Origin of the sequence: Streptomyces sp. NPDC059906, from assembly GCF_042730645.1 — a bacterium.
GTDB classification, from domain to species: Bacteria; Actinomycetota; Actinomycetes; order Streptomycetales; family Streptomycetaceae; genus Streptomyces; species Streptomyces rubrogriseus.
Genome location: NZ_JBHWKU010000007.1, coordinates 109,270 through 166,008, shown reverse-complemented (window position 1 = coordinate 166,008; position 56,739 = coordinate 109,270). Strand labels below are relative to the sequence as shown.

The following is a 56,739-nucleotide window of genomic DNA, read 5'->3' as shown; positions in this document are numbered from 1 at the left end:
GTGGCTGGTGGTGTTCCGCAGCAGGATGTTCTGGGCGGGGACCACCGGCTTCACGGCCGGCTTGGCGGGCTTCTTGGACTCCCCGCCGCCCTTGTCGCCGCCGTCGCCTCCGCCGTTGTCCTTCTCCGGCTCCTTCGTGGCCGACGGCTGCTGCACCTGCGGCTGCTCGACGGGCGCCGACTCGGCACTGCTGGGGAGACTCTCCAGTGTCGCGCTCGGGCTGGGCGCGAGCGCGACACCGGCCTGTTCGGTCTTCTCCGTCGCACTGCTGCGGACCTGCGGCTTGTACGCGATCCAGATCATCACGAACGCGATCGCCAACGCCAGGAAGATCCCGAAGAATGTCGCTAGCCAGCGCGGCAGGAAACCACGCTGGACATACGTCCCCTCGACCTCCGTCGGATCAACCCCCGACCGGCGCACCGCCAGCGTGTACGGCCGCTCCTCCTTCGCACCGAACCAGATGATCTGCTTCGGCTTCAGCCTCGTCTCCACGAACGCCGCACGACCCGGCTCGATCTGCACATTCCCCGGCCGCACCTCATACGACAGATGATCACCATGATCACTGCCCGCAATCGACGCCGTCACCTTCGTATTGCCCAGGTTGTCCACCGCAAGCCGCGGCCGCCCACGGAACCGGCCCTTCACCGTCGGCGGCACCAACTCCGCCCGCACCTCGGAAAACGCGGTGATCGTCAAGTTCCCCTCCGGAACCGTCACCGCATCCGGATGCTCCGTCGGCAAAATCCGCACCGCATACGGATTCGGCCCCGCCACCGCATCAGGCGTACGAGGCGGAGCGAACGTCAGCTCCACCGTCCCCGTCGTCCCGGGATACAACCGCAGCGTCTGCGGCTCCACCGTCGTCCAGGGAGCCACATCCCCCACTGGCTCGAACCGGTACTCATCGACGACATCACCGGTATTACGCACCCTCAGGCGCACACGTGTACTACTGCCGGGGTCCACAGTCGCGGACGCGGGCTCCAGGGAAGTCCACAGGCTCACACGCCGACGCTACGGGTCAACTCCCCATGGGTCAGCGGCACCCGGGGCAGTACTCACTGCCCCGAGGTACCTGATCGTACGACTTTTCGGACCCGGCGTCAGTCCTTCGACGGGTGGATGATCTTCCACTCCTGGTCGTCGGTGTTGGTGCAGGTGGCGATGTTCAGCGGAGTCTCGGTGCCGCCGTTCTGGCCCTTCACGTTCAGGCACTTGTGGGCACTGGCGAAGTTGCGGATCCAGTAGTCGCCGCTCGCCTGCTTGTCGATCCACCACAGCTGGTTGTCCGCCTTGGTGCCGTTGCAGTGGAACTCGGCGACCCCCGTTCCCTCCGGGCGGGCGCCGTATTCACCGAGGTCCATGCACAGCTGGTCCGTGACGTTCCGGATCTGGAAGAGCTTGACCCCGTTGGGGCCGCCGTGCTCGTACTTGACCTCGAGGTTCCAGTACTCGTTGTCGCCCTCTTCGTGGCAGTTGGCCTGCTGGACGAGCCCGTTGATCTTGCCCTTGCCCCGTCCGGGGATGTCGGCGCACATGTGGGTGGTGGCGTTGCGCAGCATGACGTTCATCGCGGGCACCACGTCCGGCTTGGCGGGCTTCTTGGACTGCCCGCCGCCCTTGCCCCCGCCGTCGCCTCCACCGCCGGCGCCGTCGCTCTCGGGCTTCTCGGAGGCCGGCTGCTCGGGCTCCGTCTCGGGTGCGGACTCGGCGCTGCTGGGGAGGGTCTCCGGAGTGGCGCTCGGGCTGGGCGCGAGCGCGACTCCGGCCTGTTCGGTCTTCTCCGTCGCACTGCTGCGAACCTGCGGCTTGTACGCGATCCAGATCATCACGAACGCGATCGCCAACGCCAGGAAGATCCCGAAGAACGTCGCCAGCCAACGCGGGAGGAACCCACGCTGGACATACGTCCCCTCAACCTCCGTCGGATCAACCCCCGACCGGCGCACCGCCAGCGTGTACGGCCGCTCCTCCTTCGCACCGAACCAGATGACCTGCTTCGGCTTCAGCCTCGTCTCCACGAACGCCGCACGACCCGGCTCGATCTGCACATTCCCCGGCCGCACCTCATACGACAGATGATCACCATGATCACTGCCCGCAATCGACGCCGTCACCTTCGTATTGCCCAGGTTGTCCACCGCAAGCCGCGGCCGCCCACGGAACCGGCCCTTCACCGTCGGCGGCACCAACTCCGCCCGCACCTCGGAAAACGCGGTGATCGTCAGATTCCCCTCCGGAACCGTCACCGCATCCGGATGCTCCGTCGGCAAAATCCGCACCGCATACGGATTCGGCCCCGCCACCGCATCAGACGTACGAGGCGGAGCAAACGTCAGCTCCACCGTCCCCGTCGTCCCCGGATACAACCGCAGCGTCTGCGGCTCCACCGTCGTCCAGGGAGCCACATCCCCCACTGGCTCGAACCGGTACTCGTCGACGACATCACCGGTGTTGCGGACCCGCAGGCGCACACGCGTGCTGCTGCCGGGGTCGACGGTGGCGGACGCGGGCTCCAGGGAGGTCCAAAGGCTCACCCGCCCGACGCTAGGCGGTGCCTTACCCATACGTCAGGAGTCGCAAGGGCAAAGGCGGTTGCCCTCGCATACGTCGTCAGACCGTGATGCGCACGGCTTCCAGCTGGAGTCGGTCGTTCTCCATGTTGCTGCCGAAGTACCGCCAGTCGCCGGGCTCGGTGCAGCCCTGCTTCTGCCAGCCCTTGTCCTTGACGTGGGTGTTGGGGCAGACGGTGCCTTCGTATGTCCTGAGGGTGAACCCCTCCATGGGCGAGACCGCCTCCTTGGTGCTGCCCAGGTACATGTCGGTCTGGTCGGGGACGCTCTCCCACTTGCTGCCGTTGAGCCATGCCTCCACGACATGGGCGCCGTTGCCGGTCACGCCCTTGGTCCCGGACACGGCGATGTTCAGGGCCTTGATCGGCAGGTTCTTGCCGACGGTGCCGGCCTCGGCACCGTCGCAGACCGGAGGCTGCCAGCCCTGGTCGGCCACATAGGCGCGGTAGCAGATGTGCCGGCCCTCGCTGCGGGCGGCGACCTCCTTCACGGCCGTGGCCGCGGTGCGTACGGGCGGCTTGGGCTTCTTGGACTCTCCGCCCCCACCGCCGCCCTTGTCGCCGCCGTCGCCTCCGCCGTTGTCCTTCTCCGGCTCCTTCGTGGCCGACGGCTGCTGCACCTGCGGCTGCTCGACGGGCGCCGACTCGGCACTGCTGGGGAGACTCTCCAGTGTCGCGCTCGGGCTGGGCGCGAGCGCGACACCGGCCTGCTCGGTCTTCTCCGTCGCACTGCTGCGGACCTGCGGCTTGTACGCGATCCAGATCATCACGAACGCGATCGCCAACGCCAGGAAGATCCCGAAGAACGTCGCCAGCCAACGCGGGAGGAACCCACGCTGGACATACGTCCCCTCAACCTCCGTCGGATCAACCCCGGAACGCCGCACCGCCAGCGTGTACGGCCGCTCCTCCTTCGCACCGAACCAGATGACCTGCTTCGGCTTCAGCCTCGTCTCCACGAACGCCGCACGACCCGGCTCGATCTGCACATTCCCCGGCCGCACCTCATACGACAGATGATCACCATGATCACTGCCCGCAATCGACGCCGTCACCTTCGTATTACCGAGGTTGTCCACCGCAAGCCGCGGCCGCCCACGGAACCGGCCCTTCACCGTCGGCGGCACCAACTCCGCCCGCACCTCGGAAAACGCGGTGACCGTCAAGTTCCCCTCCGGAACCGTCACCGCATCCGGATGCTCCGTCGGCAAAATCCGCACCGCATACGGATTCGGCCCCGCCACCGCATCAGGCGTACGAGGCGGAGCAAACGTCAACTCCACCGTCCCCGTCGTCCCCGGATACAACCGCAGCGTCTGCGGCTCCACCGTCGTCCAGGGAGCCACATCCCCCACTGGCTCGAACCGGTACTCATCGACGACATCACCGGTATTACGCACCCTCAGGCGCACACGCGTACTACTGCCGGGGTCCACAGTCGCGGACGCGGGCTCCAGCGAAGTCCACAGGCTCACACGCCGACGCTACGGCCGGCCCGACGGAGCGTCAGGAACCGGCGGGGCAAAGGGCGTTGCCCCAAAGGGCCGTTCGTGCGGTGCCCGGGACTACTCGGCGTCCTCCACGTCGTCCGCGACCGCTCGCTGGGCGACGAGGGACGGGGCGGTGGTGTGCCCGGCCTTGAAGGCCGCTCCGTCGTTCACGGCCGCGACCTCGGAACTCTGGCCCGGGTCGGTGACGGCGGGGCTGCCGCCACTCCCGCTGCCCGTCTCCGTGACTCCCCGGCTGTTCTTGTCGAGGTGGCTGGCCTCGTGGGCGAGGATCTCCTCGTTGCCGATGGCGGACGGGCCGAGGAACACGTCCATACCGATCGTCATGGCCTCGGCCCCCATGGCCGCCGTCGCACGCTGGGCGACCGGGCCCGTGTACATGCGGGCGCCGGCGAGGGCGGGGTTGTCGTAGAACGGCACCGCCTTGTCGAGGAAGGAGCCGGGGAGCGTCGAGTTGGGCTCCCCCTTGGCGTCTTTCAGGAGCTGGTGCTGTCCCTCCGGGCTCCGGTCGTCGATCCCGTCGTGCCCGCAGCCCGCGCCGTGCTGGTGCGCGCTCGGGTCGATGCGGCGCTGGACGGTGTGCCCGCAGCCGGGGCCGTGCTGGTGTGCGTCCCGGGCGACGACGCGCTGGACGGCGGCGTTGCCGGCGGAGCTCTGCAGCGCCAGGACCGCCGCCGGGGTCATCGGCGCTCCGCGCACTCCGGTGGTGGGCGCCGGCGCGGCCCGGTGCGGGGCGCGGCCGCCCCGGGCGGCCTGCTGGTCGGCGGCTTCCTCGTGCGCGCGCACCATGCGCTCCCTTCGACACCGGACGTGTGACCCTCAGCCCTACCGGACCTTCCCCGCCACCGACAGGTCCACGCGGGCAACACCGGGGGCAACGGCCCCGGTGTCGCCCTCTGACACGGCGGCGCAGGGCACGGGGCGCTCAGAGCGAGGAGAGCGACTTGGCTATCGCCTCTTCCCACTCCGTCTGCAGGTCGGGGTCGTTGAGCGACGCCAGCCACTGATCGTCGTCCTGGTTGTGCTTTGCCGGGCTGCACTTGAGAGCCTTGAGGAAAGCCCTGGCGCGGCGCCGGACATCTTCGGGGACGTTCTCGCCCACGGGCACGGCCGGCCCGGCCGCCTGCGCATAGAGCTCCTGCGCGTTGAGCTGCCGTTTTCCCTGCTTGATGGAGTGTGTCACCATGACCGCCTCCTTCAACGCGTCGCTCTTTCTGCCCCGCCCGTCCTCGTCCAGCCTGGGCTTCTCGGGCTCCGGTGTGCCCTCCTGAGCGTGGGTGGTCCGAGCGTGCTTCTGGTAGTCCCGTACCGAGTCGTAACGCTTGTTGGCCTTCCGCAGGCCCTTCTCGACCGCGCCTTCGCCCAGGGCCAACGCCGTCGTAGTGCCCACCACACCGGCCCCGATCCCGCCGGAGACCGCTCCTGCCGCGGCCGCGATCGCCACGGCGCCGGCCGTGGTGCGGGCGAGGTTGCCGCCGCCGTTGATGGCGCGGCGCCTGAGCTTCCTCTTCTTCTTCAGCACCGCGTAGTCCCGCCCGCTGGCCAGGTGCCCCATCAGTTCCTCCCTCAGGCCCTCGATGTGGGTGCGATCGGCCTCGACCGCCTGCAGCGCCTCCGCTTCCGCGCCGGTCTCCGCGGCCGCCAGACTGATGGAATCCTGGGCCAGTTTCGTGTTGGCCGTTCCCAAGGCGTCCAGGACTTCCTGGAGTTTCCGGTCGCGCTTGGCGATTTCTCCGCTGAAGTGCGTCTTCAGCTCCTTGCGCTGCGCATGCGTGTCCTTGAAGACCTTGATGTCGCGGCCGAGGGTCAGGGCGGAGAACGCGGAGGTGAGGCCACCGCTGGCAGCGCCCAGCTCGGCCATTCCGGCCGCGTTCTCGGTGACTCTGCCGATGTTGTCGGCGCCCTTCACGGCGTCGTTGATGAGCATGAGGCCGGCCGTCACCGCGCCGTTGAACTTGGTTCGCAGGTTCCTCCGGTGATCGTGGGAGGCCGGACCCGACTCGTCGCGCTTCTTGTACGAGTTCTTCAACGCCTTGACGTTGTCGATGGTGCCGGTCAAGTCGGCGACCGTGTTGGGCACGGCCTCGCCCAACTGCTGGGCTGCGGTGTCTTGCACCGTCCCGGTGTTCCCGTGCTGTGTCGCCTCCGCCCGCTGCGTTCCGCTGTACGGCGCGCTGGCTCGCAGGGCCGCCACGTCGGGGACGTCGGTCCATGCCTTGACCTTGGCGTTGCCCTTACCGGCCGCCTCCCTGGCCTGTTTGCGGCGGGTCCCGCGGGCTTTGCCGGTACCGGCCGGCTCTGCTCCGTCCGTCTGCTCCGCGGTCTCCGCCGCGTTCTTCTTCGCGTTCTTCTTCGCGGCTGCCGCCGCGGCCTCCGTCGCCTTCTTCTCCGCCTCCCGGGCCTCCTTGGCCTCCCTCAGCGCCGTCGTCGCCGTGGTCTGGGCCGCCCTCTGGTCCAACTGCCGCTGTCCCGCGGCCGCCGCCCTGGCCTGTGCTTCGGTCGCCTCCTGCGCGTGCCCCCGCTCCTCGGCGCGGACCGCCTCCGCCTGCTGCCGCCGCTCCGCCGCGATGTGTGCGTGCTTGTCCGCGTCGGCCTGGGCCCCGTCGGCCTGCCGCAGCGCCTCGTCCGCGGCCTTCTTGTGCCGTGCCGCCTGCCTCTCGGCCTTGCCGCGCTCCTGCGCCGCGACGTCGGCGTTATTCTCGTGCCGCGCTGCCAGGTCCCCGGCCGCCTTCGCCTGCTCCTGCGCAGTGTCCCGGTCCTCGGCGCACGATTCCACGTCGTCCGCGGCCTGCTTCCGGGCCTCGTCCGCGCCCTTGGCCTCCCCCGCCCGCCGACGTGCCAGCTCCTCGGCTTCCCCCGCCTGCTTCAGCGCGTCGGCCGCCTTGTCGGCCCACTTCTGCACGCTCTGCGCGGTCTTGTCCTCGGCCTCCGCCTCGGCCTCGGCCTTGGCCGCCTGCCGCACCGCGTGGTCCTCGGCCTCCGCCTTCGCCCGTGCCTCGGCCTCGGCGGCCTCCTGCTGCTCCTTGGCCTGCTTGGCCTGCTTCCTGAACTGCGCCACCTTGGCCTCGGCGGCCTCCTGCTTCCGTCTGGCCTCGGCCACCTGCTTCTCGAAGTCCGCCACCCTCTCCGCGGCGGCCTTCCTCTTCCCCTCGGCCTCCCCGGCCTTCTTCGTGTGCTCCCGCTCCTCGGCACGGGCCGCTCCCGCCGCCGCGCGTTCCCCACGCTCGGCGTCCTGCAGCGTGCCCGCCCGCTCCTCGGCGGTCTGCTGCTTCCCCATCGCCGCGCCGGCCGCCTCGGTGAACTTCTCTTCGGTCTCGAGCGAGTTCGTCCGGCTCCGCTCCGCCGCCCCGGCGGCCCCTTCCAGCTTCTCCGCCCGGCCCCGGGCCGCCGCCGCCTTCCTGCGTGCCTCGGCCGCTTCCCCGGACGCCTCCCACACCTCGGTCTCCGCGCCGGCCCGCGCCAGCGACGCGGTCGCGACCTTCGCCTTCTGGTCGGCCACCTCGTCCACGGCCGCCTGCTGCTCGCCCGCCGTGCCAGCTCCCCGGCCCGTCTCACCACCCGGCCGCTCGGGCTCCGTCACCGGCGTGATCCGCAGGTCGTCCACCGGCGCCGAGGTCGCCCGCGCCACGACCGCGCCCCGGGGGAGCTGGGCCGTACCGGCCGCGCGCTGGATCGCCGTACCGGACCCGCGCTGGATCGCCGAGGCCACGGCCCGGTTGCCCGCCGCGGCCTGCAGCGAGGCCAGGGGCGGTGACTGACGTGCCTGCGGGCGGGACCGCGCCGCAGCGGCCTCGGCCGGGCGGTGTCTCTGCGTCTGGTTCAAGCGGTCCGACACGGACGATCCCCTCCTGACACCCCGTCACCGTCCCCGCTCCACACGGGGCAGCGCCCCGGTGCGGCGGGACGGCGCGCCCCGGAACGGGGCTTGATCGCAAGATGACATCCTGGCGAACTGACAGTCGACACAAGATGTTGAATCAGAAACGCCGGGCGTCCGCCAGGGGTCTTCGGGGGGAAGTGCCGGGAAGCGGCGGGAGTCTGCCCCAACGGGCACGACCAGGGGCAAGGAACCTGCCCCCGCTCCGGCACCCGGGGACGTTTCGGCGTCGGCAACGCGCGCGTGAGGCTGAGGGGCGTCCTGTCTCGTACCCCGAGGAGAGCAGAGCATGCCGTCCTACCTGTCGCCCGGCGTCTACGTCGAGGAGGTGGCCAGCGGCTCGCGCCCGATCGAGGGAGTGGGCACGTCGGTGGCGGCCTTCGTCGGTCTCGCCCCGACCGGCCCGCTGAACGAGCCCACGCTGGTGACCAACTGGACGCAGTACGTCGCGGCCTTCGGTGACTTCACCGGCGGGTACTACCTCGCGCACTCCGTCTACGGGTTCTTCAACAACGGCGGCTCGGCCGCCTACGTCGTCCGCGTCGGCGGCTCGGCCGAGGACGCCGCCGCCGACGGTTCGGTCAACGGCGCCGCCGCCCCCGCGGCCGTCACCGGCAGCACCGCCAAGGCGCTGCCCGCCGCCGAGCCCAAGCAGCTCGGCACCTTCGCCGTGACGGCCAACGCCGCCGGCCAGAGCGGCCCGCTGACCGTCGAGGTCGCCGACCCCGAGGGCGAGGGCCCCGCCGAGCGCTTCAAGCTGATCGTCAAGGACGGCGAGAAGCCGGTCGAGACCTTCGACGTGAGCGCCAAGAAGGGCAACCGCTCCTACGTCGTCACCCAGGTCAAGGAGCGCTCCAAGCTCATCACCGTGACCGAGGCCGCGCCGTCGGCGCAGCTGGTCCGGCCGGAGAACCAGAGCCTGACGCTGCCCGCGCCGCCGTCCGCCGCACCCGCCGTTCCGGCCGGTCAGGGCGCCGAGAGCGCGCACCCCGGCCCGGCCCAGTACCTCGGCGACTCCTCGGACCGCACCGGCTTCGGCGGCCTGGAGGCGATCGACGAGATCTCCATGGTCGCGGTGCCCGACCTGATGGCCGCCTACCAGCGCGGTGCGATCGACCTGGAGGCCGTCAAGGCCGTCCAGCTCGGTCTCATAGCCCACTGCGAGCTGATGGGCGACCGCGTCGCCATCATCGACCCGCCGCCCAGCCAGAACGCCCGCCAGATCCGCGTCTGGCGCCAGGAGACGGCCGGCTACGACTCCAAGTACGCCGCCCTGTACTACCCCTGGATCAAGTCCTTCGACCCGGCCACCGGCCAGTCCCGCCTGGTCCCGCCGAGCGGCCACGTCGCCGGCATCTGGGCCCGCAACGACTCCGAGCGCGGCGTGCACAAGGCCCCCGCCAACGAGGTCGTCCGCGGCGCCGTCGACCTGGAGCTGCAGATCACCCGCGGTGAGCAGGACCTGCTCAACCCGATCGGCGTCAACTGCATCCGCTCCTTCCCCGGCCGCGGCATCCGCGTCTGGGGCGCCCGCACCCTCTCCTCCGACCCGGCGTGGCGCTACCTGAACATCCGCAGGTACTTCAACTACCTGGAGGAGTCGATCCTGATCGGCACCCAGTGGGTGGTGTTCGAGCCGAACGACCACAACCTCTGGGCCCGCATCCGCCGCAACGTCTCCGCGTTCCTGGTCAACGAGTGGCGCAACGGCGCCCTCTTCGGCCAGAGCCCCGACCAGGCCTACTACGTCAAGTGCGACGAGGAGACCAACCCGCCGGAGTCCGTCGACCTCGGCCGGGTCGTCTGCGAGATCGGCATCGCGCCGGTCAAGCCCGCCGAGTTCGTCATCTTCCGGCTCGCCCAGTTCTCCAGCGGCGGCGGCGAACTGGACGAGTAGGCGGATCGCGCCCCCGCCCTTGTCCCACATCCTCTAGAAGGACAGCGAACTCATGTCTCTCCCCAAACCAGAAGACGTACTCGTCGCACCGAATTTCGGTATCCAGATCGACGGTGTGATGGTCGAGTACCTCAACTCGGTCTCCAACCTGCAGATCGAGCAGGACGTCATCAGGTACCAGCAGAACCAGGGCACGACCGGCCGCAACAACGTCACCCTGATGCCGGGCGTGGCCAAGGACGGCTCGGTCCAGGTCGAACGCGGTATGAGCCAGTCGTCGGTGTTCACCCAGTGGATCAACGACTCCATGGCGGGCCGGATGGCCACCGCCCGCAAGAACGCCACGATCATCGTGATGGACTACGAGGACAACCCGGTCAAGCGCTGGAACCTGCGCAACGCCTGGTGCAGCAAGGTCGTGGCGGGCACCCTGAAGGCGGGTGACACCAACGCGCTCACCGAGACCATCACCATCGTGTTCGAAGAACTGGTCGTCGAGTAATGCGCCGTAGCACCGCCAAGGCACCCGCCGCGGCACCCCAGACCGCGGCGGCGGGAGCGGACTTCCCCCGTTCGGCTCCCGCCGCCGCGCCCACGGAGGCGCCGGCCGGTTCTCCGGCCGGCCCTCCCGCCGGGCCACCCGTCGACACCGCCCCGAGGCAGCAGATGCAGACCGAGTTCCCCTTCGAACTGCCGCGCGGGTACGTCGACGAGTCGGGCACGGTGCACCGGGACGGTGTGATGCGCCTGTCGACGGCACGGGACGAGCTGATCCCGCTGCGCGACGTGCGGGTGCAGGAGAACCCGGCGTACCTGTCGGTGGTGCTGCTCGGCCGGGTCATCACCCGGCTGGGCACGCTGGCGATGGTGCACGACGGTGTCGTGGAGAACATGTTCGCCTCTGACCTGGCGTTCCTCCAGGACTTCTACCGCCAGATCAACGCGGAGGGGCACACCCGCGCGGCCGTGGAGTGCCCGCACTGCTCGGAGCCCTTCGAGGTGGAACTCGGCGGGAGCCGCCTGGGGGAATCGTGACGTACGCGACCGACCGGCTGCACGAGGAGATCGCGTACGTCGCCTACCACTTCCACTGGAGCCTGGAGGCGATCCTGGACCTGGAACACCAGGACCGCCGCCGGTACACGGACCAGATCGCGTCCCTCGTGACGCGAGGCACGGCGGAGGGCTGATCGGTGGGACTCCTGGACCGGCTGCGGGGCCGTCGCGACGGCGGCGAGGGAAACGGGAACGGGGGCGGGACCGCCGCATCGTCGGCGGACCCACCCATGCAGACGGGTCCGCCCGCGAACACCGGCTCGCGTCCGGACCCGGGCGCGGGCACCCCTGCGGCATCCGCGCCCGGGCCCGCGCCCGTGGCCGTCGCGGCCTGGACGGGCCTGCCGCCGATCCAGCGCGCCACCGGAGCGGACCGCGCGGGGGTGGCGGACGCGGCTTTCGGCGGCCGCCTTCCGACGTGGCAGGACCCGTCGTTCACCGGGGCGCCGTCCCCGGCGGTACTCAACCCGGCGGCCGGCGACCGCCTGCTGTCCGGCGCCTTCGACTCGTCGGCCCGGCAGACCTCGTCCACGCCGCCGGCCCGCCCGGCCGGCCCACCGCCGGTGCAGCGGATGCCGGTGGCGCCACTGCGCGCGATACCGGCGGACGCACCGGCCCCGGCCACCGCACCGACCGCGCCCACGGGTCCCGCCCCGAGGGCGCGCGGTGGTGCGTCGGGCAGGTCTCCTGCGGGTCCCACGCCGTCGGCGGCCCCGACGGCGAACACGTTGCCGACCGCGCCCGCGGCCGCGCCGGTCCAGCGGGCGCGTTCCGCCGCGTCGGCGCCGTCCGCCGCGCCCGCGAGCGCACCGGCCCAGCCTTCCCGCGGGGTCCGGGTGACCCCGGTGCCCGCGCCGCCCGCCGCCCCGCGTCCGCGGCAGTCGCTGACCAAGGCCCCGTCCGGAACGCCGGCCGTGCAGCGCCGAGCGTTGCCGGCGAGCCGCCGGACCACGGGAGCCGCCCCGGCGTCCTCCGGCACGGCGCCCTCGTCGGCGGACGCCGACCGAGCGGACCCCGGCTCGGCACCGGCGGGGGGTGCCTCCCCGGCCCACGGTTCCGTCACCCCGGCGCCCGCGCCGACCGGTGCGCCCGTCCAGCGGGCGGTACCCGCGCCCGGGACCACACCGGCCCCCGGCACGTCCGACGACGCCACGGCACCGGCTGCCCCGGTACGGCGACCCGACGGCGGCAGCCCGTCGGCCTCCGCACCGGCGGGCAGCGCCTCCGCGTCCGGCACACCACCGGTCCAGCGCGCCGCCGCCCGACCGGCCAGCCCCACACCGGACAACAGCACCACCCCCGCCCAACGGCCCACCGCACCACCGCCCGGCAGCGGCAACCCGCCGCCCACCGCGCCGACGAACCGCGCCTCCGAGTCCGGCACACCACCGGTCCAGCGCACCGCCGCCCGACCGGCCAGCCCCGCACCGGACAACAGCACCACCCCCACCCAACGGCCCACCGCACCGCCCGGCAGCGGCAACCCGTCGCCCACCGCACCGACGGGCGGCGCCTCCGCGTCCGGCACACCACCGGTCCAGCGCACCGCCGCCCGACCGGCCAGCCCCGCACCGGACAACAGCACCACGCCCACCCAACGGCCCACCCCACCGACGAACCGCGCCTCCGCGCCCGGCACACCACCGGTCCAGCGCACCGCCGCACGACCGGCCAGCCCCACACCGGACACCCCGGTACGACGCGACGGCACCCCGCGCCCCGGCGGCCCGGCAGCCACCGCACCGGACAGCGGCACCACGCCCGTCCAGCGGGCCACCGCACCGGCCGACAGCGGCGCCGCACCCGGCACGCCCCCGGTCCAGCGCGCCGCCACTCGCCCGTCCGGCTCCCCGGCACAGCCCGGCAGCGGCAGTCCGGCGGCCACCACACCGGGCGACAACTCCACGTCCACCGCCCCGCCCGCCCAACGGGCCACCCCACGACCGTCCGGCGGCAGCGGCCCGTCGCCCTCCGCACCGGCCGACAGCGGCACCGCATCCGGCACACCCCCGGTGCAGCGCACCGCCGCACAGCCGTCCGGCACCGCGCCGACCGACGCCGCGGGCAACGGCCCCGCGTCCACCGCCCCGGCACGGCGGCCCGCCGTACGCCCCGGCGACAGCCCGGCGTCCGCACCGGCGGGCAGCGGTGCCACGGCCTCGACGCCGCCGGTGCAGCGTGCCGTACGCCGCACCGACGGCGGCCCGACTCCCCCGGCGGGCAACGCCGCACAGCCCGACCGCCCCGCCTCCGCCGGTGACCGCCGGACCGGTTCGCCAAAGACCACGCCCGGCGCCCCGGTGCAACGTGCTGCGGCACAGCCCGAGCCGGGGTCCGACGCCCACGCGCGGACGGTCACGCCCGCGTCCGGCACCCCCTCGGACGCGGCGCGGGGGCAGGCCCCGGTACGCCGGGCGGAGTCCCGGTCCGCCGCCACCCCGGCGGGCAGCGGCACCCCGCCCACCGGCGGCACAGCGTCGCCGTCGCCGTCGGCGGGAGCCACCCCCGTCGGTCCCCCGGTCCAGCGAGCCGTGGCACCGGCCGCCGAGTCCGGCGGCGACACGGCGGCGCCGTCCGGCGCACGCCCCACCGGCACCGGTGACGCCACCGGAGGCGGGCGCCCCTCGGCGACCGCACCCGGCGTTCCCGCCACCCCGGCCGGCCAACCCCCCGTCCAGCGCCGGGCGTCGGCCGCCCAGCCGTCACAGCCCGTGCGGCCGCCCTCCGCGCAACCGGGCGACGCACCACTACCGCCGGTCCAGCGGGCGCCGGAGCGGCACACCGACGGCCCGATCGCGGCGCCCTCCGCCACCCCGGCGGCACCGGCGGAGCCGTCGGCACCGACCGACCCGAGCCCCGCCGCCGCGGTCACCGCACCCGCCTCGCCCACCACGCCCGCGGCCCGTACCGCGCCCACGCCCGCCGTACCGCTGTCCCGGCCGGAGACCGGCAGGACGACAGCACCGGCGGCCCCCGTGCAGCGCAGCGCGGCCGGGCGGCGTCCGGGACTCGGCGCGCCCACCTCGTCCGGCCCGGTCAGCGCCGTACGTCCGACCGCGACGGCGGCACCGGCGGCGGCACAGGCACCGGCACCCACGTCCCCGGCCGCCCCGGCCGGGGTGCCCGCGCGTCGTTCTCCGCTCGGCGCGCCCCTCTCCGCGCCCCCGCCCGCCACCACGTCGCTCACCACGTCGCTCACCAAGCGGTCCCCGGCTCCCGCGTCCGCCACGACCGGGGGCGACGTGCTCCCGCCCGTCCAGCGGGCCACCGCCCAGGCCTTCGCGCCCGCGGCACCGCCCTTCACGACCACGACCACAGCCGCCGCCACACCCGCGGGGGCACCGCCCTTCGCCGCCCCGGCCACCCCCGCCGTACCGCCCTTCGCGGCAACGGCCCCGGCGACGGCCCCGGCGGCGCCGCACCCCACGCCTCCGCCGCTGCCCGGTGGCGGCGGGGCGACGCCTCCCGTCGTCCAGCGCGCGCCCGCCAAGGCCGTACCCCTGCGCAAGCCCGTGTCCCCCGGCGCCGCCACCGGAGCCCTGCTCCCGGTGGCCCCGCTCACCCCGCCCCGGCCGTCGGCGGCCCGGCCGGAGATGCCCGTCGCCCCGCAGGCGGCGCCCGCGGACACCACGCCGGACGCCCTCGCCCCGGCCGGCGCCGGGGCCGCCGACATGCCGCCGGTCCAGCGGTTCTCCTTCCGCCGTTCCCGCCGCGCCGGACACACCACCGCCGCCCTGGCCTCCGCCGCGGCCGCCACCGTGGCGGACGACCTGTCCCGGCTGCACACCCCGTCGTCCCGGCCCGCCCCGGACGAACCGCCGCCCCCGTACAGCGACCCCCCGCCCCCGTACGAGGCGGGCGGGGGCGCACGGCCCCCCGAGGAGCCCCCGCCCGGGTACACGGCGGTCCCCGAAGGCGGGCTCGACCCGCGGCAGCTCACCGACTTCCAGCTCGACGAACTGGTGCACCGGATCATCGGCCGCGTCACCCGTCTCGTCCGCACCGAACTGCGTATGGACCGCGAACGGATCGGCAGACTGCGCGACCCGCGCTGACCGGACCGCACCGGCCCCGCCGGACGGCCGGACCGCACCGAGGGCCACGCCCGCCGCCACCGCTCCCCGACAAGAAAGGTCGACCCCCGATGACCCGTAAGGACCCGGGCTCTTCCATCTGGTTCAGCCTCGCCATCGACGGCGAGAGCCTCGGCTACTTCAACGGGTGCGAGGGCCTGTCGACCCAGGTGGAGGTGGAACAGCGCCAGGAGGGCGGCAACAACGGCTTCGTCTGGCAACTGCCCACCCGCGTCACCTACTCCAACATCCGGCTGACCCGCCCCCTCACCCCGGACACGGCGAAGGTCGCCAAGTGGATCTCGTCCGTGCAGACCGGCATCCAGCGGCCCACCGCGCAGATCTCCGCCCTGCGCGCGGACGGGTCGCTGGTCGCCCGCTGGGGGCTGATCGACGTCCTGCCCGTCAGCTGGCAGGGCCCCAGCCTCGACCCCGGCAGCGCGTCCGTGGCCAACGAGGTCCTGGAGATCGCCCACCACGGGTTCACGGACTGACGGCGCCGCGGAGCAGAGAGGAAGAACCATGGCCAAGAGCAGCAAGGGCGCCGGCAAGAGCCTCGTACGCGCCAACCTCGCCATCCACGAGCCGCCCACCGGCAAGTCCGTCTCACCCGGTGCGCTGATCAAGCGGTTCCCGTTCGAGTTCAACCCGGCGCAGTTGTCGATCAGCCAGCGCTCCAACTGGAAGGCGACCCCGACGGCGGCCATCCGCAAGGCCGCCAAGCCGCAGTTCCAGGGTGCCGAGCCGCGGGAGATGACCCTGGAGATCTTCCTGGACTCCTCCATGAAGCCCGGCGGCAACACCGTGATGAAGAAGGTCGAGTCGCTGCTGGTCTGCTGCGAGGTCACCGCCAAGAGCCTGGCCGCCAAGCAGCCGTCACCGCCCTGGGTGATCTTCGAGTGGGGCTCGTTCTCCACGGCCCGGTTCAACGCGTACGTCGCGTCCATCGAGACCCAGTACACGCTCTTCGGCACCGCCGGCGTCCCCATCCGCGCCACCTGCCAGATGGCCCTGGTGGAGATTCCCGGCCCGACCCCGAGGCAGAACCCGACCTCCGGCGCCCTGACCGCCCAGAGCGTGCACCGGGTCGTCGCGGGTGACTCGCTCCAGTCGCTGGCCTGGAGCGAGTACGGCAGCGCCAACGCGTGGCGGGTGATCGCCGAGGCCAACGGCATCGACGACCCGTCCCACCTGCCGACCGGTACCGAACTGATCCTGCCGGCCACCGAGGAGGTGCCTCACTGATGGTGCGCCGCGCCTTCTCCAGCATCGTCGAGGTGAAGATCGGTGGCGCCCCGCTGCCCGACACCGTCGCCCCGATGCTCACCGACGGCTGGGTCGACCAGGGCGTCAACGTGCCGGCGGCGTTCCGGCTCACCTTCCGCGACCCCTACCACCGGCTCCTCGGCGACCTGAACGTGCAGTTCGGCACCAAGGTCGTCATCACGCCGATCGCCGACGGGCAGGGCAAGAACAACCCCCTGCTCACCGGTGAGGTCACCGGCCTGGAGACCGACTACGACGGCACCGGCAGCTTCACCGTCATCCGCGGCTACGACTACGGGCACCGGCTGATGCGCCAGCGCCGCGTGGCCGCGTACCGCAACCAGAAGGCCTCCGACATCGCCCGCAAGCTGGTGAAGATGGACGGCGTCTCCGTCGGCCGCATCCAGGCGACCAAGGGCACCTACGGATTCATCTCCCAGTCCAACGTCACCGACTGGGACTTCCTCGCCCGGCTCGCCGACGAGAGCAAGATGATCATGTATCTGGACTCCAAGGGGAAGTTCCGGTTCGTCACGCCCAAGCCGTCGGCCGGCGCGCCCTCGCCGAACACGGACGGCGACCAGAGCACCTTCGTCCTCCAGGCCGGGCACGACATCCTGCGGCTGCGGGCCGCCGTCACCGCCGCCGACCAGATCGGCAAGGTCGAGTCGCGCGGCTGGAACGTCACCACCAAGAAGAAGATCACCGAGGTCGCGCCGGCCACCACCGACCCCGGTATCAAGATCAAGTGGACGCCCGGCACGGCCGCCGGCAAGTTCCAGCCCGGCAAGCTCGTCGAGACCGCCAACCCGTACGACAAGCAGGACGAGGTGCGGAACGCCGCGAAGGCCCTCGCCTCCGACGTCACCGCCTCCTTCGCCGAGCTGGAGGTCGCCGCCAACGGCCACCCCGACCTGCGGCCCGGCGTCCCCGTCGCCCTCACCGACGTCGGCACCCCCTTCGAGGGCAAGTACACCGTCACCTCGGTACGCCACCACTTCGGCGACGGCGTCCCCTACGAGTCCTGGGTCACGGTCAGCGGACGCCAGTGGCGTTCCCTGTACGGGCTCACCTCGGGCGGCGGCGGCGGCACGGACCCGGCGAGCGCCGCCCGGCTGCCCAGCGTCGCCAACGCCATCGTCACCGACGTACAGGACCCCCTCAAGCAGGGCAGGGTCAAGCTGCAGTTCCCGTGGCTCGACGACAAGTACGTCAGCGACTGGGCGCGCAGCGTCCAGATGGGCGGCGTGGCGGGCGGCGGCATCTTCCCCATGGACGTCGGCGACGAGGTACTGGTCGCCTTCGACCGGGGGGCGCTGGACCACCCGTTCGTGATCGGCGGCCTCTACAACGGCCGGGACGTGCCGACCAAGAGCGACGTGCCGCTGCACGACGGCCTGAAGAAGAAGGCCGTACGGCACACCCTGTCCGACCGCCAGGGCAACCGGGTCGACCTGCTCAGCCAGCGCACCGGCGGACGCAAGCAGGGGGTGCGGATCGCCAGCGGCAACGACCGGCTGACCATCAACCTCGACCGCACCAAGACCGAGATCACCGTCGACAGCAAGGGCTCCGTCAGCATCACCGGCAGCCGCTCGGTGTCGGTGGAGGCGGGCGGGCGCCTGTCGCTCACCGCCGGACGCGCCCTGAACATCAAGAGCGGCGGCCCCCTCACCATCCAGGGCGGCAGCTCGGTCAACATCGGCAGCCCGGGCGCGGTCGGAGTGAACGCGGGAGCCGCCCTGAACCTGTCGGGGACCGCCGCCATGAACCTGATCAGCGCCGTCACCAACATCACCGGCGGCGTCAGCCTCACGCTGAACTCGCCCATGACGAAGGTCACCGGAGCGAGCTTCGCGGTCCTGGCCCCCTCGTTCAAGGTCAACACGATCCCCACACCCGGCGCGGCATGAACCGTCCCCGAGGAAGCCAGGAGGTCCTCTGATGGCCGAACAGTTCGTCGGCTCCGGCTGGTCGTTCCCGCTGCGCATCGGGCCCACCGGCGGGATCGCCCTCGTCAGCGGCGAGCAGGAGGTGGAGGAGGCCATGCGGCTCATCCTCGCCACCGCGCCCGGTGAGCGGCCGATGCGCCCCGAGTTCGGCTGCGCCATCCACGACCTCGTCTTCGCCCCCGTCAACGAGCAGACGGCGGGCCGGATCCAGCACGAGGTGTATGTCACCCTGGACCGCTGGGAACCACGCATCGAGGTCCACGACGTCGACGTCACCACCGGCGAGGAACAGAACGTCCTCTTCATCGACGTCCGTTACTCGATCCGCGGCACCAACAACCCGCGCAGCCTCGTCTTCCCGTTCTACGTCATCCCCTCCCACGACGAGCCCGACCTCCCCGACGCGCCGGCCGGCCTCCCGGGCTCTCCCGAAAGCGACCGCTGATGCCCCTGCCCTCCCCCAACCTCGACGACCGCCGCTTCCAGCAGTTCGTCGACGATGCCAAGCGCTACATCCAGCAGCGCGCCCCGGAGTGGACCGACCACAACGTCTCGGACCCCGGCGTCACGCTCGTGGAGACGGTGGCCCACATGGCCGACCAGATCGTCTACCGGCTCAACCGGGTCCCGGACAAGAACCACCTCGCCTTCCTGGACCTGGTCGGCATCACGCTCTTCCCGCCGTCGGCCGCGCGCACGGACGTCACCTTCTGGCTGTCCGCGCCGCAGGAGGACGCGATCCTCGTCCCGGTCGGCACCGAGGTCGCCACCCTGCGCACCGAACGCGACGAGGCCGTCGTCTTCGCCACCGAGCACGATCTGCGCATCGTCCCGTGCGCGATGGACCGCCTGGTGACGCAGGTGCGCGGCGAAGCCGTCAGCGACCGCACCACGGACCTCGCCGAGAGCAAGGACGTGCTGTGCTTCGCCGAGGCGCCGGGCCCCGGCGACTGCATGCTCATCGGCCTCAGCGCCGCCGTCCCGGACTGCGCGCTCGCGCTCGAACTCGACAGCCGCGTCGACGGCGTCGGTGTCGACCCGCGCCAGCCGCCGCTGGTCTGGGAGGCCTGGACCGAGGACGGCTGGCAGTCCTGCGAGGTCGACCGCGACGGCACCGGTGGTCTCAACCGCCCCGGCGACGTCGTGCTCCACATACCCGGCGGCCACGTGCTGTCCCGCAACGGCGGCCACGAGGCCGGCTGGATCCGCTGCCGGGTCACCGAACCGCTGAGCGGCCAGCCCTTCTACACCACCTCGCCGACCATCCGTTCCGCCGAGGCCTACACCATCGGCGGCACCACCGGCGCCATCCACGCCGAGACCGTCCACGACGAGCCCCTCGGCGAGTCCACCGGCCTGCCCGGCCAGCGGCTGAGGCTCGAACACGCCCCCGTCGTCGCCGGCGAACCGTCCGTCCTGCTCCAGACCGCCGCCGACGACGGCTGGCAGGACTGGCAGGTCGTCCCGCACTTCTCCGGCTCCCACCCCGGCGACCACCACATCACCGTCGACGCCACCACCGGCGAGATCGCCTTCGGCCCCGCCGTCCGCGAGGCCGACGGCGCCCTGCGCCAGTACGGCGCCGTCCCGCCCAAGGGTGCCGTCGTCCGCGCCCGCCGCTACCGCACCGGCGGGGGCAGGGCGGGCAACGTGGCCCGCGGCGCCGTACAGGTGCTGCGCACCTCCATCCCGTACGTCTCCGAGGTCGTCAACCGCGAGGCCGCCCTCGGCGGCGTGGACGGCGAGACCATCGAGGAGGCCAAGCTGCGGGCCCCCATCACGCTGCGCGCCCAGGAACGCGCCGTCACGCTGCGCGACTACGAGGAACTCGCCCGCCGCGCCGCCCCCGAGACCGCCCGCATCACCTGCCTGGAGGGCGCGGAGAACGAGTACGGCGCCCACGCCGTCCGCGTCCTCGTCGTCCCCCAGGCCGTCCCGGACCCCGGCGGCCGCCTCCGCTTCGAGCAACTCGTCCCCGGTGACGCCCTCCTGAACCGCATCACCCGCCACCTCGACGAACGCCGCCTGATCGGCACCCGGCTCGCCGTCGGCCCGCCCTACTACCAGGGCGTCACCGTCGTCGCCACCGTGCACGCCTTCCGCGACGTCGACGCCGACCGGGTACGCCGGCAGACCCACGACGCCCTCTACCGCCACCTCGACCCGCTCACCGGCGGCGCCGACGGCAGGGGCTGGCCCTTCGGACGCCCCGTGCAGACCGGTGAACTCTTCGCCGTCCTCCAGCGCGTCCCCGGCGTCGAACTCGTCGACGAGGTGGTCCTGCACCCGGCCGACCCGCTCACCGGCAAGCGCGGCGACCCCACCAACCGCATCGACCTCGACGCACCCGCCCTGGTCTTCTCCTACGACCACCGGGTCCGCGTGATCGGGGACGGCGCGTGACGTCCGCCTCGCAGCGGGGCTCCGTCGACGGACTCGGCTCGTCGCTGCCCATCGCGTCGATGCTGCCGGCCGTCTTCGCCGACGACGACCTCGCGCTGCGCTTCGTCGCCGGGCTCGACGACGTCCTCGCGCCCATCCTGAACGTCCTGGACTGCCTGGACACCTACTTCGACCCCGCCCTCACCCCGGCGGACTTCGCGCAGTGGCTCGGCACCTGGGTCGGCGCGGAGACCGACGGCACCGAGGCCGAACCGATGCTGCGCGCCGCGGTCGCCGCCGCCGCCCGGCTGCACCGCGTACGCGGCACGCTGCAGGGCCTGTCCGAGACCGTCCGGCTCGCCTTCGGTGTCGCGCCGGAGATCACCGAGAGCGGCGGCGCCTCGTGGAACGCCCGGCCGCTCGGCCCGTTCCCCGGCCGCCCCCGCCCGCGGCTGCACGTCGCCCTCCGGCTGCCCGAACCCAGGCCCGTCGACGTCCACCGGCTGGACGCCCTCGTCGCCGCCGCCCGCCCCGCCCACATGCCCTACACGGTCGAAGTGACCGCCTCCGAAAGGACCCCGGAGAGATGACCACGCAGAACTGCGCCGAGTGCGGGACCCCCGCGGAACCGGGCCAGTCCTTCTGCGACGCGTGCGGCGCCGTACTCAGCTGGGACCAGGCCGGTGCCGCCCGCACCGCGCGGCCCGCCGCCGCCACGTCCGACCAGCGCCCCGGCTTCGACGCCTTCGCGGGCGCGGGCGTGCCCCCCGCCCGCACCGGCCGCCCGGCCACGGCACCCGCCGACGAACCGACCGGCGCCATCGGGGAGAACCCGACCCTGCCCCAGCCCCGCCGTCCGGCAGGCACCCCGGCCGCGGACGCCGCGGCCGGCGCCGGGGACACGCCCGGCACGGGGAACACGCCGGGCGCCGCGACCCACGGCGCGGGAGCCGCCGCGGGCCCGGACGCCACTCCGGGAGCCGCCGCCCACCCGGCGCCCGGCACCGACGAGACCGCCCCCACCGCCCCGGTGCCCTCCGCGGCCGCCTCCGCGCCCGCCCCGAACGCGCTCACCGACACCATGTCCGACCGGGCCCGCTCGCTCCTCGTCCCCGTCGCCGACCCCGAGGCACCCGCCCCGGCGGCGCCCCCCGCCGTCGCCCCCGTCCTGCCCGGCCGCCCCGACGCGGACCGGCCGCAGGTCCGCGCCCCCGGCCACCAGCCGGACATCGCCAACGGCCCGCCCTGCCCGTGGTGCTCCACCCCCAACCGCCCCGACCGCCACTACTGCGCCCGCTGCGCCATGCCCCTGGTCGCGAGCGGCGACCAGGCCTCCGTGCGGGCCCCCTGGTGGCGGCGGCTCTTCGGCGGACGGCGCCAGGAGACCCCGTGGGCCGGCGACCGTCCCCGCCTGCGCCGCGTCTTCGACCGCATCGGCACCTGGATCACCCTCGCCGTCCTGGCCACCCTGGCCGTCCTCGGCTTCATGTACATCCCCGACGGCGTCCAGAACACCCGCGACCACTTCGCCAAGCGCGCCCCCGTCTCCCCCGACGGCATCAAGGCCTCGCGCTCCTTCCCCGGCCACAATCCCGAGCTCCTCATCGACAAGCTCAGCAACACCTGGTGGGGCCCGGGCGTCACGGAGTCCGGCCAGGGCCAGTGGATCGAGGCCACCTTCACCGAACCGACCCGCCTGCTGGACGTGATCATCACCCCCGGTGTCTCCTCCAGCGCCAACAAGCTGCAGGAATCCGCCCTGCCGCACCGCATCAAGGCGACGATCACCATGAAGGACGGCTCGATCAAGACCCGCGACCTCACCCTCGACCAGGGCGCCGGCGGCCAGCGACGCCCGTTCCGCGTCGGCGAGGTCACCAAGGTCCGCTTCACCGTCGAATCCGCCCACGCGGCGTCCGCCAAGAAGCAGGTGGCCATCGCCGAGATCGAGTTCTTCGGCCCCTCCAGCGCCAACCGCTCCTGACCCCGCCCGGGGCCCCGCCACCGCACACCGGCCCGAACCGGCGGGGCCCCGCGCACCCCCGGAAGCAGCCACGCCCCCACCCGAACGGACGCCACACCATGCGCCCCCCTCCGGGCCACCGGAGGCTGAGGCCATGCCCACAGCACGAGCGATATCCACCGCCGTCCTGCTGTCCACGGCCACCCTGCTCGCCTCCTCCCTGACGGCCTGCGCGCCCACGGACCGGGCCGGCGACCGGCAAGGCGACACCGGCGGCACCACCACCGACGCACAAGCCCTGAACGACCTCCGCGCCCAGTCCCCGCACTGGCGGGACTGCCCCGCCCCGGCCCCGATCCAGGGCGGCGGCGAAGCCCCCGGCGCGCTCCCCGACGGCACCCCGTGGCAGTGCGCCACCCTGCGCACGCCGTTGGACTGGAAGAACCCCTCCGGCCAGACCATGGACCTCGCACTGGTCCGGGCCCGCACCAGCGGCACCCCGGACGACCGGATCGGCTCCCTGCTCTTCAACTTCGGCGGCCCCGGCGGCTCCGGCGTCGCCACCCTTCCCGGCCTGGCCGCCGACTACGAGAAACTCCGCACCCGCTACGACCTCGTCAGCTTCGACCCGCGCGGCGTCGGCAACAGCGGCGGCGTGCGCTGCCCGGACACCGGCCTCCCCGACGAGGACGAGATCGACAACATCCCCGACGACGGGGACGACGAGACCAACGCGCTCGTCCGCTTCAACCGGGAGACCGCGGCCGCCTGCGAGAAGAACTCCGGCGACGTCCTCCCCTATGTCGGCACCACCCAGGCCGCCCAGGACATGGACCTGATCCGCCAGGTACTCGGCGACGAGAAGCTGCACTACCTCGGCATCTCCTACGGCACCGAACTCGGCGGCGTCTACGCGCACTTGTTCCCCGAGCGCGTCGGCCGCGCCGTACTCGACGGTGTCGTCGACCCGACCCACGACATGATGGAGGAGGCCCTCGCCCAGGCCGGCGGCTTCCAGCTCGCCTTCGAGCACTTCGCCGCCTGGTGCGCCCGGCAGGGCTGCACGCTGGGCGAGGACGCCGAGGACGTCGTGGACCTCGTCGTCGGCCTGGAAGCGGCCCTGGACGACACGCCCCTGCCCACCCCGGACGACGGCGAACTCGACGGCGACGCCCTCGTCGCGGCCGTCACCGGCGCCCTCTACCGGCAGGACTACTGGCCCGCGCTCCGGGTCGGCCTGGAAGCCGCCGCCGACGACGACGGCGACGTCCTGCACGACCTCGCCGAAGCCCTCGGCCAGCACGGCACGGGCGGCGACACCGACGACACGACCGACGACACGACCGACGAGGAAAGCAACGAGGACGACGCCTTCAGGGCCATCACCTGCGACGACTCCAGCAGCCGCTACACCGTCGCCGACGTCCTGTCCCGCCTGCCGGACTTCCTGGAGGCCTCCCCCCTCTTCGGCCCCGGCCTCGCCTGGAGCACCCTGTCCTGCACCGGCTGGCCGGTCCCCGGAGCGGCCCGGCACCCCGAGGTCAGCGCCCCGGGCGCGCCCCCCGTCCTCCTCGTCGGCAACACCGGCGACCCCGCCACCCCCTACGAGGGCGCCGCCCGCATGGCGCGGCGCCTCGGCGAGAAGGTGGGCGTCGAGCTGACGTACGAGGGCGAGGGCCACGGCGCCTACGACAGCGGCAACACCTGCGTCCAGAACGCCGTCGACGCCTACCTGCTCGACGGCAGGCTCCCCGCCCCCGGCACGGTCTGCGAGGCGGAGCCCCTTCCGGAGGGCAAGTAGGACCGGCCAGGAACCATGCCCTCCGCAGTGACACCCCCACACCCGGATCCGTAACGTCATGTACACGTACACATACACGCCGGGACGGAATCCCGCGAACAGCGGGACTGGGAGGGGGCGCCGTGATCGACGCTGTGACAGGAATCCTGACGCAATTGGCCAGCGGGGCGGTCACCGCCGTCGGCTCCGGCACCGGCCAGACGATCTACGCGATGGTAACGGACCGGCTCTCCCGCACGGAGGAGGGCCGCGCCGCACTACGGGGGCTGGACACGGACCCCGGAAGCCCGGAAGCCAGACGGCGGTTACGGGCCGCGCTCTCCGACGAGATCGACGCCGACGAGGAGTTCGCCCACAGCCTCTCCAGCGCTCTGGGCGCCATGACGCCTGCTCCACAGTGAAGGGGCACAACACCTTCTCCCTCGGACCGGTGACCGTCAACAACACGCGCAACGCGCGGTACTCGTTGACCGCGGCCGCGCTGGTGCTCGTCACACTGCTCGTCCTGGGCGTCTACGGCACCGTGCAGGTCGTCACGGGGGACGCCCCGCCGACCACCCGCACGACTCCCACCACCCCTTCAGGGCAGTGGGCGGACGGAAGCGCGGGGCTCGCGGGCGCACCCGAGGAAACCGACGCTTCGACGGACACCGTCCTGTCCCGCCAAGACGTGTACCGGGCGTTGCCGGGTTGGACGCACACCAACGTGACCTTCGAGATCATCAGCTTCCAGGACGAGGGGATCACACGCGCGGTGCTCGCCGAGCCGCCGACGGACCCGATCCGGACCATCGACGTCGAATCCATCGGCGACGGCAGCGTCTTCCAGGAGCGGGAGAGTCCGACCAGGGACACCAAGCGGTTCTTCGGCATGGTCCGCGTGGGCACCGCCGTCGGAACCCTGGACTTCGAGACGGAGAACGCAGAGGACGAATTCGTCGCCGCCGACTACCTGCGGATGCTCGGCGAACGGCTGCACCAGGCGATGTCCGGACAGACCGTGAACGCCTCAGCCGGCTGAACCGCCGAGGCAACGCAAAACCCCAGACCAGAAGTCATCTGACCTGGGGTTTCTCTGAGCCCCCTGTCGGACTCGAACCGACGACCTGATCATTACAAGTGATCTGCTCTGGGCCATCTGAGCTAAGGAGGCATCGCGTACAACAACGCCGTACGCGCAGGCGGCTCCACTGTACACAGCCCCGTTTCCCCGAGCCACGAACTTCCCCTCTCCACCCGACGCCACGACAGACCGTAACGATCCGTGCACCCGTTCGTTGATCGGTCTGACGTGCTGTTCCGAAGATCGGATCGTCGGGGAGGAAGATCCATGGGGGAGACGGCGGAGAAGCCGAAAGCGGTCCAGGGTGAGGAAGCCGCGCGCATCAAGCGCGAGACTCTCGGCATCGGTGACCGCCGCAAGCACCACACCCGCAAGGCGACCGCGCTGAAGGGTCGCGTCAAGAACGCGGACACGCACCACCGCCTCTACCGCTTCCGCTGCTATCCGACCGAGGAGCAGACGCGGCAGTTGCAGCGGACGTTCGGAGCGTGCCGGTGGGTCTACAACGAGGGGCTGGCACTGCGGTCGGGGGCTTGGGAGCGGCACCGGGTCAGGGTGGGGTTTGCAGAAACGTGCCGGGCGCTGACGGGCTGGAAGCGGCGTGAGGAGACGGCTTGGCTGGCAGAGGTCTCGTCGACTGTGCTGCAGCAGTCTCTGCGCCACCTGGACCAGGCGTTCGGCCGGTTCTTCAAGGGTGGAGCGAAGTATCCGCGGCCGAAGAGGAAGGGGCGTTCGCGGGACACGGCGACGTTTGCACGGACGGGTTTCAAGTGGGTCGAGGATCCGGAGCGGCCGGGTACGGGGCGGATCACGCTCGCGAAGCAGTCCAGGTCGTTGGACATGCGGTGGTCGCGGGCGCTGCCCGCCGGTGTGGTCCCGGTGCGGTTGTCGGTGACTCGGGATCGGGCGGGGCGGTTTTTCGTGTCCGTGTTGGTGGAGGAGTACATCGCTCCACTCCCGATGGCCCTGGTGTCCGGTTCGCCGGAGCCGAGGGCGGCTGGTGTCGATGTGGGGTTGGCCTCGCTCGTCACGTTGGACGACGGGACGAAGCTTGATCACCCGAGGTTGCTGAAGCGGTACGCGGAGAAGCTGGCGCGATTGCAACGGGAGCTGCACAGGAAGGCGAAGGGGTCGAGGAACCGGAACAGGGTGAGACAGGAGATCGCCCGTCTGTACGCGCTCATCACGGACGTGCGCAAGGACATGCTGGACCGGCTGACGACCCGCCTCGTGCGCGAGAACCAAGTGCTCGTGGTGGAGGATCTGTCGGTGGCGACGCTGTTGCGTGCGGCCCGGGGTAGAGGCAGGAGGCGGAAGGCGAAGCTGAACCAGGCGATCGTGGATGCCTCGTGGGGCGAGTTGCTGAGGCAGTTGCGTTACAAGTGCGAGTGGTACGGGCGCACGCTGGTCATCGTCGACCGTTTCTTCCCCTCGACCCGACGCTGCTCGGCGTGTCATTGCAAGGGCCCGAGGCTGGACGTCTCGGTCCGCGAGTGGACGTGCATCGAGTGCGGTGTGCCGCATGACCGGGACGTGAACGCCGCCGTGAACCTCCGGGACGAGGGGGTGCGCCTGTACTGGCTGGTGGCGTCGGGGCTGCCGCCGGGCAGGAGGCCGCCAGCGGTGATCAAGGCGTCCGAGTTGGAGGAGTGTTTCCTGGCCGCGTAGCAGCGGCTGGTGCGGTACGGACCGACGGGCCGTCGGCCGGAATGCCTGTGGAGCCCGTGTAAGACCGGTCGGGTGCGGCTCGTGAGGGCCGTGCGCGGGTGGCGGTGGGCGATGAAGCAGGAAGCCTTGCGGCGCGGTCAAAAGTGCGGTGCTCTGCCTCAGAGCCCCCCGCCTCGAAAGTTTCAGCGAAATTCACCGACTCCCAGCTACTGACAGATCAGGTGAACGCCGGGTACCGTCCTGCTCAGCTTCACCCGTGTGGACTACACCACCACCTTCCTACAACGGATCGTCCGGCACGTTCCTGCCGGTAGAAGGGGGCCCATTCATCATGGCCACTGTTACGTTCGACAAGGCGACCCGTGTGTACCCGGGTTCCACGAAGCCCGCCGTCGACGGTCTCGACATCGACATCGAGGACGGCGAGTTCCTCGTCCTGGTCGGCCCGTCCGGTTGTGGCAAGTCCACCTCGCTTCGGATGCTCGCCGGGCTCGAGGACGTCAACGGCGGTGCCATCCGCATCGGTGACCGCGACGTGACGCACCTGCCGCCCAAGGACCGGGACATCGCCATGGTGTTCCAGAACTACGCGCTGTACCCGCACATGTCGGTCGCCGACAACATGGGCTTCGCGCTCAAGATCGCCGGCGTCAACAAGGCGGAGATCCGGCAGAAGGTCGAGGAGGCCGCGAAGATCCTCGACCTCACCGAGTACCTGGACCGCAAGCCGAAGGCGCTCTCCGGCGGTCAGCGCCAGCGTGTCGCGATGGGCCGCGCGATCGTGCGTGAGCCGCAGGTGTTCCTCATGGACGAGCCGCTGTCCAACCTGGACGCCAAGCTCCGCGTCTCCACCCGTACGCAGATCGCCTCGCTCCAGCGCCGTCTGGGCATCACCACCGTCTACGTCACCCACGACCAGGTCGAGGCCATGACGATGGGCGACCGCGTGGCGGTCCTCAAGGACGGTCTGCTCCAGCAGGTCGACACCCCGCGGAACATGTACGACAAGCCCGCGAACCTCTTCGTCGCCGGCTTCATCGGCTCCCCGGCCATGAACCTGGTCGAGGTGCCAATCACCGACGGCGGCGTGAAGTTCGGCAACAGCGTCGTCCCGGTCAACCGCGACGCCCTGAAGGCCGCCTCCGACAAGGGCGACCGCACGGTCACCGTCGGTGTCCGCCCGGAGCACTTCGACGTCGTGGAGCTGAACGGCGGCGCGTCCAAGACCCTGTCGAAGGACTCGGCGGACGCCCCGGCCGGCCTCGCGGTCTCGGTGAACGTCGTGGAGGAGACCGGCGCCGACGGCTACATCTACGGCACGGTCGACGTCGGCGGCGAGACCACGGACCTCGTGGTGCGGGTCAGCAGCCGCGCGGTGCCGGAGAAGGGCGCGACCGTCCACGTCGTGCCGCGTCCGGGCGAGACGCACGTGTTCTCGTCCTCCACGGGCGAGCGCCTCACCGACTGAGAAACCACGCGACCGGGTGATTTCACCCGCGTTGACGAAAAGAGCCCCGCGGCCTGCTGCGGGGCTCTTTTCGTTGTCGACAAATACCCCGGCACAACGGACGTTTCGACCGGTGTTCGTCAATCTCCTATCCCGTTCACGGCCGCTCTTCATCCCCCGATAGGGTGACTAAATGTCGCCAAATCATTACCGGGCGCTACCCTCACTCGCGTGAAGCACTCCGTGAAGCACTCCACCACCCGACAGACGCGACGCGGCCGGGGCCCCGCCCGCCGGATCGGCCGCTCTCTCGCCTTCGTCCTGCCCGTCGTCCTGGTGCTCTCCGGGACTCTCGCGGTCACCCGCGTCAACTGGTCCGGGGATCCCTCGGACTCGGTGCTCGCCGCGTCCGAGGCCACCTCGCCGAAGGCCTCCTCCGCCCGAGCCGCCCGCGCCCCGCACGAGGTGCTGCGCGACCGGCTGCTGACCGAGCTGCAGGAGGAGGACCCGGGCGTCGCGCTGACCCACCTCCAGCAGGCGGTGAACGAGCGCCCGTCGCTGGCCGACCACTGCGCGACCATCGCCCGCGCCCTCGGCCGCGCCGCGGTGAAGGTCTACGGCCCGACGCGCGCCCAGTCCTACGCCCGCCCCGTCTGCGACACCGCCTTCGCCTCGGGCGTCCTGGCCGCGCACAGCTAGGGCCTGTCTGACAATTCCCGTCTGCCGCGCGACGCCATGCACGCTCCCCCACTGCCTCAAGGGCGTGGGAGGTACCCCCACTCGCCGCACCGGCCCCAGACCCGAGTACGGCCAGTACGCGGGTCTGGGGCCGGCACTCCCCCAGCCTCCGGCCGGGGGGACCCCCAGAGCACGCACCTGACGCCGCGCGGCCGCCCTTCGGGCGACGACGCGAATTGTCAGACAGGCCCTATCACCCTCCGGAGGCGCGTGGGGCGCCGCGTACAGTTCGGGCATGACCGATCCGAGCGCCGCGTCCCGCCGCCCCGTTCAAGCCGTCGTCCTGGCCGGCGGGCAGGGTTCCCGGCTGCGCCCGTACACCGACGACCGGCCCAAGCCGATGGTCGAGATCCCGGGCACCGGGACGCCGATCATCGGCCACCAGCTCGCCTGGCTAGCCGAGGAGGGCGTCACCGACGTCGTGGTCTCCTGCGGCCACCTCGCCGAAGTCCTTCAGAAGTGGCTGGAGAGCGCCGACCTGCCGCTCTCCGTCACCACCGTCGTGGAGACCGAGCCGCTGGGCCGAGGCGGCGGCCTCAGGTACGCCGCCGCCCACCTCCCGCACCCCGACCGGCCCTGGTACGCCACCAACGGCGACATCTGGACCCGGTTCTCGCTGCGCGACATGGCCGACTTCCACACCGAGCGGGACGCCGTCGCGACCCTCGCCCTGGCCCGCCCGCGGCTGCCGTGGGGCGCCGTGCAGACGGACGGCTTCGGCCACATCACCGACTTCATCGAGGCGCCGCCGTCGACCTTCGAGATCAACGCGGGCGTGTACGTCTTCTCGCCGGAGTTCGCCGCGATGCTCCCGGAGCGCGGCGACCACGAGCGCACCACCTTCCCCCGGCTGGCCCGCGAGAACCGCCTGGCCGGCTTCCCCATCCCCCAGGGCTCCTACTGGCGCGCGATCGACACCGCGAAGGACCTGACGGAGGCGGCCAGGGAGCTGGAGGCGCTGGGCGGCCGCTGAGCGGCCCGGCTGCGCCTGCGCCCACGTCAAGGACTGGTGGGCCCAGGCCCGTAGTCCGCCTTGAAGCCGCCGAGACCGTCCGCGAGGTGGACCAGCCAGCCGCTCGGGGAGTGGTCCCGGGGCGGGTCGACCTCCATGCCCAGCTCGGCCAGGGCGAGGGCGTAGTCGGACTCCTCCAGAGCGAGGGCGAGCAGTTCGCGCAGCTCGCCCGTGAGGCGGGCGACCAGCTGCGGATCCGTCGCAGCGCCGTAGTCGCGTACGGCCGCGTCGTGGTCCGGGAACTCGTCCTCCTCGATCGACCGCTTCAGGTGGTCCGCGATCACGAAGAGCCAGTCCTGGATCTAAGACTGGGGCAGTCCGACGTCCGGCACGGGGTAGAACTCGCCGAGGCGCTGGCGCAGTTGGGCCAGCGGGTTGCGGGCGCACTCCCGGATCTGCCGTTCGGCCGTGGCCAGAGCCCAGGGACGGGTGTGCCAGGTGTGGCGCAGGTAGGCCCGGAAGGCGTCACTCGGCCTGTCCGGCTCGTCGTCGGCCGGCATGCCGGTGTACGCGCTGATCGCCTGGTCCAACTCGCCGTAGCGACGGTCGAACTCGAGCGGCTTCATGGACACGGCGCTGGACCTCTACAGGTAGATCGGGACGGTGGTGAGCACACGAAGCCGTGCGGGCTGCTCTGCTCCCGCCTGAGGACGACACGCGCCGCGCGCACATCGACGGGCTCACGCCCGGCAAGCATCATCGCCTGCAGCAGCGATGTATCTTCTGCTCGTTGGCGGTCACCACCTGCTGGGTGGCCCAGTGGGCGGTTTCGCGGTCGGGGTAGGTGGCGGATCTGGTCAGCATGGGTTGCTACCTCTCAACGGGGATCGAAGGACCAAATCAGGCCAATTTCGTCACCAGATACCGCGAGGAGCCCGAAGTCCCAGGCGTACTGGGACATCGGCCAACAACCGGAAACCCGCTCGTAGAAGTCCGGATCCTCACCGCCATGACTGGTGTTGGTGAAGAATGCCGATCCGCCGGGAAAGCGCGAAAGGATCACCTCCGCGTGGCGTTCCATGCCGGCTCTGCGCTCGGCAAACCCACGTTGCCGAGGCACGTTCATCTCATTGGTGGCCAGCATGACAAGGAGACGAACCACCGAACGGCGTGGGATCTCGTACAGTCCCCTGCGCCACTGCGCTGCGCCCTCTTCGTCCACCGGCGGAACGCGGAACGGGAAGGCGGGGTCCTCCAGCAACTCCGGTTCCCCCACTTCGGGGTCGTCGCCTCGCCACCCCCGGGGGTCCGCCACCCCCCTGCGCATGATCGCGGCCACGTCGGGCAGCCAGTCCTCCCCGGTCCGCGACCCCACAGCGACGAATGAGTACCGATGGCGATACATTTCGACCGCCCTCGACCACGTGCCGGCATCCAGAGACACCGGCGGTCCACACGTCGGATCGTGGTGGGATTCGCTGTGCATCCGGGGCCTCTCACTTGGGCATCGAACTGAAGACGATGTAGGGCGGGTTCAAGTCTGGTGACCGCGTCTCCAACGAGAGGCCCCTGGACGGGGATGGACTTCGTCTCGATCTCCTTCGTCGGGTTCGGTGGGTCCCCGTTCAGCCACTCATCGATCTCAGCGCTTCACCCGTTGGCGGATGAGTTGCCGTGCCCAGCGCCCCGAGTCCCTGGGCACGGTCGCGGGGCGTTCATCGCGGCCGGAGGCTCAGGAACCAGCCACGTTGGTGCGCGCGGTCCAGCCGGTGGCTCGGATCCACTCGGCCAGGTCCAGGGTGGCCGGCTCGATCGAGCGCACCACCGCGGGGTCCGAAGGGTGTTCCGCCGCCTTCGCGAACTCACGGAACATCACCTTGTCGAGGTCGGTGGGAAGCACGCTCAACGGGACGGCCTCGTACCGTGCCGGGAGCCCCGCGCGCGCGCCGAACGCCGCGGCGATCTGGGGGCCCGTCAGCTCGTCGCCGACGAGCTCGACGGCTCCGCCGGGCGCCTCCGCGATGTCGAGCAGGAGTGCGGCGGCAACCCGGCCGATGTCCCTGACCGAGATCATCTTCAGGGCGACGTCCTCCGGCAGCGGCAGCCTCAGCACGATCTCCCCATGCTCCAGGCTCGGTGCCATCACGCTCGCGAAGTTCTCCATGAAGGCGGTCGCGCGAACCATCGAGGCCCTGAGGCCGGACTTCCTCAGGTGCTCCTCGATCGAGTGCTTCGAGTCGTGGTGCGGCACACCCGACTCCCGGTCCGCTCCGAAGACCGAGTTGAACACGACGTGCGGGACGCCCGCCTCGACCGCCGCGTCGACGAGCGCGGTACCGATGCGGATCTCCGCATCGACCTCTTCGAGGCTGTTCGCCTCCGGGGTCATGAAGTAGAACCCCTCGACCGTCGCCAGCGCGGCGGTCAGCGACGCCGGGTCGTCGGCCCGGACGGCCGTCAGCTCGACGCCGCGGGCGGCCAGTGCCTGAGCCCGGTCGGACTGCGGGTTGCGGACCAAGGCCCGCACCCGCGCCTTGTGGTCCAGCAGCGCGTCGACCACCGCCCCGCCCTGTTGCCCCGTCGCACCGAAGACGGCGATCGTGCCGGTCGTCTGTGTCCTCATCGCTGCCACCCTTTATTAGTTCACGACATGAACGACATTAGTTCACGGCATGAACATCGTCAAGGTGCGGGCGTAGCAGGACCTCACGGTGCGATGGATTGGTTCGATGCGGGTGAAGAGAGGTCCGAGGTGTCCACGATGGCGGTGGCCACGCGCTCGAAGTCGCGCTGATCGTCGGCGTCGAGGTTCTTCGCGATCTCGGGCAGGCGCTTGGCGATCTCGGCGTAAACGGCCTCGGCGAGCACCTTCCCCGCGGGCGTCACACTGAGCATGACGACCCGTCGGTCCTGCGCCGAGCTTGCCCGGCCGACCAACTCGCGCCGCGCGGTGCGATCGACCAGCTGGCTCAAGGCGTTCTTGGTCATACCCAACGACGCGGCGAGGTCAGCCATCCGCCGCGGCTCGTTCCTGACTGCGCAGAGGAGCGTGGCCTGCGAGGGGGTCAGGTCGAACCCTGCGCAGACCTGCGCGTACTTGCGTTGAATCACGACCGAGAGCCAGAAGAGCTTGTCGCCATAGTCCACGCCGACCTCCCCGGTCCGATGATGAACAATCAGCCTACTCGTCACATACCGGCAGGCCACGCCACTCACCAGGAGACCCTCGGGTGGCACCTCTACCGGCTCGCGACGGGGTCGCGCGCCAGTGCCATGCCAACTGTCACCGAACGTCACACCCTGGAGAATCCCGGCCCACCTGCACTCGAACGTGTGAATTGAAGATCCGGCCCTGTCGAGAGCCCCTGTCGCGATCTAACGTGATTGGCGTCCCACCCACAGGGCATGGCGGCCGTCTGTCGGCTGCTTGTCCGGTGCTGTCCGGACGGTCGGGGCGGTTGGTGCGGGCAGGGCGCGCGATTCGGCGCGGGACGACGGGAGGGCGCGGTATGGCAACGACGGAGGGCGAGACGGAGGAGCCGGGATGGGATGTCGACCCCGACGACGAGTGGGGCGTCGCGGTCATCACCACGGTGGGACGGCAGTTGAAGCTCCGCCGCGAGGCCTTGGGGATGCGGGCCGCGACTTCGGGGCGGCGGTGGGGTACGGGGAGGACCTCGTCTACAAAGTCGAGGGCGGCAAGCGGATTCCCCGGCAGGAGTATCTGGACAGGGCCGACGAGGTGCTGGATGCCGGTGGGCTCCTCTCGGCGGCCTGGGAGGACGTGAAGAAGGTCCGGTACCCGAAGAGCGTGCGGGCGCTGGCGCAGTTGGAGTCCAGGGCGGTCGAGCTGGGCGTGTACGTCGGGCTCAGCATCCATGGGTTGCTGCAGACGCCGGAGCACGCACGTGCCTTGTTCGAGGTGTCCCAGTCCGCCTACGCGGAAGAGGAGTTGGACGAGCTCGTAGCCGCGCGGATGGCCCGGAAGTCGATCTTCGAGCGCAGCCCGGCACCCATGCTCAGCTTCGTTCAGGAGGAGGTGGCGCTGCGCCGAACGGTTGGAGGCACAATGGTGTGGCGTCAGCAAATCGAACATCTGCTGGAGTTGGCGCAGCGACGCAACGTCACTCTTCAGGTGATGCCGACGAGCGCGGGTGAACACCCTGGGCTGAGCGGCAAGATCGAGGTGCTGAAGTTCGGGGACGGTACGGCGGTAGGACGTTCCGACGGAGCGTTCAACGGCCGCCCGACCTCGGAGCTGAAGCAGCTCCGCATCCTTGAGCTGCGATACAGCACCATTCGGGCTCAGGGCCTCTGCCCGAGGGAGTCCCTGGCCTTCATCGAGGAACTGCTGGGAGAAGAATGATCCGCGAGACCGCTGCCGATGATGCCTCCGAACCGGCCTGGTTCAAGAGCAGTTACAGCGATGGTCCCGAGGGCGACTCCTGCGTGGAGATCGCGATAGCGCCCCGCACGGTCCACGTCCGCGACTCCAAGCAGACGACGGGCCCCCGGCTTGCCCTCGCGCCGGACACGTGGACGGACTTCGTGACGTACGCCGCCTCGGAACACTGACGGACCAACGACGCGCGCCCTGCTCCCCGTTGTGACCGGGGCGCAGGGCGCGAACGCGTGGGGCTAGCCCAGGAGGCCGCCCACGAGGCGGCTGCCGGGCTCTCCGGTGGAGGACGAGCCGCCGCCGTCACCGCTGCCGGTGGAGCCGGTGGAGCCGCCGTTGCCGCCGGTCGAGGTGCCGCCCGCGGTCGGTCCCGCCGTGGTGCTCGGTGCCTGGCCGGCCGGGGAGGACTGGCGCGGCGGGGCCTGGCCCGTGGTGCCCTGGGTCTGGCTCGGCGTACCGCCGCCCGTGGTGGTGCCGCTGCTGTCGCGGGTCGCTCCGGGGGTGGTCGCCGCGTCCTGGGAGGGGGTGGACTTGTCGCCGGTGGCGCCCTGGGTCGGGGAGGCGGAGGCCTCCGGGGAGGAGGCCTTCGGCTTGCGCGTGCCGGGGTCCTGCGGGAGCGGGGAGCCGGGCAGTTCGTTGCGCGGGGACTCGCCGGGCCCGGGCACGACCACGCGGTCGGCGTCCCGGACGGCACCGCCGAGGACGGAGCCGACGAGGAGGGTGACACCGGCGACGAGGAAGGTGATGAGCGCGCCGCGGCGCAGGACGTAGCGGCGCAGGTCCCAGATGTCGGAGCGGGGGCCGAGCCGGCGCCAGGCGCTGCCCGCGAGTCTGCCGTCCACGGAGTAGACGGGGGCCCCGGCGATGATCAGCGGGGACCAGGCGGCGAGGTAGATGATGTCGGGCGCGTCGTAGACCGGGACGCTCTTCCAGCTGACGGTGACCAGGAGCGCGGCGGACAGGCCGGCGCCGATGACGGCGGCCACCCGCTGCCAGCAGCCGAGCACGGTCAGGACGCCCACCAGCACCTGGAGGAAGGCGATGACCAGCCCGGCGCCCACCGGGTGGGCGAGGGCGAACTGGCGCAGCGGCTCGGCGACGTCCCAGGGGTGCAGGGTGTTGAGCCACTTGACCATGGAGCCGCGTTCGCCGCCGTCGAAGTAGACGGGGTCGCAGAGCTTGCCCATGCCGGCGTAGATGGAGATGAAGCCGAGGAAGACGCGCAGCGGGAGCAGGACGACGCCGAGGTTCATACGGCGGCCGGGGAAGTAGGCGTGCCGCGCCGGGTCGTCGGTGCGGCGCCTGCTGCGGGGCTCGCCCGGGCCCGTGTCCTCGCCGTAGCCGTCGGAGCCGTAGCCGTCGTCGCCGTAGCCGGCCCCGAACTCCTGCGTGCCGTAGGCGGAGTCGTCGTAGGCCGGCTCGTCGTACGCGCTGCCGACGGTGCGCATGGCGGGCAGCAGCCGGGTGCCGTCGGGGACGGGGCCGCGCTGGGCGCCGACGAGGGGGGTCTCCAGCGTCTGGGTGGCGGGGCCGTCGTCGTAGTCCAGGGGGCCGCCGTCGAGGTCGATCCGGGGGATGACCTGCGTGGCTCCGGCATCGCCCGCGTGGTCGGCGGCCGGGTTCTCGGCGTGCTGACCGGCTCCGGCCCGCACCGCCTGGAGCAGCCGGTGCGCGCCGGTGTCGTCCGGGTCGGACCGCCCGCTCCACACGACGGCGCGGCGACGGCCCGCGGCCGGGGCGCCGGGCATGCGGGCGGGGTCCTGGGTGGCGCTCAGGTGCCGCGCGATCCGCGGGGACTGGGTCCGCCGGGCGGAGGCACCGAACTGCACGCGGAAACTCGCGTGGTTGACGATGACCTGGGCCGGATCGCTCGGCACCTTCACCATGCTCAGCGCGGGAGCGTCGTCGTATCCCGACGAGCGGTCCCCCGTGGGTGTGCGGGGTGTTCTGGTGTCCACACTCATCTAACCGAGTGATGTGTCGTTAGGACACTGCCTTGACCGGCCCGATCTGTCCGGACCGCGTCAAGCATGTCCGGACAGCCTCGAACACCCCGTTCGGGTTATACGGCGAACGCTTGTTCAAGGGCGCCGACGCGCCGCCTCGTACAGCACGATCCCCGCCGCCACACCGGCGTTGAGGGACTCGGCACCGCCCGGCATCGGGATCCGCACCCGGAAGTCGCACGTCTCGCCGACGAGCCGCGACAGCCCCTTGCCCTCGCTGCCGACGACGATGACCACGGGGCCGCCCAGGGCCGCCAGGTCGCCGAGTTCGGCCTCGCCGTCGGCGGCGAGGCCGACGACCGCGATACCGGCCTTCTGGTACGCCTCCAGCGCCCGGGTGAGGTTGGTGGCGCGCGCCACCGGCGTACGGGCGGCCGCGCCGGCGGACGACTTCCACGCGCCCGCCGTCATGCCGGCCGCGCGCCGCTCGGGCACGACGACGCCGTGGCCGCCGAAGGCGGAGACGGAGCGGACGACGGCGCCGAGGTTGCGCGGGTCGGTCACGCCGTCGAGGGCGACGATCAGCGGGTCCGCGCCCTCGTCGTGGGCGGCGGCGACCAGGTCCTCGGGGTGCGCGTACTCGTACGGCGGGACCTGGAGGACGAGCCCCTGGTGGTTGAGCCCGTTGGTCATCCGGTCCAGCTCGGGACGCGGCGCCTCCATCAGGTTGATCCCACCGCGCTCGGCGGCGAGCTGGAGCGCCTCGCGCACCCGCTCGTCGTTGTCGATGAACTGCTGGACGTAGAGCGTGGAGGCGGGCACCCCGTCGCGCAGCGCCTCGTAGACCGGGTTGCGGCCGACGACCAGCTCGGACGTCGAGCGGCCACCGCCGCGCCGCTGCTGCGGGCGGCCGCCGGTGGCGCGGCGCGCCTTGGCGTTGGCGGCGCGCTGCTTGGCGTGCCCCTTGCGCATCTCGGCGGGGGGCGTCGGCCCCTTGCCTTCCAGGCCCCGGCGTCGCTTGCCGCCGCTGCCGACCTGCGCGCCCTTCTTGCCGGACATGCGGCGGTTGTTCGCGGCCATGAGTACCTGTCTCCGCTTCTCTGCGTCTCTGCGTCTCGGGGTCTTACGGGGGTGTGCGTCGTACGTGCGTCTTATGCAGTGTGCCGCCCGGAGGGCCGGGCGGCACAATCGATCTACGAGTCGATCTGTGAGTGCGGACTCGGGTCAGCGGGGGCCGAGGCTCCAGCGGGGTCCCTGCGGGCCGTCCTCGATGACCAGTCCGGACTGCCCGAGCTGGTCGCGGATGGCGTCGGCCGTGGCCCAGTCCTTCCGCGCCCGCGCGCCCTCGCGCTGGTCGAGCACGAGCCGTACGAGGCTGTCGACGACGTGCCGCAGATCCTCGCCCTGCGCCTGCTCCCCGGCCCACTGCGCGTCCAGCGGGTCGAGCCCCAGCACGCCGAGCATGGCCCGCACCTCGGCGAGCCGGGCCACGGCGGCGTCCTTGTCGTCGGCGGCCAGCGCGCTGTTGCCCTGCCGGACGGTGGTGTGCACGATCGCCAGCGCCTGCGGGACGCCCAGGTCGTCGTCCATCGCCTCGGCGAAGGCGGGCGGCACCTCGGCGGCCGGCTCCACGGCATGACCGGCCAGCTCGGTGACGCGCTGCACGAAGCCCTCGATCCGCGCGTACGCCGACTCGGCCTCGCGCAGGGACTCCTCGCTGTACTCGATGGTGGAGCGGTAGTGCGGGGTGCCGAGGTAGTACCGCAGCACGACCGGGCGCCACTTCTTGACCATCTCGCTGACGAGGACGCTGTTGCCGAGCGACTTGGACATCTTCTCGCCGCTCATGGTGACCCAGGCGTTGTGCACCCAGTAGCGGGCGAAGGCGTCGCCGAACCCCTTGGCCTGGGCGATCTCGTTCTCGTGGTGCGGGAAGATCAGGTCGATCCCGCCGCCGTGGATGTCGAACTCCTCGCCCAGGTACTTGTGCGCCATCGCGGAGCACTCCAGGTGCCAGCCGGGCCGGCCCCGTCCCCACGGCGTCTCCCAGCTGGGCTCCCCGGGCTTGGCCGCCTTCCACATGGCGAAGTCCCGCGGATCCCGCTTGCCGATCTCGCCCTCCCCGGCGGGCTGGCGCAGCTCGTCGAGGTCCTGGTTGGACAGCGACAGGTAGCCCGGCAGGGAGCGCACGTCGAAGTAGACGTTGCCCTCGGCCTCGTAGGCGTGCCCGCGCTCGATGAGGCCGCGCATCATCTCGACCATCTCGGTGATGTGGCCCGTGGCCCGCGGCTCGTACGTCGGCGGCAGGCAGCCGAGGGCGTCGTAGGCGTCGTTGAACGCCCGCTCGTTCTCGTAGCCGATGGACCACCAGGGGCGGTTCTGCTCGGCCGCCTTCCAGATGATCTTGTCGTCGATGTCGGTGACGTTGCGGATGAAGGTGACGTCGTAGCCGCGGTACGCGAACCAGCGGCGCATGATGTCGAAGTTCAGCCCCGACCGGATGTGCCCGATGTGCGGGGCGGCCTGCACGGTGGCGCCACACAGGTAGATCGAGACGCAGCCCGGCGTGAGGGGGGCGAAGTCACGGATCTGCCGGGCGCTGGTGTCGTACAGGCGAATAGTCACGTGTCCAGGGTAGTAGGCGCCAAGCAGTGCCAGGGGCACACGTGCACCGTTGTTGCGGGACCGAGTCACTCCCCCGCGAGCCGGCACACGGGGGGCGTCTGGCTCGCTTCTTGTCCCCGCGAGGGCAACGCGGGGTGCCCACCCCCCACGCTCAAGCCACCCGCACGACCAACGCCGTGGCCACCGCCATCAGCCCTTCCCCCCGCCCCGGGAACCCCAGCCCGTCCGTCGTCGCTCCCGACACCGACACCGGCGCCCCCACCGCCGCGGAGAGCACCGCCTCCGCCTCGTCCCGCCGCTTGCCGACCTTCGGCCGCGCCCCGACCACCTGCACCGCGACGTTCCCGATCCGGAACCCCCGCGCCCGCACGATCCGCGCCGCCTCCGTCAGCAGCGTCACCCCGGACGCCCCGGACCACTCCGGCCGCCCGGTGCCGAAGTGCTGCCCCAGGTCCCCGGCCCCCGCCGCGGAGAACAGCGCGTTGCACGCCGCGTGCGCGACGACGTCCGCGTCGGAGTGCCCGGCGAGCCCGGTCCCCTCGCCCTCCCACTTCAGCCCGGCGCACCACAGCTCACGCCCGTCCTCGAAGGCGTGGATATCCGTACCGATCCCGACCTGCGGCAACAGCGGCAGCTCTCCCGTACCGGAACCCTCAGAACCCATCGTTCAGCCTCCTGCGCGCCAGTACCGCCTCCGCGAGCACCAGGTCGAGCGGACGCGTCACCTTGAACGCCTCCTCGTGCCCCGGCACCACCACCACCGCGATCCCCAGCTGCTCGACCATGCTCGCGTCGTCGGTGACGTCGTCGGTCACCGTCCCGTGGGCCCGCACCAGCGTCGCGCGGTCGAAACCCTGCGGGGTCTGCACCGCGCGCAGCCGCGCCCGCTCCGGCGTCGCCACCACCGGCTCCGGCCCACCCGGCGCCACCGCGGGCTCGACCTGCTTGACGGTGTCGGCGAGCGGCACCGCCGGCACCACGGCGGGCGCACCCTCCCGTACGGCGTCGATCACCGCGTCCACCGTGTCCACCGGCACCAGCGGCCGGGCCGCGTCGTGTACGAGGACGATGCCGTACTCGGGCGGCAGCGCGTCCAGGCCGAGCCGTACCGACTCCTGCCGGGTCTCGCCGCCGGGCACCACGACGAAGTCCGTCCTCTCGGGCAGCGCGTGCGCGTCCAGGAGGCTCTTGACCTCGCCCGCGCCGTCGGGCGGGGCGACGACCACGACGAGGGACACCGCGCGGGAGGCGGCCATCGCCCGGACCGCGTGGATGAGCATCGGCGTGCCGCCCAGCGCGCGCAGGGCCTTGGGAGCGCCCGGACCGAGCCGCACACCCCGGCCCGCAGCCGGAATCACGGCGGCGGTCCTGGCGGGCGGACGGTCCGCGGCGGACGTCTCCGTGGACGCCTCCGCGGACGCCTCCATGGACGTCTCCGCAGTCGTCTCGACGGGTGAGGGACGCGATTCGTCAGACATCGGTTCCTGTCAGGTTTGTGTGCTCGACCTAGTTGGGTATGGCCTCACCGTGCCGGGCGCGATGCCTTGACCGGACCCTTCCGTGACCCTGGTCGAGCCAGCAGCCCGGGCCCGGCACGCCAGGACCCGGGGAAACCTCCCGGGATGAGCGTACGAGGATCATCGGCATCCGGACGTCCGGATGCCGGAAACCGTGTCCGGGTACGAACATGCCGCAGCGCCCGGCGACAGCAAGAATGTCATCGGGCACCACGGCATTTCAGTGCGCTGAACCGAATGGGTGACGGTCTGCGCCTCGCCTCGGATCCAGTCGGATCAGGAGGCGAGCACCTCGTCGAGCAGGGCCTCCGCCTTGTCCTCGTTGGTGTTCTCCGCGAGAGCCAGCTCGCTCACCAGGATCTGGCGGGCCTTGGCGAGCATGCGCTTCTCACCTGCGGAGAGTCCGCGCTCGCGCTCGCGCCGCCACAGGTCGCGCACGACTTCCGCGACCTTGATGACGTCGCCGGAGGCGAGCTTCTCCAGATTTGCCTTGTAACGACGCGACCAGTTCGTGGGCTCTTCGGCGTACGGCGCGCGCAGTACCTCGAAGACCCGGTCCAGCCCGTCCTGACCGACCACATCACGCACGCCGACGAACTCCGCATTGTCCGCTGGCACACGTACCGTCAGGTCGCCCTGGGCGACCTTCAGCACCAAGTAGGTCTTGTCCACGCCTTTGATCTGGCGAGTTTCGATAGCCTCGATCAGCGCGGCCCCGTGATGGGGATAGACCACGGTGTCGCCAACCTTGAACGTCATGTGACAGGTACCCCTTCCGTGGCTATCCAGGGTAACACGGAAACGGCGTCTTCTGAATGGCGTTTTCGCAGGTCAGGGCATATCTCGGGGCTTGACAACAGCAACAGGAACGTGCTGCGCCGGGCGAGCGGAAGAAAGTATTCGCAGGTCGGAGCCGCTGTCCAGGCCGGTCGAAACACGCACGTCACACACATCCGGAGGCCTCGCCACCCGCCCGAAGATCCCGATATGTCCGGTTCCGCGTGTGCGACTTCCGCTACTCCGTTCGGAGGCCGCGGCAGGGTTCCGGACGAATCCATAATTGATCACGACGCGCCCCCGGCCGTCCCCCGGTGATCAATTTCCTGGCCGTCCGCGCATTCCTTCACGGAAATTTCGCGTACCGATCCCGACCTGTATGGCGGAGGGCTTCATAGCTGAATGTCGGACGAGTACGAGCCGCTAAACGGCCCACCGGAACAACGCCTACCGGCGCCCCCGGCCGTGCGGGAACGGCGCCCGCGGCGCACCGGTGCCGTGCCTCCCCCTCGTCCCGCGCCGCCCCCGGCGCCTACCGCCTGCCGAGCGAAGCCGGATGTCTTCGGGGAGGGTCGGGTGCGGCGGCTCAACAACGGCTCGGTAGCCTGAGGCCGCTGACAGCCACTTAGGGCGGCTTTATCCGTTGCCGCCACCCCGCTCGAGTCCAAGGAGTTGCCGCCGCCGTGAGCAGCAGCCTTCGACGCGGTGCCCTCGCCGCCGCCGCCATCGCGTTCTCGATCGCCTCGCTCGCCGCGTGCGGCGCCGGTCACAACGCCCAGACGCTGGAGATCAAGCCGGACAACGCTGCGACGTCCGTCGGCGACATCAAGATCCAGAACGCGGTCGTCATCACCCAGCCCGACCTGGAGTCGACCGGCCCGGCCGTGGTCTCCGCCACCCTGTTCAACAGCGGTGACAAGGACCAGACCCTCGAGTCGGTCACCGTGGCCGGAACCGGCAAGTCCGCCGAGCTGAAGCCCGCCAAGGGCGAGCAGGGCGACCTGACCGTCCCGGCCGGCGGCCGCCTGATCCTCGGCGGCAAGGACAACGCCGCAGCAGTCCTGCCCAGCAGCCGCGAGGCGGTCCAGGACGGCAACGCGCAGAAGATCACCTTCAACTTCAGCAAGACCGGCGCCGTGAGTCTGCGCGCGTTCGTCGTCCCCGCCGAGAGCTACTTCGCCGAGTGGGGCCCGAGCGAGACCCCGGCGGCCCCGGGCGCCTCCGCGCAGCCCTCCGGGGAGGCCTCCGCGGAGACCTCGGGCGAGCCGGCGGACGGGGAGTCCTCGGGCACCCCGGCGGACGGCGAGACGGCCCCCGGGACGGACGAGGCCACCGGTGGAGCCACCGGCGACACGGACGGGACCGGCACGGGCACGGGCACCGGCACCGGCACCGGCACCGAGACCGGCACGGGCACCGGCACCGAGACCGGCACGGGCACCGAAGCCGGCCACTGAGCACCCTGCGGACGCACCGGCGCACGACCGAAGGGCGGGACCTCTCCGTGAGGTCCCGCCCTTCGCCGTGTCCGGTGGGCCGCCCGGGCCGGGCGGCCCAAAGGCCCCGGCCTACGGCTCGAACTTGTACCCCAGCCCGCGCACCGTCACCAGGTACCGCGGCGCGCCCGGGTCGGGCTCGATCTTGGCGCGCAGCCGCTTGACGTGGACGTCGAGGGTCTTGGTGTCACCGACGTAGTCGGCGCCCCAGACCCGGTCGATCAGCTGCATGCGGGTCAGCACGCGGCCCGCGTTGCGCAGCAGCATCTCCAGCAGGTCGAACTCCTTCAGCGGCAGGTCGACCTTGGTGCCGCCCACGGTCACCACGTGCCGGTCCACGTCCATCCGGACGGGCCCGGCCTCCAGGGCGGCCGGGGCGACCTCCTCCGGCTCGCCGCGGCGCCGCAGTACGGCACGGATGCGGGCGACCAGCTCGCGGGAGGAGAAGGGCTTGGTGACGTAGTCGTCGGCCCCTATCTCCAGCCCGACGACCTTGTCGATCTCGCTGTCCTTGGCGGTCACCATGATCACGGGTACGTTCGAGCGGCCGCGCAGCTGGCGGCAGACCTCGGTGCCCGGCAGGCCGGGCAGCATCAGGTCGAGGAGCACGAGGTCGGCGCCGTTGCGCTCGAACTCGTCGAGTCCGTCGGGGCCGGTGGTCGCGATGGCGACCTCGAAGCCCTCCTTGCGGAGCATGTACGACAGGGCGTCGGAGAAGGACTCCTCGTCCTCGACGACGAGCACACGGGTCACGGAAGGACCTCCGGGGCAGGAAACGTTTCGTACGGGGATGTATGGGGGGAATGGGGGGAATGCGAGGAATGCTGGGAATGCTGGGAATGCGGGGATGAGGACGGCCGCTCGGTCTCGTCGCTGAGCCCGGAGCGGTCGGACCGCCGCTGCGCGCGGTCGCGGGCGAAGCCCGCCTCCGGCAGTCGCAGGGTGAAGGTGGAGCCCTGGCCTTCGGCGCTCCACACCGTGACCTCCCCGCCGTGCGAGGCGACCACGTGCTTGACGATCGCGAGACCCAGACCGGTGCCTCCGGTGGCCCGGGAGCGGGCCGGGTCCACGCGGTAGAAGCGCTCGAAGACGCGCTCCTTGTCCTTCTCCGAGATGCCGATGCCCTGGTCGGTCACGGCGATCTCGATCAGGTCGCCGCCGGGGGCGGCGACGCGGCGGGCGGCTATGCCGACGCGGGTGCGGGCCGGCGAGTAGTTGACGGCGTTCTCGACGAGGTTGCCGAGGGCGGCGGCGAGCTGGCCGCGGTTGCCGCGCACGTGCAGATCCGCCGTGCCTCCGGCGGCCATGGTGATCTGCTTGGTGCCGGCCGCGTGCCGGCAGCGGTCGACGGCCTCGGCGACCAGCTCGTCCACCCGGACGGGCTCGGCGTCGTCGAGGGGGTCGTCGTTCTGCACCCGGGACAGGTCGATGAGCTCCTGCACCAGGTTCGTCAGCCGGGTCGCCTCGATCTGCATCCGCCCGGCGAACCGCTCCACGGCCTCCGGGTCGTCCGCCGCGTCCATCACGGCCTCGGACAGCAGTGAGAGCGCCCCCACCGGCGTCTTCAGCTCGTGGCTCACGTTGGCGACGAAGTCCCGCCGTACCGCCTCGATGCGGCGGGCCTCGGTGAGGTCCTCGACGAGCAGCAGCACCAGCCGCGAGCCGAGGGGCGCGACGCGTGCGGAGACGGCGAGGGCCTCCCCCCGCCCGTTGCCGCGCCGGGGCAGGTCCAGCTCGACCTGCCGTATCTCTCCGTCCCGCCGGGTGTCCCTGGCCATCTGCAGCATCGGCTCGACGGCGAGCCTGCCGCCCCGGACCAGGCCGAGGGCGTACGCCGCCGAGCTGGCCTTGACCACCGCGTCGGCCTCGTCGAGGACGACCGCGGAGGAGCGCAGTACGGAAAGGACGGTGTCGACACCGGGCGGCAGCACGGGGTCGGTGTGGAGCGAGGTGCGGGTGGGGCGCTTCTGCTCCCGTTCGCTCCAGCGGAACGCCAGCACGGCGATGACGCCGGTGAGTACTCCGGCGATCGCCGCCACTGCGGCGACCGCCGCGTTCACGTCCATGTCTCCAGGTTAGGCACGCCGAACCGTCCGGCCCCAGCCATCCGGGTGCGACCTCGAACACTCGTCGCCCAGAGTTCACCTTGGAGCCAGGGACGGTTCATTTGTGGTGCCGGAAACGGACGCGTACAGGCCGGAACGTGTAAGCGTGGGGGCACGGCGGGGGGCGCGAAGCCGTCTTCGAGCCCCCGAAACGGACGTACGAGAGGGAATCCTGATGCGGGACGCGTACCACGAGGAACTTGATTCGATCGGTGACGGTCTGGTGGAGATGGCCCGGCTGGTCGGGTCGGCCATCGGACGCGCCACGACCGCGATCCTCGACTCCGACCTGAAGCTGGCCGAGGCCGTCATCGAGGCGGACCAGAAGGTCGACAACCTCCAGCACGAGCTGGAGGCCCGGGCGATAACCCTGCTGGCCCGGCAGCAGCCGGTCGCCACCGACCTGCGCATCGTCGTGACCTCGCTGCGGATGTCGGCCGACCTGGAGCGTTCGGGCGACCTGGCCCAGCACGTGGCCAAGCTGGCCCGGCTGCGCTACCCGGAGCGCGCGGTGCCGCACGACCTGCACGCGACCATCCTGGAGATGGGCCAGCTCGCGCAGCGCCTGATGGCGAAGGCCGCCGAGGTGATCATCACCAAGGACGTCGACCTGGCCCTCCAGCTGGAGCAGGACGACGACGCGATGGACCTCCTGCACCGCACCCTCTTCCAGCACCTGATGGACGACCGCTGGAAGCACGGCATCGAGACGGCGGTGGACGTCACGCTGCTGGGCCGCTACTACGAGCGCTTCGCCGACCACGCGGTCTCGGTCGCCAAGCGGGTGGTCTACCTGGTCACCGGCGAGCACGCGGACGACCTCCAGGCGGACATCCAGCCCGCGACGCAGGTCGAGGGAGCCTGAGCGCACCCGCGCGGAGCGCAGCGGGGGCGCGCGTTCGCCCCAGTGCGCCGTTGATGCGACGGCCACTCGGGGCGTGCAATGGACTAAGGGCCCCAGGGCCCCAGGCACCCGCTTCCAGGAGGAACCATGGCCGATTCCCCCAGCACGAAGCCCGACCCCGCACGGGAACGCCCCACCGAGCAGCCCGCCGAGATCCGCAGCCTCCCGCTGATCGCCGCCTGCGGCTGCGGCTCGGGCTGCGGCTGCGGCTGCCAGTCGGGCAGCCCCTGTCAGTGCGGCTGACGCGCCGACGGCAGTACGGCGGCCGGCACCCCCGGCCGCCGTACTGCCACCCGGACAGTCACCCCTGGGTGTCGCGTCGTACGACTTGAGTACGGGTACTCAGGTCCCCGGCCCCGCTCCCGTCCGACCCTGGAACAGGAAGCCGGACGCCGGACGCCGGACGAAGACGACGACGACCACGGGGAGCCCGATACCCGATGACGAAGACCACCATCACCACCCGGATACGCACCCTGACCCGCCTGGCCGTCGCCAACCGCGTCTCCGCGGTGTACCTCACCGTGGTCGGCGGTGCGATGGCGGTCGCCGCGGCGCAGCCGCTCTTTGTGACCGGCCCCGACGCGTCCCTCATCTGGGTCTGGCCGGCCCTGTTCACCTTCCCGGCCTTCGGCTTCGTGGCCTGGCTCGGCGAGGCGGGCTGGGGCGGCGACGCCCCGACGTGGTTCTTCGTCGGCGGCATCGTGCTCTCGGCGCTCGTCCAGTCGCTGGCCCTGGGGGCGGTGTGGCGGGCCCTGCGGGGGCGCCGGGGCAACCGCGGCCACCTGACGACGGCGCACTGACCCCGCCGCCCCCTCCGCCCCCCTCCGCCCCCCTCCGCCCCTCCCCTCCCCCGCCTCCGTCGGCTTCCGGGCCGGACGCGGATGCGAGAGTGGCCCCATGACGGCACCAGGAGCCACGGTCGTGGCGGTCGACGAGGTCGAGGACATCGCGGTGGACGGGCTGCACTGGCTGACGGGGGCGGCCCGGGACACCCCCGGCGGCGGCCTCGCCTGGCCGGTCAGGCCCTCGGACGACGCCGTCGAGCCGATGCTCTACAACGGCACGGCCGGCAACATCCCCGTGCTCCTGGAGGCGTGGCGGCACTTCGGCGACGACGCGTACGCCGACACCGCCCTGCGCGCGGCCCGGGCCCTGGCCGCGCGGGTCGACGACCTGGAGGACGACTCCCTGTACTTCGGCCGCACGGGACTCGCCCTGGTCCTGCGGGCGGTCCACGCCGAACTGGGCGACCCGGCGTCGGGCGAGGCCGCCGACCGTGCCCTCGGCCTGGTCCGCTCGCGTTTCGACGGCACGCGCTGGGGCGCACTCTTCGAGCTGATGGGCGGCAACGCGGGCATCGGCCTGGGCGCCCTGCTGGCCGGCGACCCCGACCTCGCCGTCCTGGCCGTGGAGCCGTACCTGCGTACGGCGGAGCAGACCGCGCACGGCGTCCACTGGCCGCACCGCCCGGACACCGACTCCCGCCTGCACCACGTCTCGCACGGCACCCTCGGCATCGCCCTGGCCCTCGCCCGCGTCGGCGGCGCCACAGGCCGCGAGGATCTGCTCGATCTTGCGCTGGCCGCGGTGGCCGACGTCGTGTCCCGCGACTCCGCCGGCCCCGACGGCTTCCTGGCCCCGCACTCCACCCCGCAGCACCTCCCGGACCTGATCGACCCGGTCAGCTACGGCTGGTGCCACGGCCCCTCAGGCGACGCCCAGCTCTTCCGCACCCTGCGCGACGTCACGTCCGCCCCCGCCTGGACCGCCCTGGCCGACCGCTGCTGGCACACGGTGACCCACTCCGGCCTCCCCCGGCGGCTGCGCCCCGGCTTCTGGGACAACAACGGCCGCTGCTGCGGCACGGCGGGCGTCCTGGCCCTGGCCTGCGACCGGATCGCCGAGCAGCGGGACGCGTTCGACTTCGCCGACGTCCTGGTCACGGACCTGACCGCCCGCGCCACCCGGGACCGCGAGGGCGCCCGCTGGTCCAACGTCGACTTCCGGTCCACGCCGGGCGAGCTCGAACCGCAGCTCGGCTGGGCGATGGGCAACGCGGGAATCGTCCGCGAGCTGCTGCGCTACGTACGCCTGTCCCGCGGGGGCGACCCCGGGTACGCCTTCACCTGGCCGGACCAGCCACCCCCGGCGCCGGTGCCCGCCTGACCGAACCGACCGAACCGACCGAACCGAGCCAGCCGACGCAACCGACCGAACCGGACCGCGGCGATCGGGCGCCGCCGATGTGCCCCCTGCCACGGTGGATGCCGAAGGGAGGCCGCATGATCTCGGCACTGAACCACCTCGTCGACCTGGTCGAGGACCACCTCGGCGAGGAGCCGGACGTCCCCGCGCTGGCCGCGAGCCTCGGCACGACCGAGTACCACCTGCGCCGGATGTTCTCCTCGCTGGCGGGCATGCCGCTGTCGGAGTACGTCCGCCGGCGCCGCATGACGGTGGCCGCCGCCGACGTCGTACGGGCCGGGGACGACCTACTGACCATCGCCGTCCGGTACGGCTACGGCTCGACGGAGGCGTTCGGACGCGCGTTCCGGTCGGTCCACGGGTCCGCTCCGCGCGACGTACGCCGCGACGGCGGCCCCCTTCGGACACAGCCGCAGCTCAGGTTCCGCCTGACCGTCGAAGGGAGCACCCCCATGGACACCCGCTTCACCGACCGCCCCGCGTTCCGCCTGATCGGCCACGCGACCCGCGTCCCCCTCGTCCACGAGGGCGTCAACCCGCGCATCCGGCAGCACATCGCCGCACTCCCCCAGGAGGCCCACGTCCGCCTGAAGTCCCTCGGCGACACGGACCCGGCCGGCCTGCTCCAGGTCAGCGACGACGTGGCCCAGGGCAGTCCGGAGGGCACCGAACTGACCTACCTCCACGGCGTGGCCGTCACCGCCGCCACCCCGGCCCCCGACGACCTCGACGCCATCGAGGTACCGGCGGGCACCTGGGCGGTCTTCCGCAGCTCGGGCCCCTACCCGGACGCCCTCCAGACCACCTGGGCGGCCACGGCGGCCGAGTGGTTCCCGTCCAACCCGTGGCGCCTGCGCCCCGGCCCGTCGATCGTCTCCGTCCTGGACCGCGCGGACGACTTCACGACGGCGACGACGGAACTGTGGCTCCCGGTGGAACCGGCCTGAGCCGGCCCCCGCCTGCTCTCAGCCGCTTCTCAGCCGCTCACCGGAGGGCGCTTCCACGCGCTGACGTACCCCTTGAAGGTCGGCAGTCCCGTCCCGCCCTCCCCGGGGAGGATGTCGGTGATCTCCGCCTCCGCCACGCTGTCGTTGCTGGTGATGGAGCACAGGACGGTGCCGACCTTCACCTGCCGTCCCAGGCGCAGTTCGGCGGCGGGCAGCGGGTGGGACAGTACGGCCGTCTGCTGCTCCTCCGTGCAGACGGTCCTGCGTTCCCCGACGACGACCAGGATGCTGCCGAGCCAGCCGTCGGAGTTGTACACGAGCTCCGCCGGTCCCGGCAGCGCGGCGCGTTCCATGTACGTGGCCCGGGGGATGTCGAGGTCCAGGTGGTTGGCCTGGTCGTCCCGGGCGGGCGGGGCGAAGGTGAAGGGCTTGTTGGCGAAGAGCAGCCGGTAGCCCCGGGGCGCGTACGGCACCGGACGCTTCCCGCTCGCGCCGCCGCTCCCGGACGGCTTCGGCGACGGCGTACCGGAATCGGTACCGGAGCCGGTACCGGAGTCGGTACCGGCTCCGGTCGTGCCGCCGCGGCCCGGCTTCCCGGACGCCCGCGCCCCGTCGTTCATCCCCTGCCACACCACCGTGGCGGTGACGGTCACGGCGACAGCCGCGAGGGCGGCGGCACCGGCGGTCAGCGCCCGTCGCCGTCGCCGCCCGGGCGGTGCCGGACGGGGGCGGACGAGCACCGTGGGCATGCTCGGCGGCGGTCCGAACCCGGCGGACGGTGCGGCGGACGGCATCGGCGGCGGCTCCGCGACCGGCCGGCCGGGAACGGGCACGCTCCCGGTGGCGGCGGCCACCGCCTCCTCCATGCCGGCCACGACGGAGGAGACCGGCCCGGGCAGCCACCCGTCGAAGTCGGCCAGGGAACGTCCCGCCGCCTCCTCGCACAGCGCCGCCAGTGCGGCCGCGTCGGGCCGCTCCTCCGGCTCGGCGGCCAGCGCGGCCCGCAGGAGGTGCCGCAGGGGGGCCGGATAGTCGTCGAGCACGGGCGGACGGCTGCCCGTCCCGGCGATCAGCGCGGCGACGGCCACGTCACCGGCGTCGCCGTAGGGATGGCGCCCGGTCGCCGCGACCGCGGCCAGCAGGCCGAGGGAGAACACGTCGCTGGGCGGCTCCGGTCGCGCCCCGCGCGCGTGCTCCGGCGACATGTAGCGGAGCGTCCCCACGAGGCCGCCGGCCGTGGTGAGCCGGGTGGCGGCGACGGAGCGCGCGATGCCGAAGTCGATCAGCCAGGGCCCCTCCGCGCCGAGGAGCACGTTGCTGGGCTTGACGTCCCGGTGCACGTACCCGGCGGTGTGCACGGCGTGCAGGGCCCGCGCCACGCACCCCGTCATCTGGAGGGCGGCCGCCATGGGGAGCGGTCCGTACGCGTCGAGCACGGCGGAAAGGGCCGGGCCCGGCTGGTACTCGGTCGCGATCCACGGCTGCCCGGCCTCGGTGTCGAAGTCGACGACGGGGACCAGGTGGTAACCGGCGACCTTCCGCGCCGCCCGCGCCTCCTGCGCGAACCGGAGCCGGTACTGCGGGTCCGCCGCGTACTCACGGCGGATGACCTTGAGCGCGATCGGCCGGTTCCCCCGGGTGCGCGACAGGTACACCGTGCCCATGCCGCCCTCGCCGATACGGGCGTGCACGGGATAGCCGCTGATCTCCAGGGGATCGCCGGGCCCGAGCCCGCGGAGGCCCCCCGTGTCCCTCACGCCCCCCGCGCCCCCCGAACCATCGGCCGACCGCATGCCGTCCCCCTGAGCGCCGTGACCACGAAGTGGGCCACAACGTAGCAAGCGCGCGGTCCCGACGACATGAGTACGGGAACTCAAGCCGCCGGGACCGGGCGCCGGCGTCGGCGCCGCTCAGAGCGGGTTGAGCCGGGCCTTGAGCAGACAGAACTCATTGCCCTCGGGATCGGCGAGGACGTGCCACTGCTCCTCGCCGGTCTGCCCGATGTCGGCCGGCCGCGCCCCGAGCTTCAGCAGGCGCGCCAGCTCGGCGTCCTGGTCCCGGTCGGTGGCGTTGACGTCGATGTGCAGCCGGGACTTCCCGGGCTCCGGCTCGTCCCGGCGACTGAGGATGATCGTCGGCTGCGGCCCGCCGAAGCCTTCACGCGGCCCGATCTCGAAGTACTCGTTGTCCTGGCGGTCGAGCACCACGAAGTCCAACACCTCGCACCAGAACCGGGCCAGCGCCTCGGGGTCCCGACAGCCGAGCACGAGCTCACTGATCCGACATGCCATGACCGAAACCTGCTCTCATCGCGGGAAGCACCGTACGTACGCGCTGGTGACCGTACCCGGCGGGGCGGGCGGGTGCGACGGGTTCTCCCGCTGCTAGCTTCCGAAGCCATGACGGACAGCGAGACGGACAGCGAGACGGACAGCGTGTACGTGGGCAACGCGGGCAAGGACGCCGCACTGGACCGGGGGTGGCTGCTGGGGCACTTCAAGGACGCCTGGGACCCTCGGCACAGTGAGGCGGTGGAGATCAAGTGGGGCGTCCACCCAAAGGGGGACGAACGCTCCCACTGGGTCACCGGCGAAGAACGCATCGCCTTGCAGGTCCTGATCAGCGGACGCTTCCGGGTGGAACTGCCCGGCCGCAGCGTCGTCCTGGCCGAACAGGGCGACTACGTCGTGTGGGGCAGGGGCGTCGACCACTCCTGGTACGCGGAGGAGGAGTCCGTGGTGCTGACGGTGCGGTGGCCGTCCGTGCCCGGGTACGCCCTCGTCGAGCAGGACGACTCCGGCGTGCCGCCCGCCGCGGGCTGAGGGGGTTCGGAAGAACCGAACCCCGTTCCGGGTGCCTTCCCCATCGCGGCGCTGAACTGCGGATCCATAGCGTCGGGTGCATGGAGACCGTCCTCGAAATGGAGCGCGTCGACCGCAGCTACGGCCGCGGAGCACGCAGCGTGCACGCCCTGCGGGAGTTCGACGCGAGGGTGTACGCCCGATCCCTCACCACCGTCATGGGGCCCTCCGGCTCCGGCAAGTCGACCTTCCTGCAGTGCGCGGCCGGACTCGACCGGCCCACCCGCGGCAGCGTCCGGCTGGCCGGGCGGGAGATCAGCCGCATGGGAGAGCGGCAGCTCACCCGGCTGCGGCGGGAGCGGATCGGGTTCGTCTTCCAGTCGTTCAACCTGCTGCCCACCCTCACCGCCGAGCAGAACGTACTGCTCCCCCTCCGCCTCGCCGGCCGTCCGCGCGACTCGGCCGGGGCCCGCCGCATGCTCGCCCGCGTCGGCCTCGAAGGGCGCGCGGGCGCCAGGCCCGGGGAGTTGTCCGGCGGCCAGCAGCAGCGCGTGGCGATCGCCCGCGCGCTGATCACCGCTCCCGACGTCGTGTTCGCCGACGAACCCACGGGCGCGCTCGACCAGGAGACGGCGGCGGAGGTCCTGGGACTGCTGCGGGAGGCGGTGAGCGAGCACGGTGCCACGGTGGTCGTCGTCACCCACGACCCGGCGGTCGCCGCCCGCGCGGACCGGGTGCTGCGGCTGGCGGACGGGCGGCTGGTGGAGGACTCGCAGGGGGTGGGCGGGTGCGTGTGAGCCCGTTCTCCGCCACCGGCCTCGCCACCGCCTCGGTCCGCGCCCGGCCGTCCGCCTTCGCGGGCGTCTTCTGCGCCCTGGTCCTCTCCGCGACGGTCGTCACCGCGTCCGTGGCCATGGCGGTCTCGGCGTCCGGGGTACCCGCCTCCCCGGCGCAGGCGGACGTCTCCGAGATGGGGATCGTCTTCAGCCTGCTCACGGTCTACCTGTCCATCTTCGTGATCGGCCAGGTGATGTCCCTGGCCGTCGCCCAGCGTCACCGCGAGAGCGCCCTGCTGCGTGCCGTCGGGGCCGGACCCTGGCAGATCCGGCGCATGGTCGCGACCGAGGCCCTGTGGGCGGCACTGCTCGCGCTGCCCGTGGGCTACGGGCTCGGCGCGCTGCTGGCCCGCGCCTGGTTCGACGGCATGGCGGGCGAGGGGATGATCCCGGCCGGCATGACGCTGCGCGTGGGGCCGGGGCCGCTGTTCGCCGCGGCCGGTGTCCTGCTGGTGTCCTCCCAGCTCGGCGGGGTGATCGGCGCGTGGCGCGCGTCCCGTACCCGCCCCTCCGCCGCGCTCGCCGAGTCCGCCGTGCAGGGCGGGGGGCGCCCCGGCCGGGTGCGCGGGGCGCTGTCTCTCCTCTTCCTCCTCGGCGCGGGCGCACTCACCGTCGTGGCCGGTGCCGGTTCCGCCGAGGACGCGGCCTCCGAGATCCCCCTGGTGCTTCTCGCGTACCTGGTCGCCATCGGGTTCGCGGGGCCGTGGATCGGCCGGCTGGCCACGGCGGTCGCGGCCCCGCTGCTGCACCGGGTCGGCGGAGTCGCCGGGGAGCTGGCCGTGGCGGGCTGCCGGGCGCGTGCCCGACGGCTGTCGGCGGCGATCACCCCGGTCGCGCTGGTGACGGCGTTCGCGGTGGCCAAGTTCGTGTCGCTGACGGGATCGGGCGAGCCGGACTGGATGGAAATCTTCGGCACCCTGCTGTACGCGGGCTTCGCCGGGCTCGTGGCCGCGAACACCCTGGTCATGCTGACCCTCGAACGGCTCCGCGAGTTCTCGCTGCTGCGCACGGTGGGCGCCGGCAAGGGGCAGGTGGTCGCCGTGGTGGTGGCCGAGGGCGCGGTGATCACGCTGGCCGGGGCGGGCTCGGGAGTGCTGGCCGGCTCCGCGGTGATGGTGCCGCTCGGCGCGAAGACCGGGACGCCGGTGTCGGGGCTGCCCGCCTGGGCCTGGGCCGCGACCCTCGCCTGCGGGGCCGTACTGGTGTGGACCGCCACCTGCGCGCCGCTGGGCCGGTTGCTGCGGGTGCGGCCGGTCGAGGGGGTGACGCGCCGCAGCACCTGAGCCACGTACCGCCGCCGGGCGCCCTGAGCGCACCCCGCACCGGCCGTACCGTCACCATGGGCCCGACGACACCGATCACACCGCGGGCCCCCGTCGGCACCCGACGACCGCCCACCCCACCGCACCCCACCCCACCGCACCCCACGCCACCGACCGCACCCCACCGCACCCCACGCCACCGACCGCACCCCACCGCACCCCACGCCACCGACCGCACCCCACCGCTCCCCACGAAAGCGCTCGCCCCACATGCGCCCACCGCTCCGCACTCTCCTCGGCAGCCCCCGCGACGCCGCGTACGCGCTGTTGGCCCCGGTCCCCGGCTTCGTCTGCGGGATCGCGATGCTGGCCCTGCTCGCGGTGTCCCTGGTCGCCTCCGTCACCCAGGTGGGGCTGGTCCTGCTGGTCGGCGTGCTCGTCGTCGCCCGTGCCACCGGCGCGCTGCACCGGGCCCTGCTGCGCGGGCTGCTTGGCGAGCACATCACGCCGCCACCGCGGCGGCGGCCCCAGCCGCACGGCCTGTTCGCCAGGCTGCGCGCCGCCGTCACCGACGGCGACGGCTGGCGGGCGGCCGCCTTCGCCGTCGCGTTCCCGCCCGTCGCCGTGGTCCTGTTCGCCGTCTCCGTCGGCGTACGGCTCTACGGGCTGGCCGCGCTGACCTACCCGCTGTGGTGGCGGGCGGTGCGGGAGGACGGCCGGCGGGGCATCGGCCTTGCGGGCGACGTCCGCCTGGACAACTGGCCGGCCGCGCTGCTCACCGCGGTCGCGGGCCTGGCGGTGCTGGCGCTTGCCGCGTGGTCCACGCACGGGCTGCTCCGCCACGTCGTACGCCCCCTGGCCAGGGCCCTGCTCGGCCCGGGGCGGCTCGACGAGCGGGTGCAGGTGCTGGAGGAGACCCGGGCGCTGGCCGTACAGGACTCGGCGGCGGTACTGCGCCGCATCGAGCGGGACCTGCACGACGGGACCCAGTCCCGGCTCATCGCCATCGCGATGGCGCTCGCCGGAGCCCGGGACCAACTGGCCCGCGCACCGGGCGACGCGCCCCAACTGGCCCGTGGACGCGAACTGGTGACCTCCGCGCTGGACAACTCTCGCGCCGCTGTGACCGAGTTGCGCCACCTCGTGAGCGGCATCCACCCTCCGGCTCTCAACGACGGCCTCGACGTGGCGCTCCAGACGCTCGCCGCGCGCGCGGGGCTCCCGGTGACCGCGCGGGTCGACCTGCCGGCACGTCCCTCGGAGGCCGTGGAGACCATCGCGTACTTCTGCGCGGCGGAACTGGTCGCCAACGCCGCCCGGCACGCGGGCGCTTCACGGGCCGAGGTCGAGGCGTACGAACGGGACGGCGTCCTGCGCCTGGTGGTGCGCGACGACGGCCGCGGCGGCGCGCGCAGGGGCGTCGGCCGCGGTACGGGACTGACCGGGCTGGCGGAGCGGGTGAGTACGGTGGACGGGCGGCTGCTGATCGACAGCCCGGACGGCGGACCGACCACCGTCACCGCCGAACTGCCGCTCGGGTAGGAGCACACGCATGCGCATCGTCATCGCCGAGGACGCGGCGATCGTCCGGGAGGGCCTGGTGCAGCTGCTGCGCGACAGGGGACTGGAGGTCGTGGCGGCCGTCGCGGACGCCGAGGCGCTCCTGTCCGCCGTGGCGGAACTCCGCCCGGACGTCGTGGTCGCCGACATCCGGATGCCACCGGGGCACCGGGACGAGGGCCTGCGAGCCGCGCTGACCCTGCGCGAACGGCATCCGGGCCTGGGGGTCCTGCTCTTCTCCCAGTACGTGGAGACCCGGTACGCGGACCGGCTGGCCGCGACCGGAATGGCGGGCTTCGGCTACCTCCTCAAGGAGCGGGTGGTCGACGTGGACGACTTCGTCGAGGCCCTGCACCGCGTGGCGGCGGGCGGTACGGCGCTGGACCCGGAAGTCGTCGCCCAGCTGCTGGCGGCCCGGCGCACGACGGCGAACCTGACCGCTCTGACCTCCCGCGAGCAAGAGATCCTGACCCTGATGGCCGAGGGCCGCACGAACGCGGCCATCGCCACGGCCCTCGGTATCTCCCAGCGCGCCGTGGAGAAGCACACGGCGAGCATCTTCACCAAGCTCGGCCTCCCCCGCGCGGAGGGCCACCGCCGGGTCCTGGCGGTCCTGCGGTACTTGGAGGCTCCGCGGGGCTGAGGGGGACGGCCCCGTAGGCTGAGCGCCCGCCCACACCACCTGGGGGAGAAGTGACCAGCAGGTTCACGGAGTTGGTCCTCGACTGCCACGATCCGGAGCGGCTCGCGGCCTTCTGGTGCGCGGTCCTGGACTTCGAGGTGATCGACCGGGGCGAGGACAAGGTCGAGATCGGCTCCTGGGAGCCGACGGTCGAGGAGGTCCGGGTCCGCCAGATGCCGCCCACCCTCCTCTTCGTCCGGGTCCCCGAGGGCAAGACCGCCAAGAACCGCCTCCACCTGGACGTCAGCCCCATCGACGCCGACACCGAAACCGAGGTGACCAGACTCCTCGCCCTCGGCGCCACCAGGGTGGACGTGGGCCAGGGCTCCGGCCGCAGCTGGGTGGTCATGGCCGACCCCGAGGGCAACGAGTTCGACGTCGTGCGCACCTTGGCACCGTCCGACTAGACCCGGTCGCCCTGCCCCTGCTGCCGGTCGGCGGGCCGTGCTGATG

Annotated in this window: 50 protein-coding genes, 1 tRNA gene and 3 pseudogenes (1 of these 54 only partly in view); 33 read left to right on the top strand and 21 right to left on the bottom strand. The window is 72.2% G+C overall.

What is annotated here, in order from left to right; all coding sequences use genetic code 11:
* From ACFV9J_RS14205 to ACFV9J_RS14185, 5 genes are all read right to left on the bottom strand, one after another.
* A protein-coding gene (locus tag ACFV9J_RS14205) for an RICIN domain-containing protein (RefSeq protein WP_385353875.1) crosses the window boundary here: on the bottom strand, positions 1–1,011 show its 5' portion. The gene continues 444 nt to the left of window position 1, outside the view; only the first 1,011 of its 1,455 coding nucleotides appear in the window; the start codon lies at positions 1,009–1,011; its stop codon lies beyond the left edge, outside the window.
* Between the two features lie 98 nt (positions 1,012–1,109).
* Complete coding sequence (locus ACFV9J_RS14200; RefSeq protein WP_385354099.1) at positions 1,110–2,543, bottom strand: RICIN domain-containing protein; 1,434 nt, start codon at positions 2,541–2,543, stop codon at positions 1,110–1,112.
* 76 nt (positions 2,544–2,619) lie between these two features.
* The gene (locus ACFV9J_RS14195) at positions 2,620–4,053 is read right to left on the bottom strand and encodes a hydrolase (protein ID WP_385353873.1); all 1,434 of its coding nucleotides are present in this window, start codon (positions 4,051–4,053) and stop codon (positions 2,620–2,622) included.
* A 90-nt stretch (positions 4,054–4,143) separates the two neighbouring features.
* Positions 4,144–4,875 (bottom strand): DUF4157 domain-containing protein, encoded by a 732-nt coding sequence (locus ACFV9J_RS14190; protein ID WP_385353871.1) that lies wholly within the window; start codon positions 4,873–4,875, stop codon positions 4,144–4,146.
* A gap of 136 nt (positions 4,876–5,011) precedes the next feature.
* A complete protein-coding gene (locus tag ACFV9J_RS14185) occupies positions 5,012–7,921 on the bottom strand; it encodes a hypothetical protein (RefSeq protein ID WP_385353869.1) in 2,910 nt (969 codons plus the stop codon).
* A 331-nt stretch (positions 7,922–8,252) separates the two neighbouring features.
* Here ACFV9J_RS14185 and ACFV9J_RS14180 point away from each other — a divergent pair, with 331 nt between their 5' ends.
* The 15 genes from ACFV9J_RS14180 (at position 8,253) to ACFV9J_RS14110 (ending at position 25,374) form a co-directional block, all read left to right on the top strand.
* Positions 8,253–9,860, top strand: a complete 1,608-nt coding sequence (locus ACFV9J_RS14180) for a phage tail sheath subtilisin-like domain-containing protein (RefSeq protein WP_385353867.1) — start codon at positions 8,253–8,255, stop codon at positions 9,858–9,860.
* Between the two features lie 52 nt (positions 9,861–9,912).
* Entirely contained in the window at positions 9,913–10,362 is a 450-nt protein-coding gene (locus tag ACFV9J_RS14175) for a phage tail protein (RefSeq protein WP_003974723.1), read from the top strand.
* Positions 10,362–10,895 (top strand): hypothetical protein, encoded by a 534-nt coding sequence (locus ACFV9J_RS14170; RefSeq protein ID WP_003974724.1) that lies wholly within the window; start codon positions 10,362–10,364, stop codon positions 10,893–10,895. Before ACFV9J_RS14175 ends, ACFV9J_RS14170 begins: the two co-directional genes overlap by 1 nt.
* The gene (locus tag ACFV9J_RS14165) at positions 10,892–11,050 is read left to right on the top strand and encodes a DUF6760 family protein (protein WP_007450918.1); all 159 of its coding nucleotides are present in this window, start codon (positions 10,892–10,894) and stop codon (positions 11,048–11,050) included. The genes ACFV9J_RS14170 and ACFV9J_RS14165 overlap by 4 nt, the downstream gene beginning before the upstream one ends.
* Before the next feature lie 3,108 nt (positions 11,051–14,158).
* The gene (locus tag ACFV9J_RS14160; RefSeq protein ID WP_385353865.1) at positions 14,159–14,971 is read left to right on the top strand and encodes a hypothetical protein; all 813 of its coding nucleotides are present in this window, start codon (positions 14,159–14,161) and stop codon (positions 14,969–14,971) included.
* Between the two features lie 89 nt (positions 14,972–15,060).
* Positions 15,061–15,483, top strand: a complete 423-nt coding sequence (locus tag ACFV9J_RS14155) for a phage tail protein (RefSeq protein WP_003974727.1) — start codon at positions 15,061–15,063, stop codon at positions 15,481–15,483.
* 28 nt (positions 15,484–15,511) lie between these two features.
* Positions 15,512–16,234, top strand: a complete 723-nt coding sequence (locus ACFV9J_RS14150; protein ID WP_385353863.1) for a LysM peptidoglycan-binding domain-containing protein — start codon at positions 15,512–15,514, stop codon at positions 16,232–16,234.
* Entirely contained in the window at positions 16,234–18,168 is a 1,935-nt protein-coding gene (locus ACFV9J_RS14145; protein WP_385353861.1) for a VgrG-related protein, read from the top strand. The genes ACFV9J_RS14150 and ACFV9J_RS14145 overlap by 1 nt, the downstream gene beginning before the upstream one ends.
* Positions 18,169–18,199: 31 nt before the next feature.
* Positions 18,200–18,652 (top strand): GPW/gp25 family protein, encoded by a 453-nt coding sequence (locus ACFV9J_RS14140; protein ID WP_003974730.1) that lies wholly within the window; start codon positions 18,200–18,202, stop codon positions 18,650–18,652.
* Positions 18,652–20,610, top strand: a complete 1,959-nt coding sequence (locus ACFV9J_RS14135) for a putative baseplate assembly protein (protein ID WP_385353858.1) — start codon at positions 18,652–18,654, stop codon at positions 20,608–20,610. Before ACFV9J_RS14140 ends, ACFV9J_RS14135 begins: the two co-directional genes overlap by 1 nt.
* Positions 20,611–20,669: 59 nt before the next feature.
* Positions 20,670–21,179, top strand: a complete 510-nt coding sequence (locus ACFV9J_RS14130) for a phage tail protein (protein WP_385354097.1) — start codon at positions 20,670–20,672, stop codon at positions 21,177–21,179.
* On the top strand, positions 21,176–22,573 hold the full coding sequence (locus ACFV9J_RS14125) for an NADase-type glycan-binding domain-containing protein (protein ID WP_385353856.1): 1,398 nt from the start codon (positions 21,176–21,178) through the stop codon (positions 22,571–22,573). Before ACFV9J_RS14130 ends, ACFV9J_RS14125 begins: the two co-directional genes overlap by 4 nt.
* 133 nt (positions 22,574–22,706) lie before the next feature.
* Complete coding sequence (locus tag ACFV9J_RS14120) at positions 22,707–24,353, top strand: alpha/beta hydrolase (protein ID WP_385353854.1); 1,647 nt, start codon at positions 22,707–22,709, stop codon at positions 24,351–24,353.
* Positions 24,354–24,508: 155 nt separating this feature from the next.
* Positions 24,509–24,754 (top strand): hypothetical protein, encoded by a 246-nt coding sequence (locus ACFV9J_RS14115; RefSeq protein WP_385353852.1) that lies wholly within the window; start codon positions 24,509–24,511, stop codon positions 24,752–24,754.
* Between the two features lie 29 nt (positions 24,755–24,783).
* Entirely contained in the window at positions 24,784–25,374 is a 591-nt protein-coding gene (locus ACFV9J_RS14110) for a hypothetical protein (protein ID WP_385353850.1), read from the top strand.
* A 57-nt stretch (positions 25,375–25,431) separates the two neighbouring features.
* Here ACFV9J_RS14110 and ACFV9J_RS14105 read toward each other — a convergent pair.
* Positions 25,432–25,506, bottom strand: a tRNA-Thr gene (locus ACFV9J_RS14105).
* 177 nt (positions 25,507–25,683) lie between these two features.
* Between ACFV9J_RS14105 and ACFV9J_RS14100 the strand changes: the two genes are divergently transcribed.
* The 4 genes from ACFV9J_RS14100 (at position 25,684) to ACFV9J_RS14085 (ending at position 30,242) form a co-directional block, all read left to right on the top strand.
* On the top strand, positions 25,684–27,084 hold the full coding sequence (locus ACFV9J_RS14100; RefSeq protein WP_385353848.1) for an RNA-guided endonuclease InsQ/TnpB family protein: 1,401 nt from the start codon (positions 25,684–25,686) through the stop codon (positions 27,082–27,084).
* Between the two features lie 331 nt (positions 27,085–27,415).
* Entirely contained in the window at positions 27,416–28,552 is a 1,137-nt protein-coding gene (gene msiK / locus ACFV9J_RS14095; protein ID WP_385353846.1) for a diacetylchitobiose ABC transporter ATP-binding protein MsiK, read from the top strand.
* Positions 28,553–28,774: 222 nt separating this feature from the next.
* Positions 28,775–29,230 carry a hypothetical protein gene (locus tag ACFV9J_RS14090; protein ID WP_109035804.1) on the top strand — a complete coding sequence of 152 codons (456 nt, stop codon included), beginning with the start codon at positions 28,775–28,777 and terminating at the stop codon, positions 29,228–29,230.
* Between the two features lie 274 nt (positions 29,231–29,504).
* Positions 29,505–30,242 carry an NDP-sugar synthase gene (locus ACFV9J_RS14085; protein WP_385353844.1) on the top strand — a complete coding sequence of 246 codons (738 nt, stop codon included), beginning with the start codon at positions 29,505–29,507 and terminating at the stop codon, positions 30,240–30,242.
* Positions 30,243–30,268: 26 nt separating this feature from the next.
* On the opposite strand, the pseudogene ACFV9J_RS14080 reads toward ACFV9J_RS14085, so the two are convergent.
* The 5 genes and pseudogenes from ACFV9J_RS14080 to ACFV9J_RS14060 all read right to left on the bottom strand — a co-directional run bounded on the left by ACFV9J_RS14080 (position 30,269) and on the right by ACFV9J_RS14060 (position 33,368).
* Positions 30,269–30,853, bottom strand: a pseudogene (locus tag ACFV9J_RS14080) (contact-dependent growth inhibition system immunity protein).
* A 12-nt stretch (positions 30,854–30,865) separates the two neighbouring features.
* A pseudogene (locus ACFV9J_RS14075) lies at positions 30,866–31,085 on the bottom strand (hypothetical protein).
* A gap of 13 nt (positions 31,086–31,098) precedes the next feature.
* A complete protein-coding gene (locus ACFV9J_RS14070) occupies positions 31,099–31,560 on the bottom strand; it encodes a hypothetical protein (RefSeq protein ID WP_385353842.1) in 462 nt (153 codons plus the stop codon).
* 393 nt (positions 31,561–31,953) lie between these two features.
* Positions 31,954–32,844, bottom strand: a complete 891-nt coding sequence (locus ACFV9J_RS14065; RefSeq protein WP_385353840.1) for an NmrA family NAD(P)-binding protein — start codon at positions 32,842–32,844, stop codon at positions 31,954–31,956.
* An 83-nt stretch (positions 32,845–32,927) separates the two neighbouring features.
* A complete protein-coding gene (locus ACFV9J_RS14060) occupies positions 32,928–33,368 on the bottom strand; it encodes a MarR family winged helix-turn-helix transcriptional regulator (RefSeq protein WP_385353838.1) in 441 nt (146 codons plus the stop codon).
* 362 nt (positions 33,369–33,730) lie between these two features.
* Between ACFV9J_RS14060 and ACFV9J_RS14055 the strand changes: the two are divergent.
* Together ACFV9J_RS14055 and ACFV9J_RS14050 are read left to right on the top strand one after the other, a co-directional pair.
* Positions 33,731–34,587 (top strand): annotated as a pseudogene (locus ACFV9J_RS14055) (helix-turn-helix domain-containing protein).
* Positions 34,584–34,796 (top strand): DUF397 domain-containing protein, encoded by a 213-nt coding sequence (locus ACFV9J_RS14050; protein ID WP_385353836.1) that lies wholly within the window; start codon positions 34,584–34,586, stop codon positions 34,794–34,796. Before ACFV9J_RS14055 ends, ACFV9J_RS14050 begins: the two are co-directional and overlap by 4 nt.
* Before the next feature lie 63 nt (positions 34,797–34,859).
* Here ACFV9J_RS14050 and ACFV9J_RS14045 read toward each other — a convergent pair whose 3' ends face one another.
* The 6 genes from ACFV9J_RS14045 to ACFV9J_RS14020 form a co-directional block, all read right to left on the bottom strand.
* The gene (locus tag ACFV9J_RS14045) at positions 34,860–36,584 is read right to left on the bottom strand and encodes a DoxX family protein (protein WP_385353834.1); all 1,725 of its coding nucleotides are present in this window, start codon (positions 36,582–36,584) and stop codon (positions 34,860–34,862) included.
* 117 nt (positions 36,585–36,701) lie between these two features.
* A complete protein-coding gene (gene rlmB / locus ACFV9J_RS14040; protein ID WP_385353832.1) occupies positions 36,702–37,646 on the bottom strand; it encodes a 23S rRNA (guanosine(2251)-2'-O)-methyltransferase RlmB in 945 nt (314 codons plus the stop codon).
* A gap of 144 nt (positions 37,647–37,790) precedes the next feature.
* Positions 37,791–39,191, bottom strand: coding sequence for a cysteine--tRNA ligase (gene cysS / locus ACFV9J_RS14035; RefSeq protein ID WP_385353830.1), 1,401 nt, complete (start codon positions 39,189–39,191; stop codon positions 37,791–37,793).
* A gap of 151 nt (positions 39,192–39,342) precedes the next feature.
* Positions 39,343–39,855, bottom strand: a complete 513-nt coding sequence (gene ispF, locus ACFV9J_RS14030; RefSeq protein ID WP_385353828.1) for a 2-C-methyl-D-erythritol 2,4-cyclodiphosphate synthase — start codon at positions 39,853–39,855, stop codon at positions 39,343–39,345.
* Entirely contained in the window at positions 39,845–40,618 is a 774-nt protein-coding gene (gene ispD / locus ACFV9J_RS14025; protein WP_385354094.1) for a 2-C-methyl-D-erythritol 4-phosphate cytidylyltransferase, read from the bottom strand. Before ispD ends, ispF begins: the two co-directional genes overlap by 11 nt.
* Positions 40,619–40,984: 366 nt before the next feature.
* Entirely contained in the window at positions 40,985–41,467 is a 483-nt protein-coding gene (locus ACFV9J_RS14020) for a CarD family transcriptional regulator (RefSeq protein ID WP_003953493.1), read from the bottom strand.
* A 701-nt stretch (positions 41,468–42,168) separates the two neighbouring features.
* Between ACFV9J_RS14020 and ACFV9J_RS14015 the strand changes: the two genes are divergently transcribed.
* Positions 42,169–42,942: a DUF461 domain-containing protein gene (locus ACFV9J_RS14015; RefSeq protein WP_385353826.1), complete on the top strand. Its 774-nt coding sequence runs from the start codon at positions 42,169–42,171 to the stop codon at positions 42,940–42,942.
* A 111-nt stretch (positions 42,943–43,053) separates the two neighbouring features.
* On the opposite strand, the gene ACFV9J_RS14010 is transcribed toward ACFV9J_RS14015, so the two are convergent.
* Together ACFV9J_RS14010 and ACFV9J_RS14005 are read right to left on the bottom strand one after the other, a co-directional pair.
* A complete protein-coding gene (locus ACFV9J_RS14010; protein ID WP_003974745.1) occupies positions 43,054–43,734 on the bottom strand; it encodes a response regulator transcription factor in 681 nt (226 codons plus the stop codon).
* A complete protein-coding gene (locus tag ACFV9J_RS14005; protein ID WP_385353823.1) occupies positions 43,731–45,047 on the bottom strand; it encodes a sensor histidine kinase in 1,317 nt (438 codons plus the stop codon). Before ACFV9J_RS14005 ends, ACFV9J_RS14010 begins: the two co-directional genes overlap by 4 nt.
* A gap of 214 nt (positions 45,048–45,261) precedes the next feature.
* On the opposite strand from ACFV9J_RS14005, the gene phoU reads away from it, so the two are divergent.
* The 5 genes from phoU (at position 45,262) to ACFV9J_RS13980 (ending at position 49,145) form a co-directional block, all read left to right on the top strand.
* Positions 45,262–45,951, top strand: a complete 690-nt coding sequence (phoU, locus tag ACFV9J_RS14000; protein WP_003974747.1) for a phosphate signaling complex protein PhoU — start codon at positions 45,262–45,264, stop codon at positions 45,949–45,951.
* Between the two features lie 126 nt (positions 45,952–46,077).
* Complete coding sequence (locus ACFV9J_RS13995; protein ID WP_385353821.1) at positions 46,078–46,233, top strand: hypothetical protein; 156 nt, start codon at positions 46,078–46,080, stop codon at positions 46,231–46,233.
* Between the two features lie 197 nt (positions 46,234–46,430).
* Entirely contained in the window at positions 46,431–46,793 is a 363-nt protein-coding gene (locus ACFV9J_RS13990) for an SCO4225 family membrane protein (protein WP_385353819.1), read from the top strand.
* Positions 46,794–46,890: 97 nt separating this feature from the next.
* Positions 46,891–48,159, top strand: a complete 1,269-nt coding sequence (locus ACFV9J_RS13985; RefSeq protein WP_385353817.1) for a lanthionine synthetase LanC family protein — start codon at positions 46,891–46,893, stop codon at positions 48,157–48,159.
* 116 nt (positions 48,160–48,275) lie between these two features.
* Entirely contained in the window at positions 48,276–49,145 is an 870-nt protein-coding gene (locus ACFV9J_RS13980; protein WP_385353815.1) for a GyrI-like domain-containing protein, read from the top strand.
* Positions 49,146–49,174: 29 nt separating this feature from the next.
* Here the strand turns inward: ACFV9J_RS13980 and ACFV9J_RS13975 are convergent, their stop codons facing one another.
* Positions 49,175–50,902, bottom strand: a complete 1,728-nt coding sequence (locus tag ACFV9J_RS13975; protein WP_385353813.1) for a serine/threonine-protein kinase — start codon at positions 50,900–50,902, stop codon at positions 49,175–49,177.
* Positions 50,903–51,055: 153 nt separating this feature from the next.
* Entirely contained in the window at positions 51,056–51,436 is a 381-nt protein-coding gene (locus tag ACFV9J_RS13970; protein ID WP_385353811.1) for a VOC family protein, read from the bottom strand.
* Between the two features lie 108 nt (positions 51,437–51,544).
* Between ACFV9J_RS13970 and ACFV9J_RS13965 the strand changes: the two genes are divergently transcribed.
* The 6 genes from ACFV9J_RS13965 to ACFV9J_RS13940 all read left to right on the top strand — a co-directional run bounded on the left by ACFV9J_RS13965 (position 51,545) and on the right by ACFV9J_RS13940 (position 56,693).
* Positions 51,545–51,967 carry a signal peptidase I gene (locus ACFV9J_RS13965; RefSeq protein WP_385353809.1) on the top strand — a complete coding sequence of 141 codons (423 nt, stop codon included), beginning with the start codon at positions 51,545–51,547 and terminating at the stop codon, positions 51,965–51,967.
* Between the two features lie 80 nt (positions 51,968–52,047).
* Positions 52,048–52,743, top strand: coding sequence for an ABC transporter ATP-binding protein (locus ACFV9J_RS13960; RefSeq protein WP_385353807.1), 696 nt, complete (start codon positions 52,048–52,050; stop codon positions 52,741–52,743).
* Positions 52,740–54,065: an FtsX-like permease family protein gene (locus ACFV9J_RS13955; RefSeq protein WP_385353805.1), complete on the top strand. Its 1,326-nt coding sequence runs from the start codon at positions 52,740–52,742 to the stop codon at positions 54,063–54,065. The genes ACFV9J_RS13960 and ACFV9J_RS13955 overlap by 4 nt, the downstream gene beginning before the upstream one ends.
* A gap of 249 nt (positions 54,066–54,314) precedes the next feature.
* Positions 54,315–55,586, top strand: a complete 1,272-nt coding sequence (locus ACFV9J_RS13950) for a sensor domain-containing protein (RefSeq protein WP_385353803.1) — start codon at positions 54,315–54,317, stop codon at positions 55,584–55,586.
* Between the two features lie 10 nt (positions 55,587–55,596).
* The gene (locus ACFV9J_RS13945; protein ID WP_385353801.1) at positions 55,597–56,247 is read left to right on the top strand and encodes a response regulator; all 651 of its coding nucleotides are present in this window, start codon (positions 55,597–55,599) and stop codon (positions 56,245–56,247) included.
* Positions 56,248–56,297: 50 nt separating this feature from the next.
* Positions 56,298–56,693 (top strand): VOC family protein, encoded by a 396-nt coding sequence (locus ACFV9J_RS13940; protein WP_385353799.1) that lies wholly within the window; start codon positions 56,298–56,300, stop codon positions 56,691–56,693.
* The last annotated feature ends 46 nt before the right edge of the window (positions 56,694–56,739 follow it).

What these genes read in the sequence shown, in the direction of transcription:
- ACFV9J_RS14190 (WP_385353871.1), bottom strand. Translation starts at nt 4,875, where the DNA reads ATGGTGCGCGCGCACGAGGAAGCCGCCGACCAGCAGGCCGCCCGGGGC.
- ACFV9J_RS14180 (WP_385353867.1), top strand. Translation starts at nt 8,253, where the DNA reads ATGCCGTCCTACCTGTCGCCCGGCGTCTACGTCGAGGAGGTGGCCAGC.
- ACFV9J_RS14175 (WP_003974723.1), top strand. Translation starts at nt 9,913, where the DNA reads ATGTCTCTCCCCAAACCAGAAGACGTACTCGTCGCACCGAATTTCGGT.
- ACFV9J_RS14170 (WP_003974724.1), top strand. Translation starts at nt 10,362, where the DNA reads ATGCGCCGTAGCACCGCCAAGGCACCCGCCGCGGCACCCCAGACCGCG.
- ACFV9J_RS14155 (WP_003974727.1), top strand. Translation starts at nt 15,061, where the DNA reads ATGACCCGTAAGGACCCGGGCTCTTCCATCTGGTTCAGCCTCGCCATC.
- ACFV9J_RS14150 (WP_385353863.1), top strand. Translation starts at nt 15,512, where the DNA reads ATGGCCAAGAGCAGCAAGGGCGCCGGCAAGAGCCTCGTACGCGCCAAC.
- ACFV9J_RS14145 (WP_385353861.1), top strand. Translation starts at nt 16,234, where the DNA reads ATGGTGCGCCGCGCCTTCTCCAGCATCGTCGAGGTGAAGATCGGTGGC.
- ACFV9J_RS14140 (WP_003974730.1), top strand. Translation starts at nt 18,200, where the DNA reads ATGGCCGAACAGTTCGTCGGCTCCGGCTGGTCGTTCCCGCTGCGCATC.
- ACFV9J_RS14135 (WP_385353858.1), top strand. Translation starts at nt 18,652, where the DNA reads ATGCCCCTGCCCTCCCCCAACCTCGACGACCGCCGCTTCCAGCAGTTC.
- ACFV9J_RS14130 (WP_385354097.1), top strand. Translation starts at nt 20,670, where the DNA reads ATGCTGCCGGCCGTCTTCGCCGACGACGACCTCGCGCTGCGCTTCGTC.
- ACFV9J_RS14125 (WP_385353856.1), top strand. Translation starts at nt 21,176, where the DNA reads ATGACCACGCAGAACTGCGCCGAGTGCGGGACCCCCGCGGAACCGGGC.
- ACFV9J_RS14120 (WP_385353854.1), top strand. Translation starts at nt 22,707, where the DNA reads ATGCCCACAGCACGAGCGATATCCACCGCCGTCCTGCTGTCCACGGCC.
- ACFV9J_RS14100 (WP_385353848.1), top strand. Translation starts at nt 25,684, where the DNA reads ATGGGGGAGACGGCGGAGAAGCCGAAAGCGGTCCAGGGTGAGGAAGCC.
- msiK (WP_385353846.1), top strand. Translation starts at nt 27,416, where the DNA reads ATGGCCACTGTTACGTTCGACAAGGCGACCCGTGTGTACCCGGGTTCC.
- ACFV9J_RS14085 (WP_385353844.1), top strand. Translation starts at nt 29,505, where the DNA reads ATGACCGATCCGAGCGCCGCGTCCCGCCGCCCCGTTCAAGCCGTCGTC.
- ACFV9J_RS14065 (WP_385353840.1), bottom strand. Translation starts at nt 32,844, where the DNA reads ATGAGGACACAGACGACCGGCACGATCGCCGTCTTCGGTGCGACGGGG.
- ACFV9J_RS14050 (WP_385353836.1), top strand. Translation starts at nt 34,584, where the DNA reads ATGATCCGCGAGACCGCTGCCGATGATGCCTCCGAACCGGCCTGGTTC.
- ACFV9J_RS14045 (WP_385353834.1), bottom strand. Translation starts at nt 36,584, where the DNA reads ATGAGTGTGGACACCAGAACACCCCGCACACCCACGGGGGACCGCTCG.
- rlmB (WP_385353832.1), bottom strand. Translation starts at nt 37,646, where the DNA reads ATGGCCGCGAACAACCGCCGCATGTCCGGCAAGAAGGGCGCGCAGGTC.
- ispF (WP_385353828.1), bottom strand. Translation starts at nt 39,855, where the DNA reads ATGGGTTCTGAGGGTTCCGGTACGGGAGAGCTGCCGCTGTTGCCGCAG.
- ispD (WP_385354094.1), bottom strand. Translation starts at nt 40,618, where the DNA reads ATGGAGGCGTCCGCGGAGGCGTCCACGGAGACGTCCGCCGCGGACCGT.
- ACFV9J_RS14020 (WP_003953493.1), bottom strand. Translation starts at nt 41,467, where the DNA reads ATGACGTTCAAGGTTGGCGACACCGTGGTCTATCCCCATCACGGGGCC.
- ACFV9J_RS14005 (WP_385353823.1), bottom strand. Translation starts at nt 45,047, where the DNA reads ATGGACGTGAACGCGGCGGTCGCCGCAGTGGCGGCGATCGCCGGAGTA.
- phoU (WP_003974747.1), top strand. Translation starts at nt 45,262, where the DNA reads ATGCGGGACGCGTACCACGAGGAACTTGATTCGATCGGTGACGGTCTG.
- ACFV9J_RS13995 (WP_385353821.1), top strand. Translation starts at nt 46,078, where the DNA reads ATGGCCGATTCCCCCAGCACGAAGCCCGACCCCGCACGGGAACGCCCC.
- ACFV9J_RS13990 (WP_385353819.1), top strand. Translation starts at nt 46,431, where the DNA reads ATGACGAAGACCACCATCACCACCCGGATACGCACCCTGACCCGCCTG.
- ACFV9J_RS13985 (WP_385353817.1), top strand. Translation starts at nt 46,891, where the DNA reads ATGACGGCACCAGGAGCCACGGTCGTGGCGGTCGACGAGGTCGAGGAC.
- ACFV9J_RS13980 (WP_385353815.1), top strand. Translation starts at nt 48,276, where the DNA reads ATGATCTCGGCACTGAACCACCTCGTCGACCTGGTCGAGGACCACCTC.
- ACFV9J_RS13970 (WP_385353811.1), bottom strand. Translation starts at nt 51,436, where the DNA reads ATGGCATGTCGGATCAGTGAGCTCGTGCTCGGCTGTCGGGACCCCGAG.
- ACFV9J_RS13965 (WP_385353809.1), top strand. Translation starts at nt 51,545, where the DNA reads ATGACGGACAGCGAGACGGACAGCGAGACGGACAGCGTGTACGTGGGC.
- ACFV9J_RS13960 (WP_385353807.1), top strand. Translation starts at nt 52,048, where the DNA reads ATGGAGACCGTCCTCGAAATGGAGCGCGTCGACCGCAGCTACGGCCGC.
- ACFV9J_RS13950 (WP_385353803.1), top strand. Translation starts at nt 54,315, where the DNA reads ATGCGCCCACCGCTCCGCACTCTCCTCGGCAGCCCCCGCGACGCCGCG.
- ACFV9J_RS13945 (WP_385353801.1), top strand. Translation starts at nt 55,597, where the DNA reads ATGCGCATCGTCATCGCCGAGGACGCGGCGATCGTCCGGGAGGGCCTG.